A 51,702-nucleotide genomic window follows, 5' to 3' on the forward strand; every position below is an offset into this window, starting at 1 on the left:
CCGCTTGCCCAAAATCGGTCGATCGGCTCAAGTAAATTCTTAGTAATAGTTTCATCAATTTCGGGTTCAATTTCTAACCGACCATAACCCCAAACAGCTAAAATACCTTTTGGTTTTAGTACTCGTTCTACTTCTTGAAAAAATTTTTCTTGGTCAAACCAGTGTATTGCCAAAGCTACCATAACCAAATCAAATAACTGGTTTTCAAATGGGGTATGTTCAGCAGGAGAAACACTGTAGTTTATCTTATGATGTGTGATGGAGTGTTGAATTTGCTCGACACTAATATCAGTTGCTTCAACATGTGAAAAAAATTTTGCACATGAGATGGCTGCTTGCCCATTTCCAGTTGCACAATCCCAGGCGCGGTCGTGATATTCGGAAATTTCGCTCAAAAATAAAAAAAGCTCATCGGGGTATTGAGGTCTATGTTTGGCATATTGTTCCGAATTGAGCGAAAAGCTTTGAATGTTGTTCACTGTTACTCCGATAAAAAGAACTGGAAGCCCAACGGCTTAATTGAGCGGCAAGCGATCGCTTTTCAATTCTGTCTACGGTTATACATTACCGAACAGACGTAGTTGCGGTCTGAAAAAAGCGATTAGCAGGGCGTGTCAATCCCAGATTTTCCCGCAGCGTCTTACCTTCGTACTCTTGGCGAAAAATTCCCCGCCGTTGGAGTTCTGGAATCACTTTGTCCACAAAATCATTTAGCCCTTCTGGCAGAAAAGGGAACATAATATTGAAGCCATCAGACCCTTCCTCAATCAGCCATTGTTCCATCTCGTCAGCAATGCTTTGGGGCGTACCCACAAAGGCCAGTCCACCATAACTACCGATGCGTTGCGCCAACTGACGAATTGTTAGATTTTCCCGTTGCGCCATTGCAATCACTCGTTCTCGTGAAGTTTTTCCGGCGTTAGTAGGGGGGATTTCCGGTAAATAACCATCGGGGTCAAAATGGGAAACGTCGTAGCCAAGTGCGCTATTTAAACTAGCAATACCACTTTCATAGTGTACTAGGCTATCCAAGTGAACTCGCTTGGCACGTGCTTCGGCAACGGTTTCACCCACAACGACTAAAGCTCCAGGAAGAATTTTAATACTATCTGGATCTCGTCCGAGCGATGGCGCAAAGCGCCCGCCGGAAGGCGATCGCACACGACCCTTAATATCAGCATAGAACGCCTTACCCATCTCCAGATTGCCAGCTGATGCAAACACGACCTCGGCAGTGGCAGCAGCCAGTTGACGACCTGCTTCAGAAGCTCCTGCTTGGACTATCACTGGCCAACCTTGAACAGGTCTAGCGATGTTCAATGGCCCCCGCACCGACAGGTGTTTTCCTTGATGATTGAGAACGTGAATTTTTTCGGGATCAAAATAAATTCCTGATTCCACATCTCGAACAAAAGCATCGTCCGCAAAGGAATCCCAAAGACCAGTGACGACTTCATAAAATTCTCTCGCTCGCACGTAGCGTTCATCATGCTCTATCTGCTCTTCTAATCCAAAGTTAAGTGCTGCATCTGGATTAGCTGTGGTGACGATGTTCCAACCAGCACGACCGCCACTGATATGGTCAAGAGACGCAAAGCGGCGAGCAATGTGGTAAGGCTGGTCATAAGTCGTGGAAGCAGTAGCTACCAGTCCAATGTGTTCGGTGACGCTGGCGAGAGCAGAAAGCAGAGTGAATGGCTCGAAGGAGGTAACAGTATGACTGCGTTTGAGGGCGTTAATGGGCATATTCAGCACTGCTAAATGATCAGCCATGAAGAATGCATCGAACTTCCCTTGTTCTAGTTTCTGAATGAATCGTTTCAGTGCTGGGAAGTTAAAATTAGCGTCAGGTAAAGCCCCAGGATAACGCCAAGCACCTGTGTGTATACTGACAGGTCGCATAAAAGCACCTAACTTTAACTGCTTTGATCCACTCATTCTTCCTCCGTATAAATTCAGGGTAAATTTTTATAAAAGGTAAGTATTCAAACTCTTTAATATGGGCTGTTAATCGAAATTTTGTATAACTTCTAGCTGGCTATTGCTTCACTTTCTACTGTTAACGCCCGCACTCTTGGTATAATTTCCACCGCAAAACGCTCTATTTCTGTGGCAAAGGGCTGGAATTGCATTCAGATAAAAATACGGCAAGTCAATAGGTTTACTGTAGTATTTTACTCATATTTGCACAAATGAACAGAAAAAGCAAGTGGGTATTGTGACTTAAACATTTTTGAAGAAGAAAAAAGTGTAATACAGAATCAAAATTAAAACCTATACACCAAGCCAGTTTTACTCCTGACTCCGGTTGGTGCATCTCGACTACGCTCGATAACCGCGAAGTCGAACCACTGACTCCTGACTTCTGCTGTATAGCCAAACTAATCAAAACAAGGTCAAAGTCCCTTTGGATATATATTTGAGGCGATTTTATTGGTGTTTTTCCCTAAGTCCCATAAATCTGCTACTTGTCATTTAGCCAGAGTTATGTCATTATACTAATAATCTACGGCAAATCGCTCGACAAACAGTAGATTAACCAAAGGCAGAGTGGCTGACAGATAAATTATTCATAACGTTGGATACATAATGCCAAAATCCTTACCCAAATTTAGGTATTGCATTGGTTTATTGGTCGTAGTTAATAGACTGCAACATAGATTTTGATATCAATTTATCTGCTCCCAGTTCTGCTCGTTGAAGGCTTACGGCAAAGCAACGTCAAGTAATCGCATCATTGTGGAGAAATAATTATGACTATTGCCCTTGAGCGTCCCACAAAAAAATCCCGTTCTGCACAAATTCGTGAGCAATTAGGTTATCCCATCATTGATACTGATGTGCATACCCAGGAATTTGAGCCTGCTTTTCTTGACTATTTAGAGCAGGTGGGTGGTTCTCAGATTGTTGATAAATTCAAAGAGCAGTTACCCGGTGCTGGACGTTTTCGTTGGTTTCAACAAACTCCAGAAGAACGTTATGCTTACCGTACTGCTCGTCCTCCTTTCTGGGGTCGGCCAACAAAAGACACTTTAAGTCTAGCTACAGTTAGCTTACCAAAGCTATTGCATGAGCGTCTGCAAGAAGCAGGGACAGATTTTGCCATCCTTTACCCCAATTTGGCAACTTTAGCACCGCAAATTAAGAATGATGAAATGCGGAGAGCAGTTTGCCGTGCAGCGAACCTATATCATGCAGATATCTTCCGTCCCTACTCTGACAGGCTAACTCCTATTGCGACTATTCCTTTGAATACACCAGAGGAAGGGATTGAAGAATTAGAATATGCGGTCAAAGTCTTGGGTTTAAAAGCTATTCAAATTCCTGGGTATGTGACTCGGACTATTCCTGCTTTTGAGAAATACCCGGAAGAGGTGCAACGAGAAGCAACTTGGATTGATAATTTTGCTTTAGACAGTGCTTATGATTATGATCCTTTCTGGGCTAAGTGTGTAGAACTGAAAGTAGTACCTACAACTCATGCTTCTGGTATGGGTTGGACTCCTCGACGTTCGATTTCCAATTATCAATATAATCATATTGGACACTTTGCCTCAGCGGCTGAAGCATTCTGCAAAGCTCTGTTTTTTGGTGGTGTTACCTATCGTTTCCCGACTTTGAAGTTTGCCTTTCTAGAAGGTGGTTCAGCTTGGGGTGCTAGTTTGTATACAGATTTAATCTGGCATTGGGAAACCCGTAATCCTGAGATTTTACAAAATAATCATCCTGGTAATATCAACAGAGAAGAATTGCGCGAATTGTTTGCTCTTTATGGTGGGCCAGAAATCAAAGATAGATTTGAAGAATTAGGCAGTGGTTTAGGATTCCACGGTAAATATTTTGCACCAGAAGACCCTGGTGATTTGAATGAATTTGCAGCCGCAGGAATTACTAAAGCTGAAGATGTACGCGATCGCTTTTTGAATCATTTTTACTTTGGCACAGAATCAGATGATATTCGTGTTGCCTACGCTTACTACCAAAAAGCCAATCCCTTTGGTGACAGAGTAAAAGCCTTTTTAGGTTCTGATTCCGGTCACTGGGATGTACCTGATATTACTGCTGTTACTTCCAATGCTTATAGCTTCGTCGAACGGGGTATTTTCAGTGAAGATGATTTACGTCATTTTCTATCTACTTACCCACTAGAGTTATACACCAGCCTCAATCGTGATTTCTTCAAGGGTACAGCGATTGAAAAAGACGCTGAAGCATATTTAGCTAGTGTAGGTCGTTAGAGGATATCTGGCAAGTATCAGAATTGATAGAGATCCCCCCAACCCCCTTAAAAAGGGGGATTAAAATCTTCTGTATTTTAATACAGTTCAGTTAACAATTTGTTGATCTCTTTTCTCTGTGTTCTCCCTGCCTCTGTGGTTTGTTATAAAAGAGATTTTGCGGATTAACTGAACCGTATTGCTCTATATTCCACAGCATTTAAATTTTGTCGTGTTCATTGTCTTCTCAGCCCTCCCCGGTAACTGAAAAAATATTATGGTTGCAACAGTCAAAACCCAAAAACTGAGTGTATTTCGTCGTTTGAAGTTGGTTCTATTGCCGGGATTGTTAGCAATAACAACCTCGGTAACAATAGCTGGTTGTTCTGGAACAAATGAAAAAGCAGCTAATCCCACATCAGAATCAGATCAACAGGCTTTGGACGTAAATCAGTCTCAAATTAAAACCAAAGTTTTGCGGATGGGATATCAACAAGCAGGAGATTTAATCAGGATTACAAAAGTTTTAGAAAAACGTCTTGAACCGTTGGGTGTTAAGGTCGAATGGGCGCAATTTGCCCAAGGACCGCAACTAATGGAAGCGATGAATGTCGGCAAACTTGATTTGGGTTCTGTGGGTGAAACTCCACCTATTTTTGCTCAAGCTGCTGGCGCACAAATAGCTTACGTAGTAGGGCGACGCACAACAGAAAAAACAGGTAGAGGAAGTGCGATCACTGTTCCACCTAATTCTCCCATCAATACTGTTAAAGACATCAAAGGACAAACCGTAGTATTCCAAAAAGCTTCTGCTTCCCATTATTTTATCCTCCGAGCTTTGGAAGAAGTAGGTTTAAAATATAGCGATATTAAAGTCCAAAGTTTACCGAATGTAGAAGCTAGTAGTGCCTTTTTGGAAGGGAAAATACCCGTTTGGGTAACAGGTGATCCTCATCTAGCTAGAGCAGAAAAAGCAGGTAAAGCAAAGGTAATTAGAACTGCTCAAGGTATTGGATCTCCTGGTGGATACTATATTTCTAACAAGCAATTTGCAATTGACAATCCAGAACTGCTGCGAATAGTCATTGAAGAAATTGATAAAATCGAACGTTGGGCAGAAAAGCATCCCCAAGAGACTGCTAAATTAATTGCACCTTATCAGAAATTACCTCCTGATGTGATGGATTTGGTAATTAGTCGTCGTAGTTATGGATTAAGAGCTATTTCTCCCGACTTGATTAGTGATCAACAGCGTGTTGCAGATTATTTCTATCAAAATGGTTTGATTCCTAAACCTGTTAATGTTCAAGAAGCTATGTTGACATCTCAACAGTATGCAGCTATTACTCCTCCTACAATCAGTCAAAAATAACAAACATAAGATTTTTGAGATTAACAATTAAGCAATTAGGTAGCACGAAAGATTGCTAAAATAAATTCTTCAATTCCTGTCAGGTGGGTTAAGTTTTCATTAATCCGCCATCTTTTCTTAATGAAACAATATGATTTAGGATTGCTATAGCCATCAAGATTAGGACGTATAGCAGAAGTCAGGAGTCAGGAGTAAAACCGTCTTTTAGTTTTAGTAGAAGTTTCATGAATGGCTTCCGCCAACCTGCGCTAATATGTCCTAACTACTCTGTCTACGGCTATAATTCAAGGTTTAACCTAATATAACTGGTGTACAAAAACCTGCTCACCTTAATTAAGTAAGTCAACCTAAAAAAACATCAAATAAACCTAACCCCCCAACCCCCTTCCCTATTAGGCTATCCATTACCCACATCTTTCTTAACATGGCGAAAAAGTAGATAAGGCATAACTCAAATTTTTCGCTTTTTTAATGGATAAAGGTACTCGACTTATCCATTTCCTGTTTGATATTAATTTTAAATTACTTTCACTATGCCTGATGGATTTCTATTTAGTAGTTCAAGGGAAAATTATGTCTGTATTATTACGGCAATAATTAAGTATTTCTACTTAATGTTCTATGCTGCTTATGATATTTGTATATGTACTACAATTTGAAGTGCGGAATGTGGGATTTAAAAAATCAAATATTATTCCTATATATGTGTCTAATTATAGATAAGATTATCATCAAAACTGTTTCTAGCTATAGATGATATTTAAATATATTAATTACAAAATAAAGTACAAATGATACTAATACTCATAGAGAAGGAGCTTAATACTAATAAAAATATTATCTCTCCTCTCCAAAAAACCTTAGCAATATCTGAGTCGATTTTTACTTATTTTATTTGAATAAAAAAGGAAAATATGTTCAATCTCATCTGGACTGCTGTTGTTGTGCTGTTTCTTCTTTGGTTGTTAGGATTTTCAATTAATCTTGGCGGCAGCTTAATTCACCTGCTTTTGATTTTGGCGGTGATTGGCATTGTCTACAACTTATTAATAGGGCGACGGATTGTTTAATAACTGTTTTACATTGGCTTGCAAGCCGACCTAAAAAAACTCTGGCTTGCAAACCAGTCAAAGCGATCGCAATATGCAAAACACCAAATAACAAACACGATGACAAATTTATCTAGAAAACCTGTCTCTTTTTGAATTGAATTAACCCTTGCAACAACCTATCTGTCCGTTGAAAATAGTGTTGCGGTGGATGTGGCGATAGCAGGCGGTGGCAAGGACTTGGAGATCATCAAAAATGCTAATTAAGACCAGAGTAGATATGCTATTGCCAGTTATCAAAATATGTAGTTATGAAGAGGCAGAGCAACATTTTAATCGGCTTCTGATGCTGGAAAATTTAGACGAACAGGTAAAAAGACAACCTGACCTAATTAAAAATTTTGAAGAATTTTTCTCTTTAGCATTAACAGAAGCATACACAGAAAACTCGAAAGCCGAATTAGCAAAGGGGTTTTTACAACGCTTACTTTATCGAATCAATCGCCTCAAATTATTTTGGTATGATGCTTTGCATTCGTATACAAATGAGCGATCTAGTTATGTAAAAAAGGTGCGCCATCGCATCGAGTCAATCTGGCAAACATGGGAATTAACCCAATTAGATGTTGAAAAAATACAATCCTTAAACGTTAAACAAGCTTTGCAAAAACGAGCAAATGTAGACTTAAATCCTCCCTTATCAGCAGCAAAACGTTATCTACAAGAAGACATGAACTTAGAGGGCTATCGGTTATTATTAGCGATCGCCTCCTTAGATGGATTAGTAGAAGCTAGTCGTCTTTCTCGTATTTTGGGAGGTGCAAGTAACGAAATTCAGGCAACCTTAATTCGGGTACTTTTAGAAGAATATGGCAACGGTCGTCTATCACGAAAACACTCTACTTTTTTTGCCCAAATGATGGCTGAATTAGGACTAAAGACTGAACCAGAAGCTTATTTCGACCTTGTACCTTGGCAAGTTTTAGCAAGTATCAATCACAACTTTTTACTGACAGAGCGGAAACGACATTTTCTCCGCTATAACGGCGGGCTGACCTATTTTGAAATAGCTGGACCAGCAATTTATACAGATTATATGCAAGCCGCAAAACGATTGCAACTTTCCGATGCAGCTATGGGTTATTGGGAGTTACACATTCGTGAAGATGAACGACATGGCCAGTGGATGTTAACTGATGTTGCTCTACCTTTAGCAGACAAGTATCCCCATGATGCTTGGGAATTAATACTTGGTTATGACCAAGAGAAACTAATTAGCGATCGCGCTGCATCTGCGGTCATGGTTTTAATTCAAAATGCTAAATCAATCCAAATTTAAACATAAAGCAATCTATGATTGTCAATCTAGCTAAAGATGGCTGGGATGTAATTTATCATCGCGCCCATGCACTACTAGCCGCTCAATTAGGCGGTCAATGGCAACGGAATAATTCTCCTGTTCGCCTTTACGAAACTATCGCTGCTATCTCCCATCATGATGATTTAGAAAGAGAGTGGAAGGGCAATCACTTAACTTCAAGTGGCGCTCCTCTTGACTTTACACTAGGAGAAGCATCGCCAGAAGCCTCTTTAGAAACTTTTAAAAAACACCTAGAAGATTCACTTTATCGTGGTCGATGGGTAACATTATTAACTTCTATGCACGTGTGTTTTCTGAATCAAGACAAAAGAGAAATATCGGAAGATTGGCGGAGTTTTCTAGAAACCCAAGTGCATAACCAGGAACAGTGGGCAAAAGAGTTGGGTATAGCCAAGGAGGACGCAGATCGCAGTTATCAGTTTATGCAATGGTGCGATCGCCTGTCGTTAATCTTAGCACAACAGCAAATACCAGATGATGGTCGAGCTTTGGAGATTACCCACGGTATTGATCAGCAGCGTTACGATCTCCGTCGTTTGGAAAATGGAAATTTAACCGTAGAGCCTTGGCCTTTTGAGAACGATGAATTTACGGTTAATGTAGAATCTTCCCACTTATCAGAACTAAAATATGATAGCAATGATGCTCTAACTACTGCCCTCAAACAAGCCCCGATCAAAATTCTGGAATGGACATTTACTAAACAGTAATAAACGAGGTTTAAATGAATAAGTCTTTATTACATTCTCAAAAATTAGTTAATACCTATCTAGCAGATTGTATACCCAAAAAAATATTTGTTTGTCCTGAAGAATCACTGTTTTATTCTCAATGTCTAGAGAGAATGGTTTTGAACGGCTGTGACGAGTTCAGTTACATTATGGAATTTGGAGCCGGGGATGGTAGTCCGGTTATCAATAGCTTACTAAAGAGTCAATTTAATGGCTTAATTAATGGCTATGAGTTAAATTCTCACGCTTGTAAAATTGCAAATTTACAAATTGAAAGCTATAATCTTAGACATAAATATATTGTCCATAATTCTTGCTTTTTTAATAGAAATTGGCAACCCCAGGCAAACTGTTTAATCGCTAACCCTCCTTATTTGCCAGCGATTAGTAATGATTTGTATATGCCTTCTTTGCATGGTGGAATAGATGGATCATCTATAACTAAGCGACTCTTATCCATGAATTGCCAAAGCGCAATGTTAATGATTTCCGCCTATTCTGACCCAGTCGGAACAATTGAGTATGCGATCGCTCAAGGTTATCAAGTTGATGACTTTATTACTTCACCCATGAATTTTGGATACTATAGTTCCGAACCCAAGGTAAAACAGAGAATAGCCGAATTAAGAAAGTATCGCAAAGCTTTCTATTCCTCAAATATCTATATTCTTGCAGGTATTCTTTTTAAAAAGCGCCACAGATTGAAAGCAGATTTATCTAAAGAATTGATTAAGACAATGACCGCATTATAAAGTGAGTTTTAAAATCCACATTTTCTCCACTGGACTAAGTTTGCTCGTCATCTCCGTGTTTGTATAAACGCCGAAAAAGAGATTAATTCAATGGAAAATACATTATTTGATCAAGTGTTCCGGGACAGCGAAGGCAAAATAGTTGTAGCTCAAATACCAAATCTACCACTCATTGTCTGGATTGTAGCTAGTTTATTAAAAATAATTTTTACAACAGGTAAAATTAATCTAGGATTGGAACTATTAGCTTTTGGCTCCTTATTTACTTGGGCTTGGGAAGAATTATTTCAAGGTGTTAATTACTTCCGCAGAGCATTAGGTCTTCTTGTGCTTGTTGGTCTGATGGCGTGGAAAATTCAATAAAAAATAAGGTAGGCAATGCCCACCCTAAGCTTTTTTTCTTTGCCCGAAACCTCCTAACTTCCAAACTCAAAACTACAACAAACCCCGATAACGAATAAAAATCAAAACCACAGCCCAAGAACCCAACGCCACCTTAACAGCAACTAAGATATTTAATATCGGCAAAATTCCCCCACTAAATAGCGTTCCTAACTCCCCATGTGGTAACTCTATTCCCGATAAAGTTATTACTGATAAAACAATGAAAACCAACACCGAAACCTTCTCCCAAGTAGCAGCGTGCCAACGTTGATAAATATCCTGCATCCACGAGTATGAAGAAGTAATTGCTATTAAACCTATCGCTGTTCCACCCGCTACACCAGCAGCAAAACCACCCCCAGGACTTAAATGTCCTCTAATTGCTAATTCAATCCCTACTAACGCCGCAATTGTTGCCCCCAGACGAGCTAAAATGATAGATGGTTGATCTTTGAATTGATAAATAGTGCAGGAAGGAGTTTCATTAGCTAATAAAAAATTACATCCTAAAATAGCAATTGTAAATACAATCACTTCAAAAATAGTATCATACAGGCGATTTCTGAAAATAATACCTGATACTGCATTGACAACACCACTTTCTTTAACTACTGTTTCCGTAATAGAAATATCTCCTAAGTCTGGTGCTGAATCAGGCATAATCAGCATTTTTACAAACAGTGCTATTCCTGCTAAAATATAAACCCATTTCATGAATGCTTCTCCCCAGAATCTAAAACATTGACATAGTTTAAACTTGTGTTTGGCGATGAAAGTTCGCTTTCTACAATGTTATAAATACGCTGTACTCTAATCGCAGTTTGGTAATTTTCTTGTGTTTGATTATTTGCTGCTAATGGCACACAAGTAGCATGAACTTCTTTTGACATTAATGCCTCTTGCAAGGTTTGGATATTCGTATAAGGTACGAGTTCAAGACGCATATAATGTTTTTTAAAAATGCTGCGAAAATCGTTGATAAGTTCTTGGAAATTGCTATCTTGATTATTTTCTATTGACTGATTTTCCATCACACCCAAACGCAAAACTAAGGATGAACGAACAGCGATCGCACAGAGAGTGGTAGATAACATTGTTCCCATTAATGCTTCTGTTAAAGCTACATCTGCCGCCCCTAAAACTGCATCTACCAGTGCTGCTATTGCACCCAATACCCCACGCAAAACTAACGCATGATAGGGGTTAACTTGAGTTACTAACATCCCCGCAGTTAAGGGTAACAAAGCAATAATTAGATACAGATAAGAATCATTCATTTTTCGCCTCTTCAGTTGAACAATATGCTATTACATAACCAAGCATGGTATTCCAAATTGCTAAGGAAATAAGTCCCAAAATCAGTAATGGCCATTCACTGGGGATTTTTAGTAATAGTCCGACAATAATCAGCATCGAACCCAATGTATCAGCAACAGAAAGGCCGTGTAATTTAAACAATACTGATTTGTTACTGACTAAATGAGATGTTCCCCAAAACCAAAAGAAGATACCAATACCTATTAAGGTATAACTAATAATATTAATCATGCTTCATTTAACCTTCTTAAAATATGTGCTAATAACATGAAGCCGGCATTGCCAACACTCAACATAATTGCTGCTACTACACCTATCATCCAATCATCACGCAAAACGGAAATGACTAAAATAATGATAGCTGATTTGCTAGAAGCACTGCCAAAAGCTAACATCATCTGCCAAGTATCATCTGTTTTCCAAGCTTCATAAATGGGAATGAGCAAAGCTGCAATCATGGCGATTAAAACTATTTCTAAATTCATGATTATTTACCTCTAGGTTTAATGTAGTGGACTTCATAAGATCCTTCTTCTTCGTGGTGTCTTACAACTATGGTTTTAGGTGTAAAAGTAATGAGAAATATATCTATGAAAACTAGAAGGGGAGAACGCTTCAGCTTCACTGTTTCCATGATAATTTCTTCTTGCTTATGGGGACGCAATATTATTTCAAATGCTTCCTTATAAGCCACTAAAATTGCAACCAAGATTTGACTGATAACTTTGACCCATTCTGTTAATTTTTCCCTTGATGTGTAACCACGTGGTAAGAGAATGGCAATAGCTACGCCGATGATAATATTTATCAAACTCACATCAGAGGTGAGTAAAAACCAAATTGATAGTCTTAATATCAAATTTCCAATCATGCTAATGCCATCCAAAACAGCAGGATTATAGTTAGACTCATCACACCAACTAAATGTTCAAATTCCTCAAATACACGGGGTAGATATATTGCTAACCGTTTGAAAATCAAATGATATGCTAACCAGCCTACAGAGATAGTAATAATCGCTTTGATCATATCAGCAACGTTATAAGCCTGGAAATAGACAACATTTGCCACAACTAAACCAGTGAGTAAGAATATTACTGCTAACCAAAAACCGGGTTTTGCTTTTTGTTCTTCGTCTTTTTTATGGGGTAAAAAGATAAATTTAGCAAAGGATATAGCCGTGCCTACGGCAGCAATATTCATGGCTATAACTTGCCAAGATTCTATATTTTTTATGGTTAAAACTTTTGCTCCAAAACCTGCCAACAAAGGAAAACCAGAAATTGATAAACTAGCTATAACTAAGGGTATCCAAATGGTTGTATTAATAGGTTTATATTGCAGTTCTTTAAAATTGCGACTGGGTAAAGAACCCGCAGTCAAAAATAAAGATGATTTGACTAATCCATGTGTGAGTGTATAAAACCCTCCTACCGCTGGTGCAGCCAAAATAAAGCCTAATTGGGAAATAGTATGAAAAGCCAACATCCGTTTTGTATCTTTTTCTAAAACGGCATAGGATACACCCATCAACGCCGTTCCTACACCAAAAATTCTGACTATCAAATCAATTTCTTCAGAAATGCCAGCACAACGCAACAAAGGTAAAACACTGGCTTTAACGACAATACCTGAAAGCAACGCAGAAACTGGCGTTTCCGATTCTGAATGTGTTAAAGGTAGCCATAAACCGGATACAAAAATTCCCGCTTTAATTAATAGTCCTAGAAAAATTAATGCTAATGCTTCTGGTGGTGATCCCTTTAAACCTGCAAAACTAAAAGAATGATGTGTTTGATAAACTAGCACTGCACCAACCAGGTAAAACAACATGGCAGTGTTGCTAATAAATAGATAGCGTAAACCTACCCAAATTGAGCGATCGCTGCGAGGATAAGCAATTAATAAAAAAGCTGCAATCCCGCTGACTTCTAAAGCTACATATAAACTCATGAAATCTGCACAGATAAAAGCAGCATTTAAACTACCATGAACAATAATAGTTTGGGCAAAGAAAAAAGCTGTTTTATCACTATTCCAACAGTAAATAATTACCGCAGCTGTAACCAGGGCATTTGTTAAAATAAAGTAGCTGCTTAACTGATCAGCTACTAATGTGATCCCAAAACTATCAAGTAAATTCAGTTTTATAGGTGATGGTTCTAGAAATAGTTGCACTGCATAAGCAGCAGAAGCAATAGCCCCCCAAAGTGTCAAATGCCGGTTAAGTTTGGGGACTAAAAAAATGAGGAACCCTAGAAAAAATGGAATCGCAACCCAAGCAATGGTAATAGTATTCATGGCGTGTTATTTTTCTCAATCTCGCTGCTTTCTAATGTGGGATTATCCTTTGCTAATTTCATGACACCAACAAGCATCAAAGCCTGAATCGAAAAACCGATGACTATCGCTGTTAAAATTACTGCTTGGGGAACGGGATCGGCATAAGCAGCTTTTTTTACCTCGGAAATAATGGGAGTAAATAAACCCTCTCGTGATGCAATTAGTACATAAAAGGCAATTACCCCCGTACTCATCACATCCATTGAGACAATCTTCATTACCAGGTTTTTTTTGAGAATGATGCCGAAAAAACCGCACAGTATTGTTGCTAGTACGCACGCTTCTAACACGGGAATTGCCTATTGAATAAGGGATAGAGAATATATACCCGACTTGTTTAAGCAGCCGGGGAACTGGGGATTAATTTTTTGTACTTATTTAAAGTGTTAAATTATTATTAGCACGAATCTTTAGTGCTAATTACAGAAAAGCACTAAATTATTCTAATGATAATCATAATTACACTTAATGATTTATGTTTTCCCTAACTGTGCCAACTACAACCAGAGACGAGAAACCCGTGAACTTGGATTTATCTACTTCTTTACAGTTAATTGGGCGTTCCCTGGAATTTCAACGTATTGTAGAAATACTTGCCCAGGATGGTGATTTGCTGATTACTGGAGTACCTGGAAGTGGAAGACGGACTTTAGTCAGGGTTGCAGCGCAGGAAGTTGGTGCTGTTGTCTTGGAAATAGACTGCATTCGTGCTACAGATGGGGAGAGATTTGTGCAATTATTAGCAGAAGCAATTAGCCAAAACTGGGAAGCAAAAAAAATTGAAAATTGGGTGAACCAAACTGCAAGTGAGTTTTTTATATTCACTACAGAAAGTAAAATTAAATTATTGCGTTCTCTGAATCAAAAACAACTATGGCAAGCATTTATTATTTTACTGGAACTATTGCAAATTATGGCTGCTGATTTAGATCAGCGAATAGTTTTAATTTTACAGAGTTTTCCTCATATTCGTTCTTGGGATCGTAATAGTTTATGGGAATCAACTTTTAGACAAGAAGTTAAAGCCCATCCTCATGTTAGTTATGTTTTGCTGGCGACAATTGGGGAGACAAGCAACCATCAATATGACAATAACTATCCGATAGAAACAATTCAATTAGCTCCTTTAGCCAAGGATGTTTTAGCATTGTGGGCAAGAGAAGTTTTGCATACAGAAAATCTTAAATTTGATTCTCGCTCTAGAGCATTACAAATCTTCTTAGATGCAGTCCAAGGAAACATTGGCGATGCGATGGCATTAATTCGCCGATTGTTAACTTTGCCTCATCTTCAAGGGTTAATTACTGAACAAGAAGTACAGCAGGTAATTGAAGGAATGCTCAAAGATTTATCTATAACGTATGAATCTTTATTGATGTTACTTCCTGCTAGTCAAATACATCTTTTAGAATGTTTGGCAGTTGATCCTACAGATAAACCACAAAGTAAAGAATATATTCAAAAACATGGACTTTCTCGAGGTGGTAGTTTGCAAGGTGCTTTAACTGGTTTACAACACAAAGGTTTAATTTATAGTGCTGAACAGGGTTATCGGTTGGCTTTACCTTTATTGGCTTTGTGGCTAAAACAACGGTTGAGTTGAAGTCGGAATCAGGATTTTCAGGATTTAACCATTGAATTTGTACACTTGGTTAGCTCAACTTAAAATGCGGTTAAAGTGATCGCTAAAGGTAATGTCACAGAAAATTCCCACAAAAATTTATAGCGACAATGGCCGCTAGGCAATACAAACCAAGCAGTTTCAAACTTTTGCTTGTTCTAGAGAAGTTGATCTCGCAATTGCCAGACAATGATTCGATTATAAGTGAATCATGGGACTTCATCTTGAAAAGTAGTGTTTTTTTACAAATTCATAACAGAGTTATAGCAACGGACAGGGCGGTTAGGACACCAAGTCATTATCAAACCTAGACACCAAGCCAGTTTTACTCCTGAACCGGAGGTCTGCGAAGCGTCTCCTGAACCGGAGGTCTGCGAAGCGTCTCCTGACTCCTGAATTCTGCTGTATCTATTCATTCATGCACAAAATAAATTAGGAGCGATCGCAACCTGGAAATATTGCGTAGCAAAACCTAAAAAGAAAACATCCTGATTCATTTCAACTCAACTCACGAATTTTGATCACACAATGGCTAAAACACCTTTATTTTTAAGAAATACTTGGTACTATGCATTACCGAGTAAGCAACTAAAACCTGGACAAATACTTGCAAAAACCCTCTTAAACGAGTTAATAGTTTTTAGTCGCGATCGCTCAGGAACAGTCTTTGCCAAGCTAAATGAAACAAAAAGTTATCCAATACAAGAGGCGCAAGGAAATATTTGGATTTATATGTCCAATGATGAGACTTCTTTAATACTAGAAGACATCCCCAGAATCCCTAACTTTGGTGACCAATCCCACCAAGCGCTTGAGTCCATCCGCCTTCCCTGTGATGTTGATCACGCCGTAGTAGGATTAATCGATCCTGCTCATATTGCTTTCGTTCACCAGGCGTGGTGGTGGCGTTCCCCAGCAACACTAAAGGAGGTAGTCAAAACCTTTGACCCATCTTTATACGGTTTTACTATGCGAAAGCATCAACTAGAGCAACAAACCTTTTTCTATCGCTTGATTGGACCCAATCCACAGATCGAAATCTCATTCCGCTTACCGGGGATTCGGATTGAGAGTGTGTCTACTGAAAAACACATGGTCTATAATTTGACGGCAATTACTCCCATTTCCCAAACTGAGACCGAGGAAACAACAATGTTCTACACAACTTTACCTTGGTTTTCCATTCTTACGCCATTGTTGCTATGGTTTACACGGAGTTTTCTCAATCAAGATCGAGAAATTTTGCTTAAACAACAAATCGGTTTAAAACGTAATCCTCCCTTAACTTTAGTTGGAGATGCCGATGCTCAGGCGCGTTGGTATTATAGATTGAAAGCAGAATTTACTCGGTCTCAAATACAGGGGGGTTCTTTCGTTAACCCAATTAAAGAAAAGACACTTCGATGGCGTAGTTAGATTTTAAGTAGGTAGGCGGAGGAAACCCGAAGTATGTAATTCATAATTCGTAATTCGTAATTCGTAATAATACCGACCGCAGGCTACGCTAACGTAATTAAGTTTTGCAACAGGGATTTAAACCCTACCGCAAAACTTGCCGCTTGATAGTTGCTATGAAACTTAAACCGTAAGTATTCATGATAGAGAATACATAAGTCAAGAGAATAAAGGCTTTTCGAGTCAACTTTGATGATTTTGAGAAAATATAACTTCTCTATATTCCTGATTTCATAAGCATTCTGAACAAAAGGTCTGCGAAGCGTCTCCAGACTCCAGACTCCAGACTCCTGAATTCTTACCTTAAACCTACGAAACTCGGTTAAAAAATTAAAATTCATTCACTTACTTGAATATCTGGAGAGGAGATAGAAAATTTATCAGCTTGCAATTTCACCCAAACAAAGAAAGGAATTGCCAGAAGTTGAGTCATTGAAGAAAAGACAACTAATAACATAATAGAGTGATCATATAAAATTCCTATCAAAGCACTACCCAAGAACCAAGATAAACCATAGCCAGTGCTGAAAATACCGTAAGCTGTAGCTCGTTTGTTTTTAGGAACCATACCAGCTACTGCCGCTTTGAGAATTGATTCTTGCGCCCCCATACCAATGCCCCAAAATGCCATTCCTAAAAGAGCAAAACGCGCATCTCCAAAAAATACCAAAGGTGCAAACAAAGATGAAATAAAAGCCGCAATTATCAAAATAGAAATACCAATCTTGTCAAAGAAATATCCAAATATAAGTGCTGCTATAGCATCTACTCCCATTGCCCAAGCATAAAATAAAGGAATTGTTTGCCCAGAAGCAATTTCTCCCTTTTGAAAATGAAAAGCAATTAGTGGAAAGTCCGCATATCCAGCCGCAATAATTGCCACCGCACCCAAATAAATCCAAAATATGCTTGGCAATTTTTCTCCTTCATTTGCCACAGTTTCTACTTCAAAATCACTGGGATTTGGATACAGAAATTGCAAAATCAACAATACAATTAATCCTAATACCGCAGGCACAATTAAAACTGTAAATGCATTGCGATATTCTCCCTGGAAATAAACCATTGCAGCTACAGCCAAAGGCCCCATAACTGCACCTGTTTGATCCATTGCTTCATGTAAACCAAAGCCAAAACCACTGCCAATTCGACTCACACCATGAGACAGCAGGGCATCTCGTGGGGGAGTACGCACCGCTTTACCCGTGCGTTCAGCCATCATCAAACCTGCGGCTACTTCCCATCTTCCTGCTAAAGCTAAAAATGGTACAACTGCGGTATTCAAAATGTAACCTAAAGTTGTGATTCCCCAGTATTTACCTGTTTTGTCACTAAGATAACCAATAACTAAGCGGAAGCCATAACCAATTAGTTCACCAAAGCCAGCTACTAGACCCACCACAGTGCCATTAGCTCCCAAAACCTCTAAATAAGCCCCCGTAATGCTACGCGCCCCTTCATAAGTAGCATCGGCACAAAGGCTAACAAACCCAAGCAAAATCACAAACTTCAAAGCAGCAGCTTTTTGTGACATAACCCCTATCTTTTAATTACTACCTCAGCAATTAAAACACGGGATACGACGAAAAAAGGGTTAGCTTTGAGCTTTCTCAGGTACAAATTACGAATTAATTACGAATTACGAATTATTCATCATCCTCATACTCTACCCAAGAATTAGGAGTTTCTGATACTGCAACCTTGAGTTTTACATCTGCTGGTAATCGCTTTTTGGTTTCATCATAAATATATTTAGCAATCATCTCAGCAGTTGTTTCATATTCAGGTGGTAAAACTTCATTGAGAACACAATGATCTAGTCCTCCCTGAGTCACATCTTTTTTAGCCCAACGTAAGCTTCTAAAATCAGCAACCATAACTGGGTGCGGACAGTATTCAGAAGAATGCAACTGTGATGAGTTTGCTTCTATTTTGACTTTATAAGTATGACCGTGCATTCTCCCACAAGGACCTTTATAGTCTTTTATGTAGTGGGCGCTATCAAACGTGAATTCTGTTAAGAGTTTCCATTTGGGCATCTTGATATCACCTCAAAGCCAATTTTTCAACCAAAACGTATTGATCATAAAAAAGCAGTTACAGCAGAATCTATTAATATAATTACTCCTCAAATATTCACAATAAAAATGTACCTAACACAAGATTTAACTTTGAGAAACTCTTTTATCAGAAGATCCAATAGTTTTGGCTACATAAGGGTAGGAAAAGCTTAACCTAAATTTGTACCAATGTTAACTCAATCTTTGCTCATACTGTATGTGTTAGTAAGAAGATTGTGACCAGAGAAGAATCAAATACAAGATATCTATCGGGCTATAGATGTATCATTTCCGTCCCCTCATTATCCAAAACAACATGGTAGTCCATCAACCGTTGGTGTTCAGTGTAATGAAAAAATAGAAATTCACCAAACTGCGACTTCTCTACCGAAATAGATTTTGAGCAGAAACAAGTAAAGCCGCTTGGATGTAGTAATTCAGGAATGCTTAACTACGCCATAACCTTGTTGGGTATGAATTTTGAATTCTTTTTTCTGTGAAATTTTTCCATCAAACTTAAGGAGTACAAATGCTTAAGGCTATCGCTGTTACTTGGTTATTACTGTTTTTTGGCGATTTCCTTTCGACTTTTTTTTACCATGTCCCTGAGCATGTTTTTGGTAGCCTCCACCTGACAACACACCACTCCTGGAAGAAGGACTTCCGCCACTACGCTATTCTAACATTTAATCCCCAAGTGCTTTTAGATGGAATCTTGGGCGCTCTACCGTACCTACTTGTAGCTGTCTTTCTGTGGTCGTTTTCTCCCATTGGTGTTGTCTGTGGTTTACTGTTTGGTCAGTTTCATGTATGGTGGCGACACATCACATCTTTAGGGTGGAAAACTTCAAAACCTGTGACTTTTGTGTGTCGGTTGTTATTTATCACCACTCCTGAACAACACTGGCTACATCATCAAAAAACTAACCTAGGTTTCGGCGATATTTTTACATTCTTTGAGCAACCAGCAAAAACTTGGATGCGTTGGTTACGTTTATTTAGACTTCATGTGCGTGAGTCTTCGGTAACTCGCGTTTCTGGCTAGTAAATTGAGACTGGAGCAGTATATCTCAAAAATAGGCGTTGCTTAAAACAGGGATGAATTATTGAACCGCAAAGACGCGTTCACGTTAGCGAAGCTTGGCGTTAGCCATAGTGTCCCGTAGGGATAGTACGCGACGAAGTGAGATTTTTTCGTTTACAAAAATTCAAAAACATCCCGCAAATATGCAACGCCCAAAAATAAATGCAAACACGAGGGGACATGGAGACGCTCTGGGATAGAGGTGAATCGACTGCACCTTTAATAGTTTTCAACTACTTAAGAATCTCTGCGCCTGTCTTCCCAGAGAGAGGTCAAGAACTATCAATAGACGGATTGTAGAAGTCGGAAAAAGGGGAAGGGGGAAATGCTAAAGATATAAATTCTCGCCCTTTCCCCCTTTAACTTTTTACTAAAATTAAATAAAATTAAATAGAATTAAATATGCGTTAGTTGGAACCCTTGTAGAAACCTGACCTGGGTAGGGATACACGGCTCTACATTTTTCCCATCAGAGGTCTATTAGCTGAAAGCTGCTGTATCTTGACTCACATCAAAGAATGTATCAATAAAATAGTTTATATTTTTATAGGCAATACAGTCGTTTCTGAAGTAGAGAATTTCCAAGCAAATGAGTGATGAGGAATAAATATCAAAAAATACAAGAGAGGTTTAACCTGTATACAATCAGGTTGGGACAAGGCATAGGCTATTAATTCTCTTACCTAAACCCGTAAATACATCATAATTTTTCTTAGGTGTTTAATTTTATTCTCAGTGTTGAGTTCAGAAAAACTAGGTTAAAGTTACCACATAGGTAGATTTTGTTAAAATTGCTCCTGAATTAAAACAATAGGTTAGAAATTTTCACCGCAACCCAGACTCAAGCAAAGGGCGACTCATTCCCGAATGTCAATTTCTGGAAACATATAGCAATCCTAAATCATTCATGGAAAACCTGTTAAGAGTTACAGCACTTCTCGGTGTCATGAGGTACAAATATAGCAGTCAAGATACTTACACCACAAGAGTTTCATTATTCAGGCTTGTACCTGCTAACGGCGAAATCCGCTGTAAGAGTTACCTGTTAAAAGCTTTCACGAGTAAGTATGACTACGTCATGCCAGCTATCAACACGCAATTAACGAAGGCAGGAGGCAGGAGGCAGAAGGCCGTTTTTGTAACGGGGATTTATGCCCCGCTCCAAAAACTTTTCGCCTTAAAAGGCGAGGTTTTAGACCCGATTGTTTCGATAAAATTGCTATCTAGGTCAAATCTTATACACACACATAGCGAAAAAGTTTATGGATCAGCTTTTGGAGACAATATCCTCTGAAAATCAGGACTTATAAAATCCGTATTTTGGCAGGACAGATCAATAGACATGAGAATTTAAGGAAGAGGTATGCCAGGAAACGACCGGGAAAAAATACGCCACTTATTGGTCGTCCAAGACATGGAAGGACAGCGAACAATCCCTCTGCTAGAGACTACCTACTCTCTGGGACGGGATGCCAGAAACGCTATTGTTCTCAATTCTCGGTCTGTATCGAGGCAGCACGCAATTCTATTGCGGGTTCTGATTCCTGACACTGAACAATATGGTTTTCGGATAGTGGATGGTAACTTTAAAGGTAAAAGAAGTACGAATGGCTTATTTATTAATGGCACTAAATGTTTTTCTCATAACCTCCAAAATGGAGACTTGATCGCTTTTGGCAGTTCGCACGCTCAAGCTCAATACTATGCTATTTCCAATCTGTCAGAGGAAGCATTTAGAGAATCTTATACAGCATCAGACCTGTCTCTTTTTCTGTCGGATCAAGGAAATCCCGCTAATCCTTTTGAAACAATTATCTCTGATCCCAGTGTTGAAGGAGCTAATGATGCTGCCTTAACTCGCCTTGCCTCTTTTCCAGAACTGATTCCCAATCCCATTATCGAAATGGATTTAGCGGGAACGGTGACATATTTTAATCCAGCGGCAGCAAATAAGTTTCCTAGAATCAGAGAAATCGGCCAAAACCACCCTATTTTGGCACAGTTGCTCAGTGCAGTGAAAAATCAAACAGGCAATTCTTTTGTGCGAGAGGTGGAAGTGAGCGGAGAGATTTTTGAACAATCCGTTCATTATTTACCAGAAAGCGATTTAATTAGAACTTTTATTATTAGAGAAATTACTGAACAAAAGCAAGCTGAAGCAGAATTAAGGCAACGCGATCGCTTGCTTCAAGCAGTGGCTGAAGCCGCCAATTACTTATTGGCAGAAATGAACTATGAAATAGCCATAGAAAAAGCACTCGCTACTTTTGGGGAAGCCGCTAATGGCGATCGCGTTTACCTCTTCCAAAACCATTCCCATTCAGTTACAGGAGAAATCGCAGTAAGTCTGCAATTTGAATGGATAAAATCTGGTCTGAAACCATCTCACCATCATTGGCAAAATCAATCTTATCAAACTTCTGGGTTGGGACGCTGGTATACTACCCTCTCTGGGGGACAGCCCATTAGTGGACTCATCCAAGAATTTCCCACCACAGAAAAAGAACTCCTGAGTCGAGACAACATTCAGTCTCTCCTACTTGTACCCTTGCGATTAGAAGAAGATTTTTGGGGCTACCTGGGGTTAGCAGATTGTACCTCCCCACGGCGTTGGTCAAGGCATGAAGAATCTAGTCTCTTGACTATGGCCGCTATCATTAGTGGCGCTCGTCAGCGTCAACAAGTAGAAGAAAAGATTCGCTATCAAGCCCTTCATGATCTGCTCACTGGGTTGCCCAATCGTTTACAGTTTAACGATCTACTGGACAAAGCTATACAAACAGCTGTTCAGACCCCAGACAGTTTAGCTGTCATGTTCTTGGATTTAGATCGCTTCAAGATGATCAATGATACCTTGGGACACACCCTGGGAGACGAATTATTACAAAGCGTAGCTCAAAGATTGAGAGATTCCCTCAGGCCAGGAGACACCATTGCCCGTTGGGGAGGTGATGAATTTACTATCCTGCTGCCCCAAATTCGGGATATAGATGAAGTAACCCAGGTAGCACTAAGAATTTTACAAGCCTTAGAAAATGCTTTTTATCTGCAAGAACATGAACTTTATATCAGTTCCAGCATTGGCATTGCCCTGCTAAATGAACATAGTCCTGATGCTGAAACCCTGATCCAGCACGCGGATACGGCTTTATATTACGCCAAAGACAAAGGCAGAAATAATTACAAATTCTACAAAGTATCTTTAAATTCCAAAGCTCCCGAACTTCTGAGTTTGGAAAAGAGTCTGCGCCATGCTTTAGAACGAGACGAATTCCTATTATACTACCAGCCGCGAGTCAACATCATTTCTGGAGAAATTACTGGCATGGAGGCTCTGTTGCGCTGGCATCATCCTGACATGGGAATAGTTGCCCCCAATGTCTTCATTCCCTTAGCTGAAGCTAGTGGATTAATTATCCCTTTGGGCGAATGGGTACTCCAGAAAGCTTGTACTCAAAATAAAGTTTGGCAAGATGCGGGTTTTCCACCCATAACGATTGCAGTTAATCTTTCTCCCAAGCAATTCCGCCAACCTAAGTTAGTGGAAAAAGTCGCCGAGATTTTAGAAGCCACTGGACTTGAAGCGCAATTTTTAGAGTTAGAGATTACAGAAACAACGGCGATTGAGGATCTCAATTTTGCCAGAACTGTACTGAAAAATTTGGAGCAAATGGGCTTACTCCTGTCTATTGATGATTTTGGTACGGGTCATTCGGCTCTTTCCCGCTTACAGGCGTTACCACTTCACAATCTGAAAATCGATAGATCATTCATCAAAGAATTAACCATAGATAATACAAATAACAAAGTAGCCCATATCATCACGGCGATAGTTGCTTTGGGACGCAGTTTGGGTTTAAGACTAATTGCTGAAGGAGTAGAAAAACCAGAGGAACTAGAATTTTTAAAGTCAATTAACTGCGATGATGTGCAAGGATATTTTTTCTATCGACCACTCTCTGTGCAACAAGCTACAGAAGTTATTACCAGTAAATGGAACATCTCACAAGGCTTGAGGTAGAAAATTTGTGATTGTGGCGTACATCCACTATCATGCCAGCTGTTTAACCTATAAATATAGTTATTTCCATACAGAGGATGAAAAGATGAGGGTTTGGCTTGCCTGTTTTTTTGTATTATTCGCCTTGGCGGAATTCTTTGACTGGGTGAAAGCATTATCTTTGCCTTTACCTATCTATATTTTAGGAGGAGCATTTTTAGCTGTTGCTTCTAATTACGATAAAATTGTTGGTTCTCAGCTAGAAAGTGTCAAGGGCGAAATATCAACCGAACTACCCCCTGAACTACTTAAGTTAGAGGCATCCACTCAATCAACTCCAATCGACTTGTCCATGCTCACTCCTGTGGTAGAGGTTCAAAAATCTCAACACGAATAAATTGCCGCATACAACTTACGCAAAACTACAAGGCTGTCGGGGTAATTCATGAATTGCCCCTACGTAAATAAAGCGCAGCCTCACATAGAATTAGTATTACAGGATTTTTCATTTTAATAGACTACAAAAACGAAACCTAATAGACATCTCCAATAGATAAAGGAGAAAGTCAGTAGGCAAAAGGTCTATTTATTTGCAAATCGCTGTAGATTTCAGTTGTGCAACATCTACCACATCAGGCTACCGCAGCATTACCGTGATTAATGGACTTTTAGCAAAATTCCGTGCAGTTATCATTAAAGATCAAGGTTCCCGGCTCACTTTTACTATCCATAATTGCTTGTCAATCATTCTCCTGAGTAGTCTGGGAGTGACTGCTTTAGTCTGGGGAATGCGTGAACTGAAATGGTTACAAGCTGGAGAGTTAAGCATTTATGACCAGATGTTGCGATCGCGTCATATCTCCCCAAAATCCCGTCCTGAAGAACCTCTTGATCGGCGAATTCTATTAGTTACAATTACTCAGGATGATCTGATACAGGAGAAATGGCCATTGTCAGATCAAACTATCAACAATTTATTAGCAAAACTAGAATCTTATCAACCCAGTGTTATTGGTTTAAATATTTACCTACCAAATCAAAAAAACTTAGCAACTCATCTACAACATCAAGATAACATCATTATTACTTGCTTGTTAAGCAATACTGGTAGAACAGAAGTTACACCACCCAGCAATTTTCCTATGGAAAATATTGGATTTGATGATATTGTCACTGACAATTCTACTGATCAAATTCTGCGCCGGAGTTTATTATTTACCGATGTTACACATACAGATAATAAATGTCAAACACGATTTTCTTTTGCAGCTTTATTAGCTATTACTTATTTGCAAAAACAAGGTATCGAATATGATTTTACTGAAAATGGAGAATTTAAAATAGGTCAAACTTTATTTCCCCGTCTAGACTCTAATGCGGGCAATTATCAGCAAACAGATGCCTATGGCTATCAAATCCTGTTAAATTACCGTCACCCAAATTACCTCGCCCAACAAGTCACCTTGACGCAGGTTCTCAAGGGTCAAGTAAACCCTAATTGGATTAAGGATCGTCTGGTCATTATTGGTACTACAGCAAGTTCTGTACATTCTGGTTTCTATACACCCTATAGCGCTTTATCAGACCAGTCTCCAAGAATGCCTCGTGTTTTTATTCATGCACAAGTAGCAAGTCAAATTCTGAGTACAGTCCTAGATGGACGACCTCTCATGTCCTATTGGCCTGACTGGGCTGAATTTTTGTGGATTTGGGGTTGTTCGTTGGTAGGTGGTGCTTTAGCATGGCAATGGCGACATCCTTTGCTGTTACTAGTGGTGGAAGGTTTTGTGTTATTGGGTTTAGTGGGAATCGCTGCTGGTTTTTATCTGCAAGCGATATGGATACCACTATTTTCACCTGCCTTGGCTTTAGTAATAAATATTTTTGCTGTCATGGGTTATATTACTTACCGAACTCAGCAAGAAAATCAAGCGATTATTCTGCAAGTTGAAAAACAACAAGAAGCGATCGCACAATTAAGCCTACTATTTGATCAAACAACATTTGTTCCATCTCTAGGCTCTCAACTAAATTGGTCATCTGAAATCTCCACAGTTAATACTGGTGGGTTTGTTTTAGGTGGACGTTACAAAATTTCCAAAATCCTTGGTGCTGGTGGATTTGGTCGCACTTATTTAGCAGCAGATACACAACGACCTGGTAATCCTATCTGTGTAGTTAAACAGTTAATGCCAGCCCGTAATGATACAAAATTTTTGCAAATTGCCCGGAGATTATTTAATACTGAAGCGGAAATTTTAGAAGTTTTAGGCAAACATCGTCAGATTCCTGAACTATTTGCTTATTTTGAAGATAATCAAGAATTTTACTTGGTGCAAGAATATATTACTGGTCATACTTTAAATGCAGAATTACCACCAGAACAAGGGGTAAAGAGTGAAGCATTTGTGATTGCGATGCTCAAAGAAATTTTAGAAATTTTAGTATTTATACATCAACGCCGTGTAATTCATCGAGATATTAAACCAACTAATATTATTAGATGTACTGAAGATAATCGACTGGTATTAATAGACTTTGGTGCAGTCAAATTGATTCAACCACGTCAAGCGGAAGAAACAGAATTAGCCACAGTAGCTATTGGGACGCGGGGTTATTCTCCCCCAGAACAGTTCGCAGGACATCCACGTTTATGTAGTGATATTTATGCTTTAGGCATGATTGGGATTCAAGCTATCACTGGTATACCACCGCAGGAACTTCAGCCAAATCCAGACACTGGTAATATTATGTGGCAGTCAACAGTGACAGTCAGTACTGAACTAGCCACAATTTTAGATAAGATGGTTTGTTATCATTTTAGCGATCGCTATCAATCCGCTACAGCTGTTCTTCAAGATTTGAAATCATTGATAATTCGTAATTCGTAATTCGTAATTCTTTATTTTCCCTGTGTCCCCGCGCTCACAAGGGTAGGTATTTTACATTGTCGTGAGGGCAAGACTTGGGGGACAAGGAAGGACAGTGGACAAGGGAGGAAACACGTACAAAATCATATTCTCTTAGTAACAAAAAGACCATTGTGCGGAGAAAATCTTCCTTGTCTACTTTCCCTCCTTGTCTTCCTAGTCCTGCCTTAACAGATAATATTAAAAACCTACCCTTGTCAGGTGTCCCCGCGTCCCCAGTGATGTAATTTTTGATATTTAATTATGTAAATAATGCATAACTAAATAATTAGTTGTGCAATTAGCAGCTATAATCAGGATTATTTTTTTGTTAAAGTTTCCCAAAAAATTAAAGTTGAGTAACTTTCAAGACAGAAATAGTATCAAAATCTACGGAAACTACTTAAGTAAAGTCAAAGAAGAGGCAAGGAAAGGGAGAGTCGGTGGAGAAATACCGATAGGGCTTGATACCCTTCGCTACGCTCTACGGCAAAGGGGAAGAGTAACATTCCTCCTGCTTCTTCTGGTCAAGTAATTGGTGCATAGGAACAAAAACAAGTGCTGAAGAAATTTTTCATAGTTGGGGTTTTTACCCTATTTCTAATGTTCGGGGTGCTAACTGGCAATGCTTTTGCTCAAGAATCTGCCACTCCGCCCGCTCCTGATACTGGAGATACAGCATTTATGCTGATTTCGTCAGCACTAGTATTGCTGATGACACCGGGATTGGCTTTCTTTTATGGTGGATTTGTGCGATCGCGCAATATCCTCAACACCTTAATGATGAGTTTCGTGTTGATGGCGATTGTGGGAGTAACCTGGATTCTCTGGGGTTATAGCCTATCTTTTGCCCCTGGTTTGCCCTTCATCGGTGGCTTACAGTGGTTAGGGTTAAATGGTGTTGGTTTAGAAACCACAGGTTATCTGGAAGGTTCAGTCCCTGAGGAAGTTGTTTCCTATGCGGGAACAATACCTCATCAAGCCTTCATGATCTATCAAGCCATGTTTGCAATTATCACCCCAGCTTTAATTTCTGGGGCGATCGCAGAACGGATGAGTTTCCGCGCCTATTGTCTATTTGTGCTATTGTGGTCAACCTTTATCTACACACCCTTAGCACACATGGTCTGGGCTAAAGGGGGATTTTTAGGATTATATGGCGGTTTAGGCGCTCTGGACTTTGCCGGTGGGACAGTCGTACATATCAGTTCTGGAGTTTCTGCACTGGTAGCAGCCATCGTCCTCGGACCCAGGAAAAACCACCCAGATCGTCTGAGTCCTCCCCACAACGTCCCCTTTATTTTGTTGGGTGCTGGCTTACTTTGGTTTGGTTGGTTCGGCTTTAATGCTGGTAGCGCTTTATCTGCTGGTGGTGTGGCTACAGTAGCCTTTGTTGCTACCAATACATCCGCAGCGGCTGGTGCTTTAATGTGGCTGATTCTAGAAGCCAGTTTACGTGGCAAACCCACCGCCGTTGGTGCAGCCACCGGTGCCGTAGCTGGTTTAGTTGGTATTACCCCAGCCGCAGGATTTGTCACCCCTTTATCAGCAATTTTAATTGGTTTCCTTACCGCCGTCGTCTGCTTCTATGCGGTAAGTTTCAAGCATAAGCTCAATGTTGATGATGCCTTAGATACCTTTCCTGTACATGGTGTGGGTGGAACATTAGGGGCAATTTTAACCGCCATTTTTGCCACCACCGAAGTCAACTCCGGCGGTAAAAATGGGGTATTGCGTGGTAATTTCGGGGAATTATTCGTAGAACTAGGAGCGATCGCCATAGCTTATATAATTGCTGCGGTTGGTACTTGGGTAATTCTGAAAATTATCGCCGCTACCATCGGCCTGCGAGTGAAAGAAGAAATGGAAAACCAAGGACTAGATATCAACGAACACGGAGAAGAAGGTTATAACTCCGAGTTTGGCGATCGCATTAATGTTTCTTAGTCATTAGACATCTGGTGAAAACTATCAAACCTTTGCAGTTAGGATTTTCTTGGGGAGCGATCGCCTCTCGAAATCCTAAATACGAAGGTTTGATAAGGCTTAAACCCAATGGATTCATAAGTATGGCGAGCCACATTGTTCCCATTGATCACCATGATTCCTGCGAAGGTATGCTGCTGCGATTGACCTTTCTCTAGCAATGCCCTGAGTAATGCTTTGCCAAAGCCCCGCCCCCGCGCCTCTGGCAAAACGGCAACATTTTCAATAATCCAGGAAGCTTGGGGTGTGAGGAAAAAGGGTTGCAAATCGCCTCCCCAAAGTTCCATATAGCGATTATGAAAGGCTGTTGTAGTTTTTGGAGACCACTTCAACTCCTGCGCGATCGCCTCTAGACGAGACAGGCGCAACGGGCAGTAGTCCTCTGAATAGCGAAGAACCAGAATTGATTGATATTCAGGGGAATTATTGGTCTGCGTGACTTAAGCTACTCTAAATATCTTCACTAAACGAATTAAATGTTATGTAAATATGCGCTCTGATACAAGCTTTTCCCTTTGCCAAGTTACGACTTTAAGGCACAAAACTCCCATCAGTATATTGTCCCAACCTATCGGGCAACTGCCATAAATCAAAATTGCTAAAGTTTGTTAGCCTGATGTACATTTAACTTACTCGCCATCAGACTGACGACAAAAGTCATTTTGATTTTTTTATTTTTTATTTTTAGTCGTGTCCACTCCTGTAAAAACATTTCCTGTCTGGGGATTTTTCTTACTGATCACCAATGGCATCCTGATGTTGTCCGTCATCCTGCTGATTTGGCGACAGCAGAAATTGACCACTGCGTTTGCAACCACAACTTCCCCAACACCAGTCAACCTCAACAGTACAACCCAATCTGCACCAGAATTAGGCCCCCGACATAAACTCAATTATCGGCAATGGTTAGATATCCTCAAACAAGAAGCAAAGGTAGCTGAGTCTAAACCTTCTCAGCATTTGACCATACTGGCTGGGGATTCTCTGAGTTTGTGGTTTCCACCTAAGTTATTACCCGAAGACAGAACTTGGCTAAATCAGGGCATATCCGGTGAAACTAGTGATGGACTATTGAAAAGATTAGATTTATTTGACCGCACTCAGCCAGAGACTATTTTAGTCATGATTGGTATTAATGACCTGATTCGAGGAGTAGGGGATGAGGAAATTTTAGCCAATCAGCGACGAATTATCCGTTATCTGCGAAGGAGACACCCCCAATCACAAATCTTTGTGCAGTCGATTTTACCTCACGGGGGAGAGGAAGCAACTTGGGAAGGAAGGGAGAAATTGCTGGCTATTCCCAATAGTCGCATCCGTCAGTTGAATGAAGAACTACAAAAAATAGCAAATAGACAAAATGTCAAATATCTCGATTTACATCCTTTATTCACCAATAAGCAAGGTAATCTCAACCAAGAATTGACTACCGACGGCTTACATCTCAATCCTCAAGGCTATCTAGTCTGGCGGACTGCATTGCAGATTTATAACAACAAGCAATTAGCACCCCAGCCGCAAGAAAGTCAGTTAAGAAATAGTCGAGAGAGGATTTAATATCGTGTCCGCTTGAATATTTATCATTATGGCTGACGCGGAAGGGGACACGGGGACGCGGAGATGCGGAGATGCAAAGACAGGGGGAGACGGAGAGTTGTTTTAACTGATAACTGATTTACCCTTCTAAATCGACCCTTCGCGCGAGAAAATAAGAAAAAGTAATTTTAGTGGCAAAACCTAAATGGATACCAAAGCTTTTAAACGTAGCCTCCAACATTCAGAAAATTACAATCGCAAAGGGTTTGGTCATCAAGCAGAAGTCGCCACCCAGTTACAGTCTGAGTATCAAAGCAACTTGATTCAGCAAATACGCGATCGCAACTACACTCTCCAAAGAGGTGATGTCACCATCCGACTAGCGCAAGCTTTTGGCTTTTGTTGGGGTGTAGAACGTGCAGTCGCCATGGCCTATGAAACTCGTCAACACTTCCCCACAGAACGCATTTGGATTACCAATGAAATTATTCACAATCCTTCTGTGAATCAGCGAATGCAGGAAATGGAAGTACAATTTATCCCTGTAGAAGCCAATATAAAGGATTTTTCTGTTGTTGATATAGGTGATGTGGTCATCTTACCCGCCTTTGGTGCCAGCGTTCAAGAAATGCAGATTTTGCATGATAAAGGCTGCAAAATAGTTGACACTACTTGTCCTTGGGTTTCCAAAGTTTGGAATACAGTTGAAAAGCACAAAAAAGGCGAATACACTTCCATTATTCACGGTAAATATAAGCACGAGGAAACCGTCGCCACTAGTTCCTTTGCAGGGAAATATCTGATTGTGCTGAATTTACAAGAAGCAGAATATGTGACTAACTATATTCTCAATGGTGGCAACCGTGAGGAATTTTTAGCGAAATTTGCTAAAGCTTGTTCCCCTGGATTTGATCCTGATCAAGATTTAGAACGGGTGGGTATCGCTAATCAAACTACTATGCTCAAAGGTGACACCGAAAAAATTGGTAAGCTGTTTGAGCGGACTATGATGCAAAAATATAGTCCCACCGAATTAAACCAGCATTTTCAAAGTTTCAATACCATCTGTGACGCAACTCAAGAACGTCAAGATGCTATGTTGGAATTAGTAGAACAAAATCTCGATTTAATGGTAGTAATTGGTGGGTTTAATTCATCAAATACCACTCAATTGCAACAAATTGCTTTTGACTGGAATATTCCTTCCTATCACATTGATAGTGTTGCGCGGATTAAATCAGTTGATGCCATCGAACATCGTCAATTAACAGGAGAATTGGTGATCACCGAAAACTGGTTACCAAAAGGAGAAATAGTTGTGGGCATAACTTCTGGTGCTTCAACACCCGATAAAGTCGTAGAAGATATCATTGAGAAAATTTTCGCTCTCAAAGGTACAGCAGCTTTAGTTTAATCAGTTTAAGTCTGCCGATTTAGTTTTTCTATTCCCTTGATTTGGCAAAAATAAAGGACGGGATAAATACCCGTCCGCACTAATAGCTTGAAAGTGGTAATACACCTTGGAATACGGAACAAAAATAACACACATAAAATTCAATAGGTTGTCAGGATTGCAAATGAAATCAACAATAATAACGTCGATTTAGCTCGTAATAATTGTTTTTATTCATGATCAATCCTTACCATTTTGATTACGGTAACACAGATATTTTCTCATTTTCTGCCAAAGTGCCAAATTCCAAAAAACAAACAAAAAAGACGGAGCAAAGTCCGTCTGTGGTATAAAAATTAAAAACATCTTGGTAATTTCTGCAATATATCAAGCTACTGTAATAGATAACTGCCAAAATGCCAAATACCCACCAATCATAGTGTCAACAATACCGCTCGGTGTTTTGTTCCTGAAAGTTTTAACCTGGGAAATGTTTAAGGTTAAAGGTTAAAAATGTTTTCTTATACTTTCCCCTTAGCCCTTAAAAGTAAAACTCCACAAGTATTAAAAGTGTCAATAGTCTTCTATTTGCAACCCTAACCATAAGTTGGCTTTTTGTGAATGGTAAAACAGAACCAGAATAGAATTTTCTTCCTAGCATCTTGTTAACTTTCAAGGTATAGTACCCTATCAGCTTTCTGGATATTTGTACACATCCTATGGGAAGATGCTTCAGCAAAACAAGACAGGTTAAATTTGTTTGGGATGTTGTTATGCACTGGATTTAGTACGAAGGTTTGGTGGCTAACCAAACCTTTTTTATATTTATTTTTACCTGGCATAAAATCTTTGATATCTGGGTGTCATTAATATCATGTCCGGTTAAAGACTTATCATTAGGACTGACGCTCAAGAAACGGGGACGCGGGGACGGGTCGAGTTTTTTTGATAAGCAATTAGCCGGACTTGATATAAAGTCCTATTTGATTAAAAAAAATCCGTAAACTCTGTCTTTGTGAATGTAATATCGTTTCGCTTACAGGTTGATAAATATAGACAGCAGGGAAACAGGGGGCTTTTCGGGAAATGCAGTTACAGCAATTTTCGGTCAAGATTTATAACTGAGGATAATTAGACTTTTTTTGTAAAATGTCAAAATTTAAACTTAACAATTATGGGCAACTTTCCAAAGTAGGGGTATAAAAGAAAAAATATCCAGCTCAAAAAGATTCTCCAGATTGACTGAAAACTAAGATGGCAAAGCACTCGCGGAAGCTGACGCAAAAAGTTGATCGCATCAATCAGCCTCGTACAGGTGCGATCCAGAAAAGAGCTAAAAAATTTCAGAAACAGCCTCGATGGCGCAGTTGGTTGTTGTCAACCTTAGCACTGACTATTTTGTTAGGTAGTGCTGGTATAATTGTAGCTTCTGGCTGGATTAGTATTCTCTTCATATTGAACCCAGAACAGGTTAGCTGGCTAAATGAAATTTTACCAGAATGGGGGCAACTTCCTCTGAGTAAGAGCGATCGCCCCCAAACTCTCTCAGCCATTCAACTCAGCTTGAGTCAAAAAAACCGCATAGCTGGGGAAACGATATATTTAGATGATCAGCAACAGAAGTCATTTCTATTGCCAGTTTTCCAAAAACGTGCTAATTGTCAGTCTAATTGCCAAGAACTGATAGAACTGAGGGTTTATCAGCGCTCAAAGTCCTTAGAGTTCCAATTACAGCGAGAAAAATACTATAATCTAGTCACTCAAATGTCTGTGACTGGTCTGACAGAATCCTTTGTGACAGCCCCTTTTGGCGAAACCGCATCAGATGCCAATAATCAAGAGGGAAAGAAGCAGTTATCTTTCACTGAGGTAAAAGCTTTTGAAGACTCCACACTCTCACCAGGTTTCTGGTTTTATTTGCGAGGGGAACACAAACAAGAAGATAGTTCTATAGTCTACGGTCAAATTTATTATTACAATCCTGGCAATAGCAGCTTACAGCAAATGTTATCCTGGAAAAACCCAAATGGGCAACTACCTAGATGGCAGCAAGTAACTGGTAGTGCAGCAAAAGAGTTAGTTATCGATCAGACAGTAGGTTTAGAACCTCATCTGCAAGTTTACCAAGTCAAATCTGGCCAGTTAGCCAGTAATTCCTTGATACTGGAAGAAATTAATCTCCAATCAGTATTTGAGGATTTTGGTTATCAAAAATCTCTATTATTAGCCCGAAATGGAATGTGGTCTCCAGCGTTGGCTTGGTTGATCTCTCTCCAGAAAAATCCTCAAAAACCTTTTCCAGAGGCTGTACAGGCGCAAATCGATTTAATTCGCCTTCATTCCCAACTCACTAAAAGCCAAGCTGACAAAATTTGGGCTAGTCCCAGTCAACAAGTGCTGACAGATTTAATTGATGGTCGCTGGGAGAAGGCTTTACAGATATTTACAGCATCTTCTCAAAATGCTCAAGAAATTGCTACCCTGCTGAAAGCAGATAGAGGCAGGTTATGGAATCGTACAGCTGTGGCGTTGCGACTCAACCCCAATAGACAATCAGTGTTAGCTTGGACATATCTGATGTTAGCCTTACAACGGGGAGAACAACGTGCTACTTCTTGGTTGCAGGAACAACCAAACATCAATCAGAAAAACCTCACCTATTATCAAGATTTGTTAGCAAAACTCAATTACGAGGTGACAACCACTCATCTAAGTCAAATTATTGGTGGAGTACAACAAATTACCGTGATTAATGATGCTGATTGGGTACTCATCCCTGGAACAGCAGATTTAAAGATTACGGATAACCAGGTATGGTATCAGGTAGAGGTAAGTGCATTTCATAATCATGTCAGTTGGCTGAGTTCCCCGTTTACTAATTTAAACCCACCAAAAACTCAGTCTAGCCAATTTTGGGCAAAAATATTGGGAATCAGTACCGATCCCACTATCCAAATAATTGTCTGGTTAAAGAATGGAGAACAGCAAATAAATCCGGCTACTATCAAAGCCGTGCAACTGCGGAATGGGGTTTTGCGGCTTTTAGCTGTTGGTGCGGCTATTCCTCAAACTCAAAATAATTCTCTCCAACCGAAACCTTTAGCTCTCACGCCGGCAGCATTGGAATGGGTACAACCATCTCCTATTACTGTCCAAGAACTCTATCAACAAAATCCCCAAGTAGTGCGGGTAATGCTAGAAAATGTGTGGCGTGCTTTGCAACAGTCTGGTGATATGCCCCTTAGTGGTGCTGTTCCCAAATTCCCAGAGATGCAGGTAAAAATGGGTGATTGGCCTGTACAACTGATTGATGTCACTAATGACGGTAATCTGGACGTAGTTCTGACTATTTCAGGTGCAGCGATAGAATCATTGAATCAGTCTGCGTCTATCAAGGGGGGGAATGTAGAAGCTCAAAAACGTCCTCGGACTCTGATTTTCTCGAATACTGGTAAGGTTATCTATAATGACTTTAGCCCAAAATCACAGCAAGCTTTAAGTGCGATCGCTCATTTGGCAAATGACCCATCTTTAACTTTACTGGTTGAAAATCCTCATAAATATAGCTTAAAGCGCTGGTCAGAAGCTAATCAGCGCTTTGAATAGTATTTAAATTTGTTAGTTTATTCTTCGTGGTCGCAAGATTCTAGCCTTTGACTCTTGAGGTTCTGTAACTTTTGCAGTAAGGAATCTACCTCTGCTTGTAAATCCATAAATTTCTCTTGCTGGTCGTCTCGATAATAAGCTTTAGTCAGTTTCTTGACTAATTCGCTATGAGATTCGCAACTGGCAACACTGGATGACAAATTGGACATGGTTATACTCATTTGCAAACTTAACTCACACCGTTCGAGATATTATAATAGTGTTATCTTAAGCTTTCTTAAATCATTGTATACTTTTAATCACATAATCTAATAAATCCTAGGGTTAATCATAAGCAAATAGGATGATGGATGATCAGTACCACAGACCATTTCTTGTGCTTTATAGTTGGCACATTTAGGCAATAGAGGGGCTTTCTAGAAAAAGCACAGGTTTGAAAGGAGAATCATGCAATTTGTAGGCGCGGCAGCTGAAGATCGCCATCAGCGTGCTAAAGTTATTGACACCATAAAATAAAAGACAATTTTCGCATCTTAAATCCTTAGTTAAGAAGTTTTGAATCCCGTGACTTTGAGCTTGTCTGTTGCTAAATCTCATCGCCAACCCTGGCCTGGACTGATAGAAGCCTATCGTGAATACTTGCCTGTCAGTGAAAGCACTCCAGTTGTTACCTTGTTGGAAGGTAACACACCCTTGATACCAGTGCCAGCGATCGCAGAACGCATTGGCAGACAGGTCAAGGTATTTGTCAAATATGATGGTCTTAACCCTACCGGCAGTTTCAAAGACCGGGGAATGACCATGGCCATTACCAAAGCCAAGGAAGCAGGGGCGAAGGCGGTAATTTGTGCGAGTACAGGTAATACTTCTGCCGCAGCCGCAGCTTATGCTCGCCGTGGGGGGATGAAACCGTTTGTGTTGATTCCTGACGGTTATGTGGCTTTGGGTAAGTTAGCACAAGCGTTACTGTATGGGGCTGAGGTATTAGCAATTAAAGGCAATTTTGACCAGGCGCTGGAAATTGTCCGGGAAATGGCAGATAGTTATCCAATTACGTTAGTGAATTCTGTCAACCCCTACCGCTTGGAAGGACAGAAAACAGGAGCATTTGAAGTTGTCGATGCCTTGGGTAATGCTCCCGATTGGTTATGTATTCCTGTGGGAAATGCGGGAAATATCACAGCATATTGGATGGGATTTTGTCAATATCATCAAATCGGTAAATGCGATCGCTTGCCGAAAATGATGGGCTTTCAAGCTGCGGGTGCTGCACCCTTGGTAAATGGTAAACCAGTAGCACATCCTGAAACCTTAGCCACTGCAATTAGAATTGGTAATCCTGCTAGTTGGGATAAAGCGATCGCCGCCCAATCAGCCAGTCAAGGAAGCTTCAACGCCGTCACAGACGAAGAAATCCTTGATGCTTACAGACTCTTAGCATCATCAGAAGGTATTTTTTGTGAACCTGCTAGTGCGGCTTCTGTAGCAGGATTATTAAAGGTAAAAGACCAAGTTCCAACAGGTGCAACAGTAGTTTGTGTCCTCACCGGCAACGGTCTTAAAGACCCAGATACAGCAATTAAGCACAGTCACAGTCAATTTAAACAAGGTATTGCCGCAGAAGTTAAAGCCGTAGCTGAAGCAATGGGATTTTAGGGAACGCGGGGAAGTCGGGACGCGGAGACACGGAGATGGGGAGATGGGGAGATGGGGTGACGCGGGGATGGGGAGATGGGGAGATGGGGAGATGGGGAGAAATAATTACTTCCTGCCTCCTGCCTCCTGCCTCCTGCCTCCTGCCTCCTGCCTCCTGCCTATTGATTCCCTGTTCCCTGTTCCCTGTTCCCTGTTGCCTGTTCCCTGTTTACGAATTACGAATTACGAATTACGAATTATTTAAATTTTTTCCACCAAAGTCCAGAAATAGCCATCTGGTGCAACAAAGGAAAAACTCAATTCTCCAAATTCATTATTCACAATATCAGTCAAATTTTTGGCATTACTTGCCCGAATGCGGTCAAAATAAGTGTGTATTTCGCTGACGTGATAAGTGTAAAGGCACATTCCCAAACTTCCTGGTTGGGCTGATTCAAAGCGCGATTCCAACCTGATATGCTCTGGAAAGCGAATGATGTAAAGTCTACCACTGCGTGCTGCCATAAAATCAGACTTGGAAGAACGCGGATCATCAAAAGCCGTAACTATAAACTTTTCCCCAGGATTAAGTTCAAACAAATCTCGACCAGCTAAAGAAGATTCATAGGTAGTTTCTACATCATCACGCACACGCAACAAACCCAAAACTTCTTCATAAAAGCGTAGAGTTTCTTTGCTATCATCCTGAACAATCATCCCCATGTGGGTAAACTGACTAGTGGCTAAAGCCCCATTGTGATTGATTTTTCCATAATGAGGCATCACATAACCAAAACGTTGAAATAGCACCTGTCGCGTCAATGGTTGCAGCAACATCATTTCTCGCACCCCAACAGCAGCATCTATAAAAGGACGGCTTTTTTTGTCCTTGTCATAAATCACTTCCCAGTAAGGGTGCGAGTACCTGATAGTCGAACCTGCGGCTTTGGCATTTTCTGCATGATTTAAAATTCCTAACAAATCAGCAGTTAAAGCAGTACCCCAACGATTACCCTTAACTTTCATCGAACTGATACCCAATCCTTGATTTGTCGGATTTTCCCAAATCATCAGCCGAATTAAACCATGATCTGCGTCTTGGTGGTAAAGACGAATCGCTTTTAAAGGAGAATTCACCTTGTATAATTGGTAAGCCTCATCTGCACTTAATTCTCCCATTTGCCCAATGCGATAGCCAAATTGCTGCCAATATTGAATTGCTGAAATTGGATCAGGAACGCCAATACAGACTTCATAAATACCTTCAATAGCAGTATTTGTCCCTTGAGTCATAGGATTTTTTGTCCTTATCAAAATATTTTTGTCAGAGTAAGTAGGTGGGCGTTAAAAATTGTCATTATGACAAGGGAACAGGTCACAGGTTACAGGTAATGCTTAATTTCCCCGTGTCTCCGCGTCCCTGCATCCCCGTGTCAGTCTAATTAGTTGGGTTTTTAATTTTTAATTTTTAATTTTTACTGTGGCAAATTCTGCACCTTTAACAAATCCAAACCTCGTTCAAAAATATCATCAATTGGCAACATTTCCCCCGCAGTAGTCATAAATTTATGGTCTTTTGTGGCGCGAATTGTTGAACCATCATCTAAACAATATTCATACAATTCCTGTATTCCCCGGTTATGCCATTGTGCTATTGGTTGAGTGTAAATATTTCCATTTTTATCAACACTGAACACACTACAATCAATGCGTTTTTCGACAATTTCTCCCATAGCCATCAAACCATATTCAACAGTTAAAACTTCCGTATCGTAACTTAAACAATATTCAGCAAACTTCAACATATCCGCAAATAGTTGTTCAGCTACTTGCTTTTTCACGCCATTTTTCATTGCCCCATCAATAAACTTTTCTTCCTGCTTCTGCATTTCAGAAACTTTCTTTTTACCCATAGCCCGACGCAGCAAGTCAGCTTGTCCTAAAGAATACCCAGCCATATCTTGAGCAATTTTCATAATTTGCTCTTGATAGACCATAATTCCATAGGTTTCATTTAATATTGGTTCTAAAATACCTGTTTCATATTCAATTTGTTCTCGTCCATGTTTACGGTTAATAAACTTAGGAATCAATCCCGCATCTAATGGGCCTGGTCGATAAAGTGCCAAGATAGAAGAAATATCTTCAATATTAGAAGGCTTCAAATCTCTAACTATTTGCTTCATTCCCGAAGACTCTAATTGAAATATTCCTTCTAATTCACCAGATTCTAATAATTCATAAGCTTTCTGCACTTCTTTGGGTAAGGTGCTATGTTGACCTTTTGCTAATATATGTTGTGCTTTTCTTTCTTGACCTGTAATTTCATCGGGGTCAATTTTATAACCCTTAGTTTCTTCAATTAAATCAATAGTTTTTTGAATTAAGGTGAGGTTTCGCAAACCTAAGAAATCCATTTTTAACAAACCCAATGATTCCAAATCTTCCATGAAATATTGGGTAATTACAGAACCATCATTATTGCGTTGTAGGGGGACAATTTCATCAAGAGGGTCAGCAGAAATTACCACACCAGCAGCGTGAACACCAAAGGTTTTGTTAGTACCTTCAATTCGCATGGCCATATCCAACCAATGGCGAACGTTCGGGTCATTATCATATTTATCTTTAAACTCTTGTGCTGGTGTTTCATCAGAAACCATAACTTTAAGTTTGGTTGGTTTCCCTCGCACCACAGGTATTAATTTCGCCATTTTATCAGCGTCACCATAGGGAATATTTAACACCCTAGCGACATCTTTTAAAACTGCTTTCGATGTTAATCGGTTAAAAGTAATAATTTGGGCAACTCTATCAGCGCCATATTTATCAGTTACATATTCAATCACTTGATCCCGTTTTTCAATGCAGAAATCCGTATCAATATCCGGCATTGATTTCCGTTCTGGGTTCAAAAAACGCTCAAATAGTAAGCCATGATGTACAGGGTCAATATTGGTAATTCGCATTGCGTAAGCAACCAAAGAACCAGCCGCTGAACCCCGACCTGGCCCCACAGGAATATTATTATCTCGTGCAAATTTGATGTAGTCCCACACAACTAAAAAGTATGTAGAAAAACCCATTTTTTGCAGCATTTTTAATTCATATTCTAATCTTTCTTTATAAACCTGATCTACTTCGCTGCGGGATTTGCGATTTAATCTTTCTAAAAGTCCTTGCCAAGCAATTTCTTCTGTATAAGTGTCAGGAGTGTGACCCGACGGAATTGGAGGAGTAGGAATTTTCGGCTCATCCATGATGTGGTAAGGCTCGACTTTATCCGCTACTTCGACCGTTGTGGCTATAGCTTCAGCAATGACATCATCAGTTAAATGGTCACGAAATAGCATCCTCATTTCTTCAGCAGATTTGAGATATTCTGTGCCGCTATATCGCATTCTTTTATCTTCGCTAATTAGCTGTCCTGTTTGAATACATAGCAAAGCATCATGTGCTTCTACGTCAAAACAAGAAATATAATGGGAATCATTGGTAGCAATAAATTTAATTCCTAATTCACGGGCTATTTTGACAATTTCAACATTAACAATTCTGTCTTCTTGGGAACCGTGGTCTTGAATTTCTAAATAAAAATCTTCACCAAATACTTCTTTATACCATTTAGCAACTTTTCGGGCTGCATCTGGTCTATTACTAAGAATTGCTTGGGGAATTTCTCCACCTAAACAGGCACTGGTGACTATTAAACCTTCATGATATTGTTTGAGCAAATCTTTATTAATACAAGGACGAGAAAAAATACCTTTACCTTGGACACCTTGAAGGTGAGAAATGGTGGTGATTTTAACTAAGTTTTTATAGCCTTTGGTATTTTTAGCTAAAACAACTTGATGATATTTAGGACGGCGTTCTTGTTTTTCAATATCACCGTTAATGATATACATTTCATTGCCAATAATTGGCTTAATATTCTTACTGCGGCAAATTTTTATTAATTCTACTGCACCATACATGACACCATGATCTGTGAGTGCGATCGCTTTCATCCCCAGTGCGATCGCTCTATCCACTAACTCTGGTAACTGACTGGCCCCATCAAGCAAACTATAGTCACTATGAATATGCAAAGGAACAAAAGACATATAATTTTAGATTTTATATTTTGGATTTTAGATTTTAGATTGACTTTACCAATCCGGGATACAAGTTTAACAGTTTTTACCCTCAATGACTGCTTTACTGTTCCCGGAATTTTCATCGCTACTGGTGATGTTTTAATAGTTACAGCCATTTCATAGCATTTAGCATGAGCGAAACAAAGAATACTAATTCACCCGCAACCGAAAACCGCCCGTGGTGGCAGTGGATTCCGCTCACGTTACAAATTATCATTGCCTTATTGCTTGCAGTCATTTTAGGCATTTCTCTAGGTGCGGGTAATCCCAATCCCAGCAACGCCATCTTCATTACTAATTTAGCAATTCCTGCCGAATTAATCCTCAAGGCACTCCGCGCCCTGGCTACACCGCTGATTTTAGTAGCGGTACTGCATACATTTATGACTACCAATATCCCCAGTAAAACAGGCAGGCAGTTAGCAGTAATACTTTTAACTAACACCTCAGTAGCTATTATGGTTGGGCTTTTAGTTGCCAACGTCCTGCGTCCTGGGACTTGGGGGAGTTTAGCGGTTCCAGTCCCCATAAAAATTCCTGTTCAAAGTTTCGACCCTTGGAGACTATTTAAAGATGCTGTCCCACAAGCAATCCTCCAGCCACTGGTTGATAATAACGTTATTCAATTAATTGTCATTGCTATCAGCTTTGGACTGGTTCTGCGGGGCTTAAAATCAGAACAAATCGACCAAGGCAAAAAAGAATATCAGTCTACTGAGAATGTTATCGCTACATTATTTGACGCAATCATCCGCATCTTAAACTGGGTGATTGCTTTAGTACCTTTAGCTGTTTTTGGCATTGTCGCTCAAATTATTGCCGAAAGAGGCTTTGTACCATTTCAATCTTTAGCGGCGTTTATTGTGGCAGTTTTGTTAGCGCTGTTTTTGCAAGCTTGCTATTACCTCATCAGAGTTAAAATCGGTTCTTGGGTAAACCCACGTCAGTTCTTAGTTGGCGGTGCTGATGCATTTTTGACGGCTTTTTCAACTTCTTCCTCCACGGTGACAATGCCCATTACCTTTGAAGTTTTGCAGACAAAAATCGGCTTAAGAGAATCCTCTGCTTCTTTAGGTGCATTAGTTGGCTCCAATTTCAACCATGATGGAACTGCATTGTATGAAGCGATGTCTGCGTTGTATATTTCCCAAGTGATCGGGCAACATTTGAGTTTAGGACAGCAATTAGTTGTAGTTCTTACGTCTATTTTTGCTTCGGTGGGTGCAGCAGGTATTCCCAATGCTGGACTGGTGACAATGACTTTGGTATTTACTTCTGTGGGCTTACCGACAGAATATATAGCGTTGCTAGTAACTGTAGACTGGTTTTTAGATCGTTGCCGCACGGCAATTAATGTCATGGGAGATATGACTGTGAGTGCTTTACTTGATAGCAAAAAGCCCCGTTCTGTAGACGAGGCTTAAGTAGTCCGGTGTGTTGTTGGGAGAAGGGTGCAGGGGGAGACGCGGGGACACGGAGACACGGAGACGCGGAGAAATTAAGAATTACCTGTCACCTGTCACCTGTTCCCTGTTCCCTGTTCCCTGTTCCCTGTTCCCTGTTCCCTGTTTACGAATTATTTTGATTAACTAATGTTGTTGAGGTCCTTTAGCGTCGGAATGTTTAGCCAAGCACCTTTCTAAAAGTTCAATTCGCCAGACTAGCGCGAAACGGTGAGGATTCCAAATTAATTTAGTATCACGGCTAAATAAGGGCTGGTTCAAATAATGCCAAAGAGGAAATTGAATTTTTGTGTGTTTGGGAGCCATGGGAGGAATAAAATACTATAAAATAGCTTTGGCAGTAGCTGGCATTTTATTAAAAAAGTCAACTATCAATACCTTTATAATTAAAGATTAAACTAGGATCAGGTAATTGTCTTGGTGGCAATTGCGGAATTTAAGAAAATGTTACTTTTGCCTTTTTTAAAAAACTGCGAACAAATCCTGGGCTTCTCTCTGATTTGAATACTGTAAAGGCTGAACACTGAAAAGAAAATTTTGATATGCCATAGACATTTGTCTAGCCACTTCATCAACTGGGACACTACCAGGACTAGTTCCCAAACCAGGAACAACAACTGTATTTATTTGTTTTTGTAAACAATTACAGTAGGTTTGGTTATGTTTGCGAATGGCTAAAAGAGTTGACCACAGTCCTTGATAAACATGATCTTTGCCAGCCATTGACATCTGCATTCTCAAAGTGGGACTATGGGCAATAAATGGATGTAAAATATGATTTGTTTCTACTATTAAAGATGTTCCTATAGGTTGATCTCCTAAATACTCTTCTTGAATACGTTGTTGTAATAATGTTTCTACATCTTTACCAAAAAAATTGAGTACTGTAGCATCAATACTATTGGCGGAATTTAAGGAACTAGCCGCAGTAACTATGCAATCAAAAAAAGGTAGTTCTTCAAAAGTGCCATTGACTATTTTTACATTGGGTAAGCCTTCAAAATAATCTGCAAAAGCTCTACATAGGAAAGCTTTACTATCTATTAAGATTAGTTTTAATGGTATGTCATAACTCCATGTTTGACAGGTATCTATGTTATTAATTTTGGCTTTATAGTTTGATTTGTCAATCAGAAAAAGTAAATGAGAATTGAGGAGGGTAAAAATAGCGTCAAGATTCAAAGTAATATTAGCTACTTTTTCCGCTGTCAAACCATCAGGAGTTTTAATTTCTATAACTAATCTTTTGAGTGCATGATAAATATCTAAGAATAATATTCGTAGAGGTTCATCGGCAATAATCGGATAACGAAGTAATTTTAGACAATCTTCTAAACGATATACAATTTTTTGCATACTAGTAAATCCTAGCATAGCCGCACCACCTTTCATACTAAAGGTAGCCCGGAACAATTCATTTAATTTATCTCTGTCATCAATTGTATTTTGTAAATTGAGTAAACCTTTGTAGATTGTGTTGAGATGATCGTATGATTCTTCAACAAAGTAGCCTATAATTCTTTGAAATTGTTCTGGTGTCATGGCTGTTATAATTGTTGTATTTTTATAATGTAGAAAATTACAAAAATTTAGCGTTACTATATATAGTTCTATTTGACTTTCAGGGCTATTTCATTCTCACCTATAAGTAGTCCTGCAAAATAAATTGTATATTTAGGGGAGGAAATAGGAAATAGGCAACAGTCAACAGTAGAGGAATACAGAGATTTTTATTTTTTGGCAAAATGTATAATTAATTTTGCTGAGATACTTACAACTGTTCCTCAGTCAAGACATGGCTTGATCTGACACTGTGTTTAGAATACCCACTTTTAACTTGATTCATATCGTATGATGCCAAAATAAAACCACCTTGAGTAAGAACTAAGGTGGTTATTTAATTTATACCTTTCGGTAATTAATAATGTGTGCCTGTTTTGCGGTGGTTGATAGCAGTCATCGCATCAGCCTTGAGTAATTTACCGTTATCGACGGTTGCATATACTACCCAATGATCGCCGCATTCAAGACGTTGGCTAACAGAACATTCCAGATAAGCTGATGCGTCGGTGAGGATTGTACAACCGTTGTCTGCTTCTACAGTCTGGAAGTTAGCGAATCTATTTTCTCCGGGGGCGAAATTCTTGCGGAAATGCTTCATGTAATCTACATGAACACCTTCTGGGAGAATGTTGAGAGCAAATTTCCCACCAGGATACATAAGAGATTCTACTGCTCGGTCTTTAGCGATCGCAACGGTAATTCCTGGTGGGTTAAAAGTAGCCTGAGAAACCCAAGCCCCAAGCATTCCTGTAGAAACTTCTCCTTGCTTGGCTGTAACTACACAAACAGAACCAATAATCCGGCCTACAGCTTGTTCTGTTGGGGTAGCGGCTTGTTGGGGTACACGGATTTTTCTAGCTTTTTTCAAGCCTTGAGCGAAATCTGTACCAATTTCTTCACACAATTTGAGTGTGACTTCATCAGGCTTAAATTTTACCTTCAGGGTATCAAAGCCAAACCGATATCCAGCATCTCGGAGTTTACCTTCAACTAAATCTAAGGCTTCACCACTCCAACCGTAGGAACCAAATACCCCAGCGAGTTTGCTGTTGTCTCCAGTAGCGAGAACAATACCCAAAGCGGTGTGAATAGGAGTAGGTGCATGACCACCTATGGTGGGAGTACCGATAATAAAAGCATCTGCTTTTTCTACAGTATTACGAATGTCATCAGGTAGGGCAAATTCACAGTTAATTGATTGAACTGCAACCCCACCTTTGGTAAGTCCCAACGCCATAGCCTGTGCTAAAATTGCCGTATTGCCATAGGCTGAAGCGTAAAGTAACGCCACGGAAATTTCCCGATTCTTTTGAGAAACACTCCATTCTCCATAGGCTTTTGTCAGTTCAATTAAGCCGCTGCGAATTAACGGCCCGTGACCTACAGCATACATTCTCACTTGCAAATCTGAGATTTTCTCCAAAGCTGCTTCTACGTGGATTGCATGGGGAGCCATCAAGCAATTAAAGTAGTAACGCTGGTCTTCTTTGAAGGTTTCTGAGTTGTCATCAAATACGTCATCTCCACAGATATGCACTCCAAATAATTTATCTGTGTAGAGAATTTGGGTTTGTTGATCGTAGGTACAAAGTGCTTCTGGCCAACGGGGACTAGGTGTAGGTAAGAATTTTAAAACATGACCTTTACCCAAATCTAAATTTTCTTTCCCTTTCATGACCAAAACTTTGATATCTTGGTCTAGGAAAGCTGCTCGTAAATTAGCAGATGCAGGCAGAGAACAAACAAAAGTTATTTGTGGTGCAACTTCTAACAGGGCTTTTAAAGTTGGTATACGGTTGGGACTAAAATGACCCAAAATTACATAATCCAACTTTCTGAAGTTAACTGTATTCTGTAATGCTTCCAGATAAATTGCGGTGAAACTTTCCCCTGGAGGATCAATCAATGCAGTTTTATCGGCTTCTATTAAATAGCAATTGGAGGTAGTTCCTCTTTCAAGTGCATATTCAATTTCAAACCTTAGACGTGACGCACTTCTGGCTCTGAGAACTTTTGTGTTGGTAGCAATAGGTAGAATTTGTACGTCGCGTGGTTTGGAATTGCTCATAGGTGTTTGTTGTGGAGAAAAAACTTGTGACAACCAGTTTTTAGCAGATTCAAAAGCGTTAGAAAGAGGATCTGGGAAGCTCATAATAATTATGAAATACTTGCAGGAAAATATCTGTGCATTGCAATTCAAAATTTTAAAATGTGTAATTCATAATTCATAATGAGATTTTTAATTACGAATTACGAATTACAAATTACGAATTAGTAGTAATTCCCTACTTTGCGATGGCGTACTGCTGTGATTCCATCAGGCTTGGAAACACGTCCATCTTCGACTGTGCAGTATAAAATCCAATGGTCGCTACATTCCATGCTGCTGACAACTTCACATTCCATGTATGCGAGTGCGTCTGTAAGAATGGGTGAACCGTTTTTGGCGGTTTGGGTTTTCACGCCGGCAAATCTATCCGCACCGGGATGTAAACGCTTGAGGAAGTGCTTTTTCAGGTCTTGATAGTTTCCTTCTTCCAGGACATTAAGAACAAAGCGATCGCCTAATTGGAGTAAGTTATCAATAGCCCGGTCTTTAGCCACGGCAATTGTGAACCCTAAAGGCTGTAAACTAGCTTGTGTCACCCAGGAAGCGATCATTGCTCCACTCATATCACCTTTTTTGGCGGTGACAATATACAAGCCGCTGCTAATTCTACCCAACGCTTTTTCCATGTTCACGTCGAGGGACTTGATTTGTTTGATGTTGCGTTCTCGCATAATCAATTGTCCCAAGTCTGTACCAGCTTCTCCACAAAGTTGGTAGGTTGATGCACTGGGAACTTCTTTAATGCGAATTGCGGGGAAGCCTTCTTTGACACCTAAGTCAATAAATTTACGGCGTAGGGTATCAATGGGTTCATCATCGCCACCATAACATTCAAATAGTCCTACTACTTGCTTATTTTTGGCGACTGATAGCAATGAACTCATCCCAGCTTGAGCCGTTACGGAGGTACTGGGAGGCATTCCGATAATAATACCCGATGCTCTACCTGCTAGTTCTTGAATTTCTTGGAGTTCTGCTGTGTTGAGATCTATGACTTCTACTCCAACTCCAGCTTTTTGGATACCTTCAGAAATGGCCATAGCCAAGCGATCGCTATATCCATATTCTGAGACATAGAATAAACCAACTACAGTCTCTGCTGTAGCTTGTTTTTGGCTCCAGTTTTGGTAACACTCTGTCAGCAGATCTAGGTTATGATGCAGTAATGGGCCATGTCCGTTAGCAATTATTTTGATTTTGCCAAGTTCACCCATTCTCTTCATTGCATTCAATAGAGAACGAGCATTAGGACCCATTAAGCAATCGTAATAAAATCGGAAGTCGGCTTCAATCGCTTCTAAGTCTTCATCAAAGGTGCGATTGTCGCAGAAATGCATTCCAAATGCATCACAGGTATAGAGGATTTGGGTTTGGCGATCAAAGCTGAAAATGGTGTCAGGCCAGTGTAAATTGGGCGCACTGACGAATTCGATTTCATGTCCTTTACCAATATCGATGCGATCGCCACTTTTGACAATTCGCTTGGAAAAAGGATCATGTACCAAGCCTTCTAAAAACTGAAGCGCAACTTTAGAAGCTAAAACAGTTGCTCTCGGCGCTAACTGTAATACGTCTTCTACCAAACCACTATGATCTGGTTCTGTGTGGCTGACAATAATGTAATCAATGGTCTTGGGGTTAACAATACCTTTTAAAGTTTCTAAATACAGGTCACGAAACTTCTGGTGAGAAGTATCAATCAAAACTGTTTGTTCACCCCTAATTAAATATGAATTATAGGTTGTGCCGTTTTGCAGTCCAAATTCAATATCAAAACGATCTCGATCCCAATCAAGAGAGCGAATCGCCGTGGTGTTAGGGGCAATTTCTACAGTTTGTATAGTTAACCGGGGCTGAACTTTCTCTGAGATCGCTACCATGATTCGTCTCCGAGTCCAAATAATATTCTTTTCTCTTCCCCATTTTCTTCTTAAATTCTTTTTAAAGTTGTAATCAAGAATATATTTCGGTAAATTTAACTTGTATCAATTCATGCTCTTTTTCAGCATATTTTATGACTAGAAAAATATACTAATTATGGAATATGTCTAATGCAATACGACTTAAATATTTATTTTTCTTGGCATAATTTAAAATCCTTAAACCATCATACAGATATTCGCTTTTCTTGACAAATAATTTGTCAACATAATTCGTAATTCGTAGTTACAATCAATGGGGGCTTGTACCCTCTTTAATTACGTTCGCGTAGCGTTTCCGCAGGAAATAAGTAGAAAGGCACAAAAAAACCGTAGACGCGTAGCGGCTTCTCGAAGAGTACTATGTAACTAAACGTAAAGTTGCCCAAAAACCTCTTTCCTCCTGCCTCCTGCCCTCTGCCTCCTGCCTTGTCATAACGACAATTTTTAACGCCAACCTACTTATTACAAATTACGAATTAGTAATTATTTCGTCAATTCTTTTTGAAATCTGATTCTATGCAACTTCATATTAATTTGCTTTGAATCCTTCTTATCGAGTAATGCGGAGAATTTTATCCCGCTGTGGAGGACAATTTCCCCGTCCATCACAGTTACTGGTGGTGACATATAATTCACCATCTGTCCCCATAATCGCCTCTCGCAGTCGTCCATATTGACCTTGCAAATACACCTCATGACGCTCAACTTGTTGGGGAGACTGGGGGTTGAAAACAACGCGCTGCAAGTGTTGAGAACGGAGGGTGGCAATAATTAAGCTACCTTTCCACTCAGGAATAGAATTGCCAGTATAAATTGCTGCCCCACCAGGAGGTAAAGCTTCACGCCAAACAATTGACGGAGTAACCATTCCTTTCTTTGATTCACAACGGTAGATAGTAGGCCAGCCCATATTGTCTCCTGCTTTTGCTAAACTGAGTTCATCGTGACCCCTTCTTCCCAAATCCCCACTAGGTCCGTGGTCTGTTACCCAGAGTGTCGATTTATCCAGCCAATCAAACCCCTGAGTGTTGCGAATCCCAGTTATATAGACAGGATTGTTAGCAAACGGATTATCTGGTGGCACTTGTCCGTCAGGTGTCACACGCAGAATTTTACCAGCAAGGCTATTAACATCCTGGGAACTTTGCGGTTCTTCTGGCATCACCCGTGCCAATGTAAAGCATTCTATCTGGTCCAAAGCGAATACGACCACCATTATGAAATTGTGCTACGGGAATATTGTCAACAATTACCCGATCTGGTGAAGCAGTAAGTCCATTCTCAGATAGTCGCCATCTTTCCACACGATTAACCTGTGATCCATTTTTATCAGCAGTGTAGTAAATGTAAAAAAATCGGTTTTTGGCAAAGTTAGGATGAGTGGCAATACCCAGTAAACCATCTTCACCGCTTTCTGTTACGTTGATAGTAGCTACTGGTTGAGAAATAAGTTTACCACCCCGCACGAGGCGAACTCGTCCCGGTCGTTCGGTAACTAACATATCTTGATTGGGCAGAAAAGCTATTCCCCAAGGAACTTCCAAACCTGTTACCACTTCTTCTACCCGTAGTTTTACCTGTCCTTGGGAACCGAAGCCATTTTCTACTAAAGTACAGGCTTGATTTTTAGTAGCAGTTTCTTGGCTGACTTGTTGGGCTGTTTGTGTTTGTTGATTGTTAGTGTTTGTGGACTCAGTTGTGGGTAAGTTGCAAGCTGAAATTCCTACTAAAACCATGCCAAAAAGTAATTTGGCTGCAAAAGTTTTTGTCTGTTTCATTATTTGTTCTGTCCAAACAATCGCTGCCTGCATGATCTTGAAAATGGCTAATAAATAATTTATTTTTATAATTTATTGCCAATTTAGTATAAAGGTAATTGGCAGCTTGGTTTTTTATTTACTATCAAAACCATATACAATATCTGTAGTTTAATTTAACTACATCTATCCACGGACTTATTTAACAATTGGTGGTTTTGGCTGTGAAGCTGTACCTATGAAAAAAAAGTGATTTTTAGCCTAAATTTATTTCTGGGGACATAGCTGCCTTCTTAATTCCATCAACAAAATATTGTAAGTAGATAGGTGGGCTTTAAAAAATATAAGATAGACCTAACCCCCCAGCCCCCTTCCCTACCAGGGAAGTGGGAGTCAAAGCCTCTCCATTATTAAGAGTTATTCCTTTTCCCTCTCCTTGTAGGAGAGGGTTAGGGAGAGGTTTTATATTTAATTGCGCCAAGCTACTTAGGTAGGCAGAATAAAACCCTTTTTCCCCATCCCAACGACAATTTTTAATGCCAATCTACTTATACCAGATTAATATGAAGCTGCATAGAATAATTGTAGCTTGCTTCCGGTAGGGTACGCGGATGTACGCAGATAAACGCGGATAAAGACAGATAAATCAATGGATTTTAGAATTATGTGCAACTTCACATAAAATTGGTATTAGCAGGCTATTCTGAATATTTGCCGACAAACATAAAAACTCAAAACTGCTTTCTTTTCAAGGCAATTTTGAGTTTTTATTTGGAGAATTGAAGAGATTATGCAAATTTTGTTTGTACTTTCTTCTGAAGTAAGTTGATGATTGCAGCCTTTTGTAAAATTCCGACTAACAATCCATTGTCACGAATTACAGCCAGTGCTGATAATTTTTGTGTTTCGAGTAACTGTACTACTTCTAGCAACGGTTTATCCGATTGTACAGTGCTAGACTGCTCGATTGGTTTCATCACATGGAGGACTTGAGTTTCTGCCCATAGTGTATTCGGGATGGTTCGCAAGTCATCAACTGATATCGCTCCTAGCAATTGTCCTTGCTCATCTGTCACCAAGAAACGACGGTATTCCTGAGCATTTAAGAGATGTTGATCAGCAAACTCTCTTAAACTCAAATTCGCTTTGACAATTGGGCTATCGTTGTTTACAGCATCCGCTGCTGTTAAACCTGTGAGTTTCTCTTGCACTCTAGCAAATTGGGCAGCATTACCAGCATTTTGCAGCAAGAATAAGCCAATTAACAAGTTCCAGACGTTAACAAAGCTACCAAACAATAGTAAAGGAATTAAACCAGATGCGATCGCTAACCAACCAAAGATTTGTCCAATTCGGCTGGCAACAACCACTCCTTTATAGGATTTACCAGTAATTTTCCAAACTATTGCTTTAAGTATATTTCCTCCGTCCAAAGGTAAGCCAGGAATGAGGTTAAATAGAGCTAATGTCAAATTAACAGAAGCTAGTAGACCCAATATAGCTGCCAATGGTCCTGATGCGGCAGTTGCAAAACCAACTGCGGTCGCTGTAGCGAATAGTATCAAACTAACTATTGGTCCAGCAATGGCTACCCAAAAAGCTTCTCCCGGAGTTTGTGATTCTTTTTCTAAGCTGGCCAGTCCACCAAATATAAACAGCGTGATTGATTTAACATCAATTCCTTGGCGAATAGCGACAAAGCTGTGTCCTAATTCATGGGCGACAACTGAACCAAATAACAATAGCGCCGTCATCAATCCTAGTACCAAAGGTAATCCCCCACCTAATTGGGGAAATTGTGCCGCTAGTCCACTGCTAAGCTGTTGTGCAGCTAGATTGTATAATAGAGAATTAAGTAACTAAGCGATAGCTTCTGAGTTATGCCAGCAAAAAACCATCTGTCTAAAGAACAGAGAG

General features: G+C 39.8%; 38 protein-coding genes and 2 pseudogenes (1 of these 40 cut by a window edge). 20 read left to right on the top strand and 20 right to left on the bottom strand.

Features of this window, described 5'->3' with window-relative positions:
* Together H6G59_RS20070 and H6G59_RS20075 are read right to left on the bottom strand one after the other, a co-directional pair.
* Nucleotides 1-479, bottom strand: the 5' portion of a protein-coding gene (locus H6G59_RS20070) for a methyltransferase domain-containing protein (RefSeq protein ID WP_190717578.1). It extends 274 nt beyond the left edge of the window; only the first 479 of its 753 coding nucleotides appear in the window; its start codon is at nucleotides 477-479; its stop codon lies off the left edge, out of view.
* A gap of 85 nt (nucleotides 480-564) precedes the next feature.
* Nucleotides 565-1,938 (bottom strand): LLM class flavin-dependent oxidoreductase, encoded by a 1,374-nt coding sequence (locus H6G59_RS20075; protein WP_190717580.1) that lies wholly within the window; start codon nucleotides 1,936-1,938, stop codon nucleotides 565-567.
* 815 nt (nucleotides 1,939-2,753) lie between these two features.
* Between H6G59_RS20075 and H6G59_RS20080 the strand changes: the two genes are divergently transcribed.
* The 7 genes from H6G59_RS20080 to H6G59_RS20110 all read left to right on the top strand — a co-directional run bounded on the left by H6G59_RS20080 (nucleotide 2,754) and on the right by H6G59_RS20110 (nucleotide 9,865).
* Nucleotides 2,754-4,238 carry an amidohydrolase family protein gene (locus H6G59_RS20080; protein WP_190717582.1) on the top strand — a complete coding sequence of 495 codons (1,485 nt, stop codon included), beginning with the start codon at nucleotides 2,754-2,756 and terminating at the stop codon, nucleotides 4,236-4,238.
* A gap of 256 nt (nucleotides 4,239-4,494) precedes the next feature.
* Nucleotides 4,495-5,589, top strand: coding sequence for an aliphatic sulfonate ABC transporter substrate-binding protein (locus tag H6G59_RS20085; protein WP_190717585.1), 1,095 nt, complete (start codon nucleotides 4,495-4,497; stop codon nucleotides 5,587-5,589).
* A 914-nt stretch (nucleotides 5,590-6,503) separates the two neighbouring features.
* Nucleotides 6,504-6,659: a lmo0937 family membrane protein gene (locus H6G59_RS20090; RefSeq protein ID WP_190717587.1), complete on the top strand. Its 156-nt coding sequence runs from the start codon at nucleotides 6,504-6,506 to the stop codon at nucleotides 6,657-6,659.
* Nucleotides 6,660-6,894: 235 nt separating this feature from the next.
* Complete coding sequence (locus H6G59_RS20095) at nucleotides 6,895-7,977, top strand: iron-containing redox enzyme family protein (RefSeq protein WP_190717589.1); 1,083 nt, start codon at nucleotides 6,895-6,897, stop codon at nucleotides 7,975-7,977.
* A gap of 14 nt (nucleotides 7,978-7,991) precedes the next feature.
* Entirely contained in the window at nucleotides 7,992-8,729 is a 738-nt protein-coding gene (locus H6G59_RS20100; protein ID WP_190717591.1) for a DUF3891 family protein, read from the top strand.
* A 14-nt stretch (nucleotides 8,730-8,743) separates the two neighbouring features.
* Nucleotides 8,744-9,502, top strand: a complete 759-nt coding sequence (locus H6G59_RS20105; RefSeq protein WP_190717593.1) for an SAM-dependent methyltransferase — start codon at nucleotides 8,744-8,746, stop codon at nucleotides 9,500-9,502.
* 90 nt (nucleotides 9,503-9,592) lie between these two features.
* A complete protein-coding gene (locus H6G59_RS20110; RefSeq protein WP_190717595.1) occupies nucleotides 9,593-9,865 on the top strand; it encodes a hypothetical protein in 273 nt (90 codons plus the stop codon).
* A 72-nt stretch (nucleotides 9,866-9,937) separates the two neighbouring features.
* On the opposite strand, the gene H6G59_RS20115 is transcribed toward H6G59_RS20110, so the two are convergent.
* From H6G59_RS20115 to H6G59_RS20145, 7 genes are read right to left on the bottom strand one after another with little or no spacing between them, the layout of a single operon-like run.
* Entirely contained in the window at nucleotides 9,938-10,600 is a 663-nt protein-coding gene (locus tag H6G59_RS20115; protein WP_190717596.1) for a Na(+)/H(+) antiporter subunit B, read from the bottom strand.
* Complete coding sequence (locus tag H6G59_RS20120; RefSeq protein WP_190717598.1) at nucleotides 10,597-11,163, bottom strand: DUF4040 domain-containing protein; 567 nt, start codon at nucleotides 11,161-11,163, stop codon at nucleotides 10,597-10,599. The genes H6G59_RS20115 and H6G59_RS20120 overlap by 4 nt, the downstream gene beginning before the upstream one ends.
* On the bottom strand, nucleotides 11,156-11,434 hold the full coding sequence (locus tag H6G59_RS20125) for a monovalent cation/H(+) antiporter subunit G (RefSeq protein WP_127053853.1): 279 nt from the start codon (nucleotides 11,432-11,434) through the stop codon (nucleotides 11,156-11,158). The genes H6G59_RS20120 and H6G59_RS20125 overlap by 8 nt, the downstream gene beginning before the upstream one ends.
* Entirely contained in the window at nucleotides 11,431-11,688 is a 258-nt protein-coding gene (locus H6G59_RS20130) for a hypothetical protein (RefSeq protein ID WP_190717600.1), read from the bottom strand. The genes H6G59_RS20125 and H6G59_RS20130 overlap by 4 nt, the downstream gene beginning before the upstream one ends.
* A 2-nt stretch (nucleotides 11,689-11,690) precedes the next feature.
* Nucleotides 11,691-12,074, bottom strand: a complete 384-nt coding sequence (locus H6G59_RS20135; RefSeq protein WP_190717602.1) for a Na+/H+ antiporter subunit E — start codon at nucleotides 12,072-12,074, stop codon at nucleotides 11,691-11,693.
* Nucleotides 12,071-13,504, bottom strand: a complete 1,434-nt coding sequence (locus H6G59_RS20140; RefSeq protein ID WP_190717604.1) for a cation:proton antiporter — start codon at nucleotides 13,502-13,504, stop codon at nucleotides 12,071-12,073. The genes H6G59_RS20135 and H6G59_RS20140 overlap by 4 nt, the downstream gene beginning before the upstream one ends.
* Nucleotides 13,501-13,836, bottom strand: coding sequence for an NADH-quinone oxidoreductase subunit K (locus tag H6G59_RS20145; RefSeq protein WP_190717606.1), 336 nt, complete (start codon nucleotides 13,834-13,836; stop codon nucleotides 13,501-13,503). Before H6G59_RS20145 ends, H6G59_RS20140 begins: the two co-directional genes overlap by 4 nt.
* 185 nt (nucleotides 13,837-14,021) lie before the next feature.
* Between H6G59_RS20145 and H6G59_RS20150 the strand changes: the two genes are divergently transcribed.
* Nucleotides 14,022-15,149, top strand: coding sequence for a DNA polymerase III subunit delta (locus tag H6G59_RS20150; protein ID WP_190717608.1), 1,128 nt, complete (start codon nucleotides 14,022-14,024; stop codon nucleotides 15,147-15,149).
* Between the two features lie 546 nt (nucleotides 15,150-15,695).
* The gene (locus H6G59_RS20155; RefSeq protein WP_190717610.1) at nucleotides 15,696-16,583 is read left to right on the top strand and encodes an aromatic ring-hydroxylating dioxygenase subunit alpha; all 888 of its coding nucleotides are present in this window, start codon (nucleotides 15,696-15,698) and stop codon (nucleotides 16,581-16,583) included.
* A 376-nt stretch (nucleotides 16,584-16,959) separates the two neighbouring features.
* Here H6G59_RS20155 and H6G59_RS20160 read toward each other — a convergent pair whose 3' ends face one another.
* Entirely contained in the window at nucleotides 16,960-18,156 is a 1,197-nt protein-coding gene (locus tag H6G59_RS20160; RefSeq protein WP_190717612.1) for an MFS transporter, read from the bottom strand.
* 112 nt (nucleotides 18,157-18,268) lie between these two features.
* On the bottom strand, nucleotides 18,269-18,661 hold the full coding sequence (locus H6G59_RS20165) for a 6-pyruvoyl trahydropterin synthase family protein (protein WP_190717614.1): 393 nt from the start codon (nucleotides 18,659-18,661) through the stop codon (nucleotides 18,269-18,271).
* Between the two features lie 550 nt (nucleotides 18,662-19,211).
* Here H6G59_RS20165 and H6G59_RS20170 point away from each other — a divergent pair.
* The 6 genes from H6G59_RS20170 to H6G59_RS20195 all read left to right on the top strand — a co-directional run bounded on the left by H6G59_RS20170 (nucleotide 19,212) and on the right by H6G59_RS20195 (nucleotide 28,622).
* The gene (locus H6G59_RS20170) at nucleotides 19,212-19,727 is read left to right on the top strand and encodes a sterol desaturase family protein (RefSeq protein WP_190717616.1); all 516 of its coding nucleotides are present in this window, start codon (nucleotides 19,212-19,214) and stop codon (nucleotides 19,725-19,727) included.
* A 946-nt stretch (nucleotides 19,728-20,673) separates the two neighbouring features.
* Nucleotides 20,674-21,060, top strand: a complete 387-nt coding sequence (locus H6G59_RS20175) for a hypothetical protein (RefSeq protein WP_190717618.1) — start codon at nucleotides 20,674-20,676, stop codon at nucleotides 21,058-21,060.
* 69 nt (nucleotides 21,061-21,129) lie between these two features.
* Entirely contained in the window at nucleotides 21,130-23,787 is a 2,658-nt protein-coding gene (locus H6G59_RS20180; protein WP_190717620.1) for an EAL domain-containing protein, read from the top strand.
* A gap of 85 nt (nucleotides 23,788-23,872) precedes the next feature.
* A complete protein-coding gene (locus H6G59_RS20185) occupies nucleotides 23,873-24,163 on the top strand; it encodes a hypothetical protein (RefSeq protein ID WP_190717622.1) in 291 nt (96 codons plus the stop codon).
* Between the two features lie 256 nt (nucleotides 24,164-24,419).
* Entirely contained in the window at nucleotides 24,420-26,657 is a 2,238-nt protein-coding gene (locus H6G59_RS20190; protein WP_190717651.1) for a CHASE2 domain-containing protein, read from the top strand.
* A 621-nt stretch (nucleotides 26,658-27,278) separates the two neighbouring features.
* Nucleotides 27,279-28,622, top strand: coding sequence for an ammonium transporter (locus H6G59_RS20195; RefSeq protein ID WP_199332089.1), 1,344 nt, complete (start codon nucleotides 27,279-27,281; stop codon nucleotides 28,620-28,622).
* Nucleotides 28,623-28,660: 38 nt separating this feature from the next.
* Here the strand turns inward: H6G59_RS20195 and H6G59_RS20200 are convergent, their stop codons facing one another.
* Nucleotides 28,661-29,029 (bottom strand): GNAT family N-acetyltransferase, encoded by a 369-nt coding sequence (locus H6G59_RS20200; protein WP_199332090.1) that lies wholly within the window; start codon nucleotides 29,027-29,029, stop codon nucleotides 28,661-28,663.
* Between the two features lie 322 nt (nucleotides 29,030-29,351).
* On the opposite strand from H6G59_RS20200, the gene H6G59_RS20205 reads away from it, so the two are divergent.
* The 3 genes from H6G59_RS20205 (at nucleotide 29,352) to H6G59_RS20215 (ending at nucleotide 35,196) form a co-directional block, all read left to right on the top strand.
* The gene (locus tag H6G59_RS20205; protein ID WP_339327986.1) at nucleotides 29,352-30,218 is read left to right on the top strand and encodes an SGNH/GDSL hydrolase family protein; all 867 of its coding nucleotides are present in this window, start codon (nucleotides 29,352-29,354) and stop codon (nucleotides 30,216-30,218) included.
* A 184-nt stretch (nucleotides 30,219-30,402) separates the two neighbouring features.
* Entirely contained in the window at nucleotides 30,403-31,611 is a 1,209-nt protein-coding gene (locus H6G59_RS20210; protein ID WP_190717626.1) for a 4-hydroxy-3-methylbut-2-enyl diphosphate reductase, read from the top strand.
* Between the two features lie 1,233 nt (nucleotides 31,612-32,844).
* The gene (locus tag H6G59_RS20215) at nucleotides 32,845-35,196 is read left to right on the top strand and encodes a hypothetical protein (protein WP_190717628.1); all 2,352 of its coding nucleotides are present in this window, start codon (nucleotides 32,845-32,847) and stop codon (nucleotides 35,194-35,196) included.
* A 17-nt stretch (nucleotides 35,197-35,213) separates the two neighbouring features.
* On the opposite strand, the gene H6G59_RS20220 is transcribed toward H6G59_RS20215, so the two are convergent.
* Nucleotides 35,214-35,405: a hypothetical protein gene (locus H6G59_RS20220; RefSeq protein WP_190717630.1), complete on the bottom strand. Its 192-nt coding sequence runs from the start codon at nucleotides 35,403-35,405 to the stop codon at nucleotides 35,214-35,216.
* A 355-nt stretch (nucleotides 35,406-35,760) separates the two neighbouring features.
* Between H6G59_RS20220 and thrC the strand changes: the two genes are divergently transcribed.
* Entirely contained in the window at nucleotides 35,761-36,852 is a 1,092-nt protein-coding gene (thrC, locus tag H6G59_RS20225) for a threonine synthase (protein WP_127053837.1), read from the top strand.
* A 240-nt stretch (nucleotides 36,853-37,092) separates the two neighbouring features.
* Here the strand turns inward: thrC and H6G59_RS20230 are convergent, their stop codons facing one another.
* Both H6G59_RS20230 and H6G59_RS20235 read right to left on the bottom strand, forming a co-directional pair.
* Nucleotides 37,093-38,124, bottom strand: coding sequence for a VOC family protein (locus H6G59_RS20230; protein WP_190717632.1), 1,032 nt, complete (start codon nucleotides 38,122-38,124; stop codon nucleotides 37,093-37,095).
* Between the two features lie 182 nt (nucleotides 38,125-38,306).
* The gene (locus H6G59_RS20235) at nucleotides 38,307-40,937 is read right to left on the bottom strand and encodes a DNA polymerase III subunit alpha (RefSeq protein WP_190717634.1); all 2,631 of its coding nucleotides are present in this window, start codon (nucleotides 40,935-40,937) and stop codon (nucleotides 38,307-38,309) included.
* A gap of 164 nt (nucleotides 40,938-41,101) precedes the next feature.
* Between H6G59_RS20235 and H6G59_RS20240 the strand changes: the two genes are divergently transcribed.
* A complete protein-coding gene (locus tag H6G59_RS20240; RefSeq protein WP_190717636.1) occupies nucleotides 41,102-42,394 on the top strand; it encodes a dicarboxylate/amino acid:cation symporter in 1,293 nt (430 codons plus the stop codon).
* A gap of 501 nt (nucleotides 42,395-42,895) precedes the next feature.
* On the opposite strand, the gene H6G59_RS20245 is transcribed toward H6G59_RS20240, so the two are convergent.
* The 5 genes and pseudogenes from H6G59_RS20245 to H6G59_RS20265 all read right to left on the bottom strand — a co-directional run.
* Entirely contained in the window at nucleotides 42,896-43,975 is a 1,080-nt protein-coding gene (locus tag H6G59_RS20245; RefSeq protein WP_190717638.1) for an Hpt domain-containing protein, read from the bottom strand.
* A gap of 376 nt (nucleotides 43,976-44,351) precedes the next feature.
* Nucleotides 44,352-46,064, bottom strand: coding sequence for a diflavin flavoprotein (locus H6G59_RS20250; protein ID WP_190717656.1), 1,713 nt, complete (start codon nucleotides 46,062-46,064; stop codon nucleotides 44,352-44,354).
* A 203-nt stretch (nucleotides 46,065-46,267) separates the two neighbouring features.
* Complete coding sequence (locus tag H6G59_RS20255; RefSeq protein WP_190717640.1) at nucleotides 46,268-47,986, bottom strand: diflavin flavoprotein; 1,719 nt, start codon at nucleotides 47,984-47,986, stop codon at nucleotides 46,268-46,270.
* Nucleotides 47,987-48,578: 592 nt separating this feature from the next.
* Nucleotides 48,579-49,806: pseudogene (locus H6G59_RS20260) on the bottom strand (PQQ-dependent sugar dehydrogenase).
* Between the two features lie 767 nt (nucleotides 49,807-50,573).
* Nucleotides 50,574-51,605 (bottom strand): annotated as a pseudogene (locus H6G59_RS20265) (site-2 protease family protein); the annotation flags it as partial.
* Nucleotides 51,606-51,702 lie beyond the last annotated feature (97 nt).

The sequence above is a fragment of the Anabaena lutea FACHB-196 genome (genome assembly GCF_014698305.1).
Classification (GTDB): Bacteria; Cyanobacteriota; Cyanobacteriia; order Cyanobacteriales; family Nostocaceae; genus Anabaena; species Anabaena lutea.

Coding starts and splice junctions, on each gene's coding strand:
- H6G59_RS20075 (WP_190717580.1), bottom strand. CDS start 1,938: ATGAGTGGATCAAAGCAGTTAAAGTTAGGTGCTTTTATGCGACCTGTC.
- H6G59_RS20080 (WP_190717582.1), top strand. CDS start 2,754: ATGACTATTGCCCTTGAGCGTCCCACAAAAAAATCCCGTTCTGCACAA.
- H6G59_RS20085 (WP_190717585.1), top strand. CDS start 4,495: ATGGTTGCAACAGTCAAAACCCAAAAACTGAGTGTATTTCGTCGTTTG.
- H6G59_RS20090 (WP_190717587.1), top strand. CDS start 6,504: ATGTTCAATCTCATCTGGACTGCTGTTGTTGTGCTGTTTCTTCTTTGG.
- H6G59_RS20095 (WP_190717589.1), top strand. CDS start 6,895: ATGCTAATTAAGACCAGAGTAGATATGCTATTGCCAGTTATCAAAATA.
- H6G59_RS20100 (WP_190717591.1), top strand. CDS start 7,992: ATGATTGTCAATCTAGCTAAAGATGGCTGGGATGTAATTTATCATCGC.
- H6G59_RS20105 (WP_190717593.1), top strand. CDS start 8,744: ATGAATAAGTCTTTATTACATTCTCAAAAATTAGTTAATACCTATCTA.
- H6G59_RS20110 (WP_190717595.1), top strand. CDS start 9,593: ATGGAAAATACATTATTTGATCAAGTGTTCCGGGACAGCGAAGGCAAA.
- H6G59_RS20115 (WP_190717596.1), bottom strand. CDS start 10,600: ATGAAATGGGTTTATATTTTAGCAGGAATAGCACTGTTTGTAAAAATG.
- H6G59_RS20120 (WP_190717598.1), bottom strand. CDS start 11,163: ATGAATGATTCTTATCTGTATCTAATTATTGCTTTGTTACCCTTAACT.
- H6G59_RS20125 (WP_127053853.1), bottom strand. CDS start 11,434: ATGATTAATATTATTAGTTATACCTTAATAGGTATTGGTATCTTCTTT.
- H6G59_RS20130 (WP_190717600.1), bottom strand. CDS start 11,688: ATGAATTTAGAAATAGTTTTAATCGCCATGATTGCAGCTTTGCTCATT.
- H6G59_RS20135 (WP_190717602.1), bottom strand. CDS start 12,074: ATGATTGGAAATTTGATATTAAGACTATCAATTTGGTTTTTACTCACC.
- H6G59_RS20140 (WP_190717604.1), bottom strand. CDS start 13,504: ATGAATACTATTACCATTGCTTGGGTTGCGATTCCATTTTTTCTAGGG.
- H6G59_RS20150 (WP_190717608.1), top strand. CDS start 14,022: ATGTTTTCCCTAACTGTGCCAACTACAACCAGAGACGAGAAACCCGTG.
- H6G59_RS20155 (WP_190717610.1), top strand. CDS start 15,696: ATGGCTAAAACACCTTTATTTTTAAGAAATACTTGGTACTATGCATTA.
- H6G59_RS20160 (WP_190717612.1), bottom strand. CDS start 18,156: ATGTCACAAAAAGCTGCTGCTTTGAAGTTTGTGATTTTGCTTGGGTTT.
- H6G59_RS20165 (WP_190717614.1), bottom strand. CDS start 18,661: ATGCCCAAATGGAAACTCTTAACAGAATTCACGTTTGATAGCGCCCAC.
- H6G59_RS20170 (WP_190717616.1), top strand. CDS start 19,212: ATGCTTAAGGCTATCGCTGTTACTTGGTTATTACTGTTTTTTGGCGAT.
- H6G59_RS20175 (WP_190717618.1), top strand. CDS start 20,674: ATGGAAAACCTGTTAAGAGTTACAGCACTTCTCGGTGTCATGAGGTAC.
- H6G59_RS20180 (WP_190717620.1), top strand. CDS start 21,130: ATGCCAGGAAACGACCGGGAAAAAATACGCCACTTATTGGTCGTCCAA.
- H6G59_RS20185 (WP_190717622.1), top strand. CDS start 23,873: ATGAGGGTTTGGCTTGCCTGTTTTTTTGTATTATTCGCCTTGGCGGAA.
- H6G59_RS20195 (WP_199332089.1), top strand. CDS start 27,279: ATGTTCGGGGTGCTAACTGGCAATGCTTTTGCTCAAGAATCTGCCACT.
- H6G59_RS20210 (WP_190717626.1), top strand. CDS start 30,403: ATGGATACCAAAGCTTTTAAACGTAGCCTCCAACATTCAGAAAATTAC.
- H6G59_RS20215 (WP_190717628.1), top strand. CDS start 32,845: ATGGCAAAGCACTCGCGGAAGCTGACGCAAAAAGTTGATCGCATCAAT.
- H6G59_RS20220 (WP_190717630.1), bottom strand. CDS start 35,405: ATGTCCAATTTGTCATCCAGTGTTGCCAGTTGCGAATCTCATAGCGAA.
- H6G59_RS20230 (WP_190717632.1), bottom strand. CDS start 38,124: ATGACTCAAGGGACAAATACTGCTATTGAAGGTATTTATGAAGTCTGT.
- H6G59_RS20235 (WP_190717634.1), bottom strand. CDS start 40,937: ATGTCTTTTGTTCCTTTGCATATTCATAGTGACTATAGTTTGCTTGAT.
- H6G59_RS20240 (WP_190717636.1), top strand. CDS start 41,102: ATGAGCGAAACAAAGAATACTAATTCACCCGCAACCGAAAACCGCCCG.
- H6G59_RS20245 (WP_190717638.1), bottom strand. CDS start 43,975: ATGACACCAGAACAATTTCAAAGAATTATAGGCTACTTTGTTGAAGAA.
- H6G59_RS20250 (WP_190717656.1), bottom strand. CDS start 46,064: ATGAGCAATTCCAAACCACGCGACGTACAAATTCTACCTATTGCTACC.
- H6G59_RS20255 (WP_190717640.1), bottom strand. CDS start 47,986: ATGGTAGCGATCTCAGAGAAAGTTCAGCCCCGGTTAACTATACAAACT.